Genomic DNA, 57,671 nt, shown 5'->3' with positions numbered 1-57,671 from the left:
TTTCCAATATAGCAGATGCCGCTATAGCAAGCAAGCATTCATAGTGCCGCTCCTTTAATGGATGTTTTTCCGCTGCTTTATGGCGCGCTTTTACATGAACTGGAAACCTTTTGGAACCTTTGTCCGTCATGTTTAAGGGAATAGCTGATTTTGAAGAGGAGGCATAATTAATAATGCATAAGCCTATCCATCGATTGTTTTGGTACAAGTTCGCGATTGCCGCTGTCTTCATCCTCATGCTGGTCGGTTGCACGGAAGAGTCCCCTAGTCCCGTTGCCACGGTTACTCCAGCTATTGAAACTACGATTCCACAGCCTTCCTTTGAGCCAGGCCAATCCGTACATTTGCGAGTAGGCTTTAACGGCTATGTGGATATGGATATGGCATTGGACGAGGGGCGATTGCCGCTTCCGGGAGGAAGTACATATAAGCTGTTTGCGGAAGCGGGAGATTCGGCCGAAATTCATCACGAGAGCGGTTACGGCGGCTGGGTGCCCAAATGGTATTTAAGCGATGAAGCGAAGCATATTCAGGATATCAGCCCTATCGTTTTGGAAACGGTAGGCGGCGCGGAAGTTTTTCCGTATCCCTCCAGTCAAAACGAAAAATCGCATAAGCTGCAGCAAGGAGAGACGTTATATGCTTATGTTGAGTATGGCGACTGGTACGGTGTCATTGCTAAAAGGATTTCAGAGCCGCAATTTCGTCATGGGTTGTTGTGGATATCCAAATCTAGTGTCGTTGTTATAGGAAACCAGTCATATTGGTTCGTAAATGACGGCAAGTCCGAGTCAGCTAGCAGAAATACGATTGCCGCGGTGTACGGGTTGCTGGTGCCCGGCTTATCGCAAGATCGCGTAACGGACATTTTTGGCCCGCCATCGTTCGTTGAAGCATCTGAAAACTTAGCCAGCACGGGTGAAAAAGTGAAGGTTTTGCCTGTTTGGATATACGAGAATAAGCATGAGAGGCTGGAAATTAGATGGGGGGAAAACAAAACCGTCGCATCCCTCCATTACTTTGAGTCCAATATAGACGGGACAACATTTGTACAGCCGTTTATGCCGTCTATTCAAGCCGAGTGGGAGTGGAGGGTAAAATCGGATTTGGCTTACAATTTTTTGTTGGAGGAGATTGGGGACATTTTGCTCATAGCTGGGGAAGACGGAGGATTGAGCGGCATGCACATAAATTCCAATCTGTATGCGCTCGATGAAGCGACGGGCAAAAAAATATGGCAGTTTGACTTGGGCTATGACCAACACCATTACGGCTTGTCGGAGGATCAAAGTCTCATTGCGTTTATGAAACGCGAGAAAAATAAGGAAGGTTATGAAGTTTATCGAATGACGACGATGGAGGTTGCAACAGGCAAGAAGGTGTGGGAACGAGTGTTGGAACCCGGTGGCGTCGTGAACAGCTTTCAGGTTGCGGGCAATGTCATTTCGTACTTCCAACATGAGCAGCGGTGGGATGACGGCAGCGTCAGCCCCCGCAGCCTTGTCTCATGGGACCTCATCACGGGTAAGAAGCTTTGGGAGAAGGAATGGAAAGAGGAAATGCATTTCATTTCTCCGGGTCGATCAAACGTAATTGTGCTGCAAAACGAGAGCAGCTTTAGTGAACCGTTCCGCTACACGCTTTACGGCTACGATGTGCGAACAGGGGAGCTGGTTTGGCAAAAGGATGAAAGACGGGGAGCCTATGAGCAGGAAATGAGCGACAGCGTCCGTCTTGCGTCGAATGGTGAAGCGTTTTGGACTCGGAGCGATAAAGAACTGCTGCTGACAGACCCTTTAACCGGGGAGGATTTGTACAGGCTGCCCATTAAGGGGGAGAGCAGCTATGAAGCTATTGACGGGCGATATTTCTTTTTCCGCGAGCCTGTAGCTGTGAAAAGCTCTTTAATCGATCTGAAAACCGGAAAATCATTATTTCAAATTGACGGTAAGGCATCGTTTGGCCAAGTGGAAGGCAGAGAGCTTGCGTATTGGTTGGATGGCGGGGTGATGTTCTACGATTTGCAAAAGGGAGAGCATCAGCCCATGCATTCCGAGCGGAAATTTAGCATTATGGGCGGGCCGATTGTTTATTTTCAAAACAAAAAAATCGGAGCCTTGCCGACCGAAGGCGGCCTATATATGATCGATTCCAGCGGCAAAGCGACGGCGAGAATTGCGGATGCAAGAGTCGGAATTTACGATATTACGCCAGGCGAATTTTTGCGCGGATATTTGACTCGCAGCGGCGATTGGCTGTATGTCGGCTCTTCAAACGGATTTTTTAGCAAAATGAAATCGATTGGTTCCGAGACTAACGATTTGAATGTAGAACTGGAAAAATAGGGCTAAAGTATGCTGCATGATGATGATGTCGGACAACTAGCACAGATTTGATCAACCAAAATCTGTATCCGAGGATGGAGAGCGGCTTCCAAAACAGTGTCTCTATGTTTATTGCCGTTTCCTCATCCTCGATTTATGATAGAAAAATACGGAAATTTAAAATTTTGTAAATTGAAATCGCTTACTAGTATAATTTGGAAACGGGTTATAAGCTCTAAAGGAGTTTATATATAACATTTGGGCAGGGGAGGTTTAGCGTTTCAACTAGGTCTTTGGAGTGGCAAGCTTGGAAGGAGGTGGCTATACGATCGACAGCCAGATTCACACAAGATGCACGACTTATGATGAGCCGAAACCTTAAATATAGGAGGAATTGTAAAATGTCAACTATACGTTTAACCTATGTGAACCCGCTAAAAATGGCGATCGCCGGCGGTATAATGCTTGTTTTAGCTGCTGCTATGCTTTTATTATTGACCGAAAGAGCTTCCGCTCATGGTTATGTTAGCAATCCATCCAGCCGCGCTGCGCTTTGCGCCAGCGGTGTGAACCAAAACTGCGGTGCAATTATTTATGAACCGTATAGTTTGGAAGCGCTTAAAGGGTTTCCTGCTGCCGGCCCGGCAGACGGTCAAATTGCAAGCGCCAACGGCGCTTTCGCTCCGCTGGACCAACAGACTTCGACTCGCTGGAGCAAAGTAAACCTAAGCCCTGGTACAACTACGTTTAACTGGAACATTAAAGTGCCTCACGCTACAGCTAGCTGGAAATATTACATTACAAAAACAAACTGGAATCCGAATCAGCCGCTGACTCGCGCTCAATTTGATTTGACGCCTTTCTGCAACGTGTCCTATTCCGGTACGCCAGGCAATTCTTATTCCGACACATGCAACGTGCCGAATCGCAGCGGCTACCATGTCATTTTGGCCGTGTGGGAAGTTTCGAATACACTAAATGCATTCTATAATGTGATTGACGTAAACTTTGTGGGCGGCGGCGACACGATTGCCCCTACAAATCCTGCTAGCTTGGCTGCTTCCAATGTGGGTACAACAACGGCAACGTTGAACTGGAGCGCTTCTACGGACAATGTAGGCGTGACAGGCTACCGTATTTTCAACGGCGCGAACCAAATTGGCACAACAAGCGGTGCAACGACTTTAAGTCTGACGGGGCTTACGTCCAATACGACTTACAATTTAACCGTTAAAGCGATTGATGCGGCAGGCAACCTTTCTGGAGCGAGCAATACGGCCACCTTTACGACTCAAAATGTAATCGGCCCGGATACGCAAGCTCCAACTGCTCCTAACACTCTCCATGTGATGGGAACTCCAACCGCTACATCTGTGCAGCTGATGTGGAATGCTTCTACTGATAATGTTGGCGTAACGGGCTATCAAGTTTTCCGCGGCACAACATTAGTCCAGACGGTATCGGGTTCGACACTCAGCTATACGGTAACGGGGTTGACTGCCAATACGGCTTATACCTTTACGGTAAAAGCAATCGATGCGGCGGGCAACGTTTCAGCGGCGAGCAATTCCATTCCGGCGACAACGGCGCAAACTCCGACTACTTACCCGACTTGGAGCGCATCCGCTGTTTATGTACAAGGCAGCAAAGTGACGTATAACGGCGTAAACTACGAGGCCAAATGGTGGACGCAAGGCGAAACGCCAAGCTCTTCCGGCACAGGCGCTTGGAAAGTGATCCCTTAATGGATAAAAGCCCCGCATGCTCAGCATGCGGGGCTTTTTTTGGCTAGTTGCCGAATATATGATGACTTAGACTTAAGAACGCAATGTTTTCAAAGCGCCGCTCCAAGCGACTACTTGATTAAGCATCGTGTTCAAGTTTTTCAAGTGAAGCTCGGCAGGTTTGAACGTGCTGAAGTTTTCAAAATCTGTATATAAGGACAATGCAGGATGATCGCGAACGTCCGCTACGGACAACTCGCCCAAAATGCCGCGCAAATGCTCAGCTGCGCGAGCGCCGCCTACGGAACCGTAGCTGACAATGCCGGCTGCTTTGTCGTTCCAAGCTTCACGCGCAAAGTCAAGCGCATTTTTTAACGCACCTGTAATACTGTGGTTATACTCTTGAACGATAAAGACGAAGCCGTCCAGACCGGCAAGCTTGGCATTCCATGCGCCTGCTTGTTCTGTCGCATCTTCTTCACCAAAGAAAGGCAGCTTGTATTCTGCAATATCTACAATTTCGTAGTTGGCGTCGCCACGTCCATCCCCGATTGCTTTTACCCATTCCCCGACTTGCGGGCTTAAACGGCCTTGCCGAGTGCTGCCCAAAATAATACCGATATTAAGCTTAGACATAAGTACATCCTCCTCTAAAAGAATTGAAAGAATAATCGATAAACTTCAAGCACAAAACAATTCTGTCGTTGAAATTGTAAAATGTTGAAGATAAAAATACAATAACTAATTAAATAGCATATGTCAAGTTACTAACATTATGATAGCTTTTGTCGAAACAAATAAAACAAGCAGAGAAAGGGTTCATTAGTATCCGGACATGGCCACCAAAACTTGCCCGATCCTTGATAACAACAGCGCAGCTTCTTTATGGAGCAAAGGATCTTTGGAGTGGTAGTCGGTTCCGTTTTCGTCTGTCTGGACAAGGGGACCCGTCATCCCTGCAGCTACTATAAATTGTACCGCTTCTTGCGCCCAAGGAGAAGTAGTTCCATTCAATTTGGCTGGGAGAGGAGGAGAGTCGAGCGTTTGCATGGCTCGGTATACCATAGTAGCTGCTTCTTCTCTTGTCATAATCCGGTCGGGGTTAAAGCGATTGGCTTTGGCATTTACGATTCCCAGTTCGGCAAGCTTATCAATTTGTGCCGCGTACTGATGGTTGCGTGTGTCAGTAAAATAAGTTTTTTCCGGATTGACGGGATAATCCATCAGTTGCAGCAGCTCTACTGCAAATTGAGCGCGGGTAAGAGGCCGCTCCGGCTCGAACAAAGCTTTGTCCGGATCGTAAACGCCATTGAGCGCGCGAAGCGCATAAATTTCGTTAGCATAAGGATGGCTGCGAGGCACGTCAGCGTAGTCTGCTTTGGTTGTTACCCGCTCACTCCAGGCGGAGATTAGATAGTCGAAATAAACGACTTTTCCGGTATCATCCTTTTTAAACCCGGCTAAATGTCCATTTTCGTCGCGGAATAAAAGGTCGCCAATTGGAAAAAGTTTTTTTGGTACGCTTGCGCCGCTGACAAGCAAATATCCGTCCTCGGCCTTTACCTCAAACTGAGCAAGCGGGAAGCGGAGATGGCGATAGTTGCCTTCATACGGTTTGAGCTGCTCTCTCGTCAAAGCAAGGAGGGGTCGTTCGCTGGATTTTTTCGGATAATAATGATCCATAAAGGCAGCGAACAGTTCTTTGATGAGATAAGTAGCCCCAGCATCGCTGTTTAAAACGACGAAACCGCCGACTTTGCGATCCGGCAAAAGCCACATCCACGAATGATGGCCGGGCAAATCTCCTCCTTTGCCGATGACCGTTTCCCCATTGTAATGCTCCCGAAAAAACATTTCGAAGCCGTATGTCATGACCGGAAGCTCCGGTGAGGTGAAAATGCGGGCTTTATGCATGTCCTGTACGGTTTGTTCTTTTAATATCCGTTGATCTCCAAGTATACCGCCGTTTAATTGAGCCAGCATAAATTTGGAAATGTCCGTACTCGTTGACAACATTCCGCCGCCAGGAGCAATGATGGGATTCATATTATAGTCCGGCAGTTTTGTATTTGAGGCCGAGTAGCCGACAGCGAGCTTTTCTTTTACGGCGTCCGTCAGAAGAAAGTGGCTGTTGTTCATTCCAAGCGGTTGGAATATCCGTTTATCCATCACTTGTTCAAAAGGTTTGCCTTCGATTTGCTGGACAATAAATCCTTGAAGGTTGGAGGCGTAATTGTCGTATCGGTATGCGGTGCCCGGTTTCCGGACGACAGTCGGGGCAAATTGTTTCAGAGCTTGTTCAAGCGTAAGCGGGGTTGTTGGCGCATTGTCGGTTTGATCGAAACCGGTTGTATGGGTGAGCAATTCTTTAATCGTCAATTTGGCATCGGTTCGATTGGCAAATTTGAGCTGCCCCGTATAGGCATGGACATCGTCGTTTAATTGGAGCTTCCCTTCCTCAGCAAGCTGCATGACTGCAGTCGCTGTAAACGATTTCGACACAGATGCAACCCGGAAAATCGTTTCATCCGGATTGACGGGACGTTTCGCTTCCAGATCGGCGTAGCCGTAACCTTTGTTCAGCAACACTTTATTGTCGCCAACGACGGCAACAGCGGCTCCAGCCAAATGCTTTTTAATATCCGGCCGTTTAAAAAAGGCGTCGACAAACGCTTGTACTTCTTGCGCATCCTTCGGACCGTTGCCTGCATAGGCATTTGCTTTGACTCCATCAGCCGCGGACAAGGCCGAAACGGAAATAACGGCAGCCATAATAGAGGCGGCCCATTTGTTTCGTTTTCTTTTTTTGTTTTCTGTCTTTTGCATAGTTTTCCCTCCAATAATTAACATTAGTTACGTCCTTATCATAGTTCAAATTTGGAAATTCCAAATCCGCCCAAGGCATGCCATTTAAACCAACTGTAGAATCATATGGAATTGCGGCTCTGGACGGAGCTGTCTGGGGTTCGGCTAGGAGGTTGCGCAATAATGTGGTTTAATAAGGGAGTTGCGCAATTTAAAGAAATGAGTTGAGAAATTGAAATTGTGGATTAAAGAAGTGGATGAAGAGGATTGGCGCGCGGTAGCTGGGCTAGAGGTCGGGGAAGATCAAAAGGCATTTATTGAAAGCAATGCGTTTTCTATGGCTGAGTCCAAATATGAAAGCAACGCTGCATCCATCAGCTTATATGACGGGGAAATTCTGATCGGTTATGCCATGTACGGCTGGTATAACGAGGCGGAGCAAAGCATTTGGCTCGACCGGTTTATGATAGACCGGCATTTTCAAGGGCAAGGTTACGCCAAACGTTTTATTCCCGTCATTTTGGAGTGGATGCACAATAAACATAGATATAGCAAAGTTTATTTAAGCCTTCATCCCGATAATGAGGCTGCTCTCCGCTTATATCAATCGTTTGGCTTTAAGCTCAACGGCGAAATAGACAGTGAGGGGCCAGTAGTCGGCGTAGTGATGGAGGCCAGCTTCTCATTGAAATGAGTTTCTTTTCCGAGGAGTGAGGCGATTGTCCGTTTATCCGTACGGGTGGCATTTCGTTATCGTTTTTTTCGTTTGTTATGGGATCGGCAATTTTTGTGCCGCTATTTTTTTGTCGAAGCATTTTGTCAACAAGGATATTCGCGAGCATGGCAGCGGCAACGCCGGAACGACCAATATGGTTCGCATGTTCGGTTTGAAGCTGGGCGCGGCGACACTCGTCATCGATTTGTGTAAAGGCGTTGCTAGTGCAGGGATTGCAAAATGGATCATGACCTCCATTGCGGGTGCGGATATCGGAATGCTCGCTGCCTATTTCGCGGGTTTTGCCGTTATCGTCGGACATAACTATCCCGTGACGCAATCGTTTAAAGGGGGCAAAGGCTTTGCAACCGGGATCGGCGTTTTTTTGGCGGTGAACCCTATTGCAACGCTGCTCATTGTAGGCGCCGGTTTGCTTCTTTTGTTTATCGTCGATCGCATGTCCGTGTTTGCTTTAGCCTTTTTTGCCGCGGAAGCCCTCTATTCTTTTATCGTATATTCGGAAGAGCAGTGGTGGCTGCCCCTGTTTGCTTTTATTTACTTTGTGCTGGCCGTCCTTTCCCATTGGCCAAACATTGTTCGGCTGATCCGCAAGGAGGAGAAGCCGCTTGGCATAATGAAACGGTTAATAGGCAAACCGGCTTCTTGATTTTCATGTAAACTATCAATTCCTTTAAATGATGAATGGCTTATTGTGTAGAAAAAGTGCCATTGTCGAGGGCATTTCCGTTTATGGGCTAGAGAGCAAGACAAAGAGTAGGCTAAAGCTTAGGCTGATATAAGCGTTAGATAAAGAGTAAGACAAAGAGTAAGACAAAGAGTAAGACAAAGAGTAAGACAAAGAGTAAGACAAAGAGTAAGACAAAGAGTAAGACAAAGAGTAAGACAAAGAGTTAGCTAAAGCTAAGTTTAGGCGGCAATAAGAGCAGGATACAGAGTAGGGTATAGAGTATAGAGCAAAACTTATATAGAAAAAAGCAATAAAATAAAAAGATCGCCTATCTAGCCTGTCTTTACAGGTAGTAGGCGATCTTTTTGACGTTCTGCGATGTTAATCAGCAGACACCAATTTCTGTGAAGAATAGTTGAGACTCGTCGGAAGTACAAAGCGGTTCCAAAAACCACTAAATGGCTGGATGAGCAATGTTTAGGCCAATTAGTGTTGTCAAAAACCACTAAAGTCCCGGAGAGCGCTGTTTGGGCCAATTAGTGTTGTCAAAAACCACTAAATGCCCCGGAGAGCGCTGTTTGGGCCAATTAGTGTTGTCAAAAACCGCTAAATGTCCCGGAGAGCAATGTTTAGGCCAATTAGTGTTGTCAAAAACCGCTAAATGTCCCGGAGAGCAATGTTTAGGCCAATTAGTGTTGTCAAAAACCACTAAATGCCCCGGAGAGCGCTGTTTGGGCCAATTAGTGTTGTCAAAAACCACTAAAGTCCTGGAGAGCGCTGTTTGGGCCAATTAGTGTTGCCAAAAACCGCTAAATGTCCCGGAGAGCGCTGTTTGGGCCAATTAGTATTGTCAAAAACCACTAAATGCCCCGGAGAGCGCTGTTTGGGTCAAATAGTGTTGTCAAAAACCGCTAAATGCCCCGGAGAGCGCTGTTTGGGCCAATTAGTGTTGTCAAAAACCAGCGTCAATTCCTAGCTCCTATAGCAGCCGCCTACTTGTCATTCCGTTTTATTTCGCCGTTCAAAAACTTTTCTCCCCATTCGCAGAGCTGGTCCAATATGTTTTGCAGCGAGAGGCCAATTTCGGTCAGCTCATAAACGACTTTAGGGGGGACCTGGTTATAGACAGTGCGGAATATAATTCCGTCATCCTCAAGCTCTCTTAGCTGCTGAGTCAACACTTTTTGCGTAATGGCAGGCATCGCCTTTTTTAGTTCATTCGTCCGCTTCGGGCCGTATGAGAGATGGCATAAAATAAGCGTTTTCCATTTGCCGCCGATGACATCGAGCGTGGCCTCGGACGGAATTGTATACTTGCGGTTTGCTTGCGGCTCCAACGTCGTTCAAACCTCCCTCTAGCTCTATTTTTTACCGGAAATAACAGGCACTTCTAAGTACCTATAATACATTTCGGTGTCTATAGCACAATAAAGTGCGTACTTCTCAATTTCCATTATATGATACATACTCCTGTTAAACCATCATTCATCTATATAAAGCGAGGGAGCAGAAATGGAAAAAAGAGTATTGATCGCAGGAGGATATGGAATCGTTGGCAGCGCCATCGCTAAACATATTCGGAAACTAGACGAAGAGATAGAGGTCATTATCGGAGGGCGAAATCCCGAACGGGGGCTAGGGCTCGCCGAAGAAATCGGCCATGCTTCTACGGCGTACCTGGATTTAACAGATATTGAAAGTGTAAAAGCGGTAGGGCGGGTTGATTTAATTGTCGCCGCGCTGCAAGATCCAGCAGACACTCTAATCGGGTATGCCATAGAAAATGGGATCGCGCATATCGGCATTACCAAACTTGCGGATGAATTGGCGCCGCTAGCTGCCGCCGCTTTGGCACATCCTGCGGCGCGTCCCATTGTTCCGCTCGGCCATTCACAATCGGGAGTGCTGACGGTTGCGGCGCTGAAGCTGGCTCAGTCTTTTAAAAGAGTCGATTACATTGGGCTTGCCGGACTATATGACGAGAAAGAGCAGATGGGGCCAATGACGCTTGGCGATTCGGAAGGGTTTATTGGCCGCGCGCTACTAAGGGAAGACGGCAATTGGGCATGGGTTCAAGCGGATGCTCGGCCAAGGGGGGTGGAGGTGGCGGATGGAACCTTTTTGGAAGGGTTGCCGATGGGCTTGCTCGATGTTCCCGGTCTGGCAGCTGCAACGGGCGCTCCGAATGTGAGGTTCGATTTTATCGTCGGCGATTCGATAGGAACGAAAGCGGGGAAGCTGCCCTCTCAGGACCTTTATATTGAAATGGAGGGTGAACTGGTAGAGGGGCAATTTGCAAGACGCAGGCTGGTTGTGACCGATCCGTTCGGTCAGGCGCATATGACGGCACTTGGCGTGTTGCTGTCAATCGAAGCTGTGCTTGGGCTTGACGGCAAGACTCCGGCTGCGGGCGGGCTGCAATTGCCCGAATCTATGTTGTCTATTGAAGCAGCGCTGTCTAGGCTCGATCAGTTTGGCGTGGAGATTATAGAGCTGTCTTGAAGTGGAAAACCATTTTAAACAAGAAAGAGGGAAATGAGATGAAAGTTTTAACGGTTGTGACTCATCCCAGAACAAACTCGTTAACATTTGCGGTTGCCGAACAATTTGTTCAGGGACTTCAAGACGCCGGTCATGAGACGGAAGTGCTTGATTTGTATCGAAACGGGTTCGATCCCGTGTTGCGTGAAGCGGATGAGCCGGATTGGCTGGACAGAAAGCCATATTCGCCAGAGGTCGAAGCCGAAATCGAGCGGATGGAGCGCCATGATGCGCTTGCTTATATATTTCCGATTTGGTGGTATAACGTGCCTGCAATGCTGAGAGGGTATATTGAACGGGTATGGAATTACGGGTATGCATACGGCACAACCAAGCTTCCTCATAAAAAGGCGCTGTGGATTGGGTTGGCCGCGGCAACGGTAGACGATTTTCAAAAAAGGGATTACGATAAAATGATGGATCAACAGCTGAATATGGGAATAGCGAATTATTCCGGTATTGCCGACTCTAAGCTGGACATTTTGTATGACACGCTTAGTTCGGATCGCGAGTATATGGCAGCACTTCTAAAACATGCTTATAAATTAGGTCTTCATTATGGGGACTCTCAGCCCGCCCGGAGTGATTCTGATAGCGACAGATGAACAAATAAATTCGTTGACATTTTTTGAGAAAAGGTGGTAACATATTGGTTAAATACTAGTAAACCAGTAGGAATTAAAGGTATTCAAGAGTGCTGAATGAAATTTCAGCATTCCATAGTGGTAAGGTCGACCGGCCAACCGGAGACTTCTCATTTTGCGGCAACAGCTGTGTGCTTATGCGGAAATGAGGGTCTCTTTTTTATTTTTATTTTAAATCCAAGTTAACAGATGTGTAAAGTTAGGAATATAAAGGGAGTAGGCCCTTGATGAAAAAAGGCGGTGTTTCAATTCCGATGGAACGGACGATTACGATAAACGGCGGCTACAGCTTGCAAGCGACGCTGCATTATCCCGATTCAAAGGCTTGCGGGAATTGGTCCAAGCGGATACCGGTCGTTGTGATCTGTCATGGATTTGTCGGAAATCGGATCGGCAAAAACCGGTTGTTTGTAAATGCGGCTCGCAAGCTCAGCGGGCAAGGTTTTCTGGTGCTTCGTTTCGATTATGCGGGCTGCGGGGAAAGTACGGGGGATTACGGAACGACCGGATTCGAATCGTGGATCGATCAAACCCGCTTTGTGCTCGACTATGCCCTTGCCATTGAAGGCGTCGATTTGGAGAAGGTCACGCTGCTCGGACACAGTCTGGGAGGGACGACGGCATTGCTGACCGCTGCTATTGATAAGCGGGTTCGTTCCTTGGTTTTGTGGTCGCCGGTTGCCTATCCGTTTAAAGATATTGTAGGGATGACAGGCAGGTCGATTTATGAGGAAGCTCAAATCAAGGGAGTTGCCGATTATTTGGGCTATTCGTTGACCTCCCATTTTTTTGCCTCGCTGGAGAGAACTCAGCCCTTTCATGCCGGACTAAAATTTACGGGTGATGTACTGCTTGTACACGGCACCTCGGATGAGATTATCCCGGTTGATTATTCGTTTCTTTATCAAAAGCTGTTTTGGACCCGCCATGACGGGCAATGCGACAAAGAAATTATTTTGTACGGGGACCATACGTTTTCCTCGCAGGAAAGCACCCGGCAGCTGTTTGATAAAACGGTGGATTGGCTGCAAAATATGGAGCGGAAAAAAAGGGAGTGGAACAGCTGGATGATCTAAAGGCGCATAAGGCTATTGAACGATAGGAAGGGGGCGGTACCCATTAATTTAGAAAATATCGAGGCATTTGTCTATATCATTCATTACGGCAGCTTCAATAAGGCGGCGGAGGTGCTGTATTTGTCCCAGCCTTCCGTTACGGCACGCATACAGTCGCTGGAGCGGGAGCTGGGCTGCAAGCTGTTCGACCGACTTGGCAAAGGGATTCAAATAACGGAAGAAGGCAAGCGTTTTTTGCCCTATGCGCAGCAAATTTTGATGACCTATCAAAAGGGAAAGCTGCATATTAACCAGAAAAAATCGCTGCCGGAAGAGCTGCGGATCGGTTGTACCGTGTCGGTAGCCAACTATACGCTGCCGTATTTGCTGCCAAGGCTGAGGCATGTGTTTCCGAACACTCATTATAAGCTGATTACGGGCACAACGGACGATATTGTCGGCAAAATCATCAATAAAGAAGTGGATGTCGGTTTTGTCCGCAACATCAATCATCCTAATTTGCAATCCGTTAAATTTTATTCCGATCCTATCCGGCTCTATGTTTATGAAGATCATCCGTTTACGGGAGGAAGACGGATTTCTATCGATGAGATCGCGGCCGAGCCGCTCGTCTTTTTTGAATGCGGCGCCCTCGACTGGCTTCGTATTCATCGGATATTTGGCGGTCTCGATAGCCCGCCCAACATTCAAATGCTGACCGACAATTCGGAAACGGCCAAAAAGCTCGTTATTCAAAAGGCCGGTATTTGTTTTCTGCCCACGTTAAGCGTCAAAGAAGAAGCCTCCTCCGGATCGCTTATTCCGATTGCCCTGCCGGAAGCGGAAGGGATATCGCTCCAGACCAATATTGTAACCTGCCATGGAAAGCACAGCTTATTTGTAGAAACCGTGCTGGATCTAGGCAAGGAGCTTGTGGCCGGAGCACGGCAAGAGGTATTGAGGTAACGAAAACAGTATCCTATCAAATTATTGGATGTAAATATAGAATTTCTCTATTATGGGACGGATTGACCGAGCTAAAGCGGTGGTGCTACAGTTAATTCAACTTTTAATTCTTACTTTACCGCTAGGAATTATTAGATTAAAGAGACATATGGAGGTTGCGCTTATGAAACAGTTGAAATTGGCAGTTGCTGCATTTGCTTTAGTGGGAATTGGATTGCTCGCCGCTTGCGGAAATGCCGGCGGAGGTAAAAATGTGGAGGCGGGGGCCAAGGCGGACACAGAAGCAGGCGTCAAAAAAATTATTGTCGGGACGGGAAATGATTTTGAGCAGGTAGCATTTTTGGATAAAAACGGAAAGTTGACCGGGTATGACGTTGAGGTGGTCCGAGAAATAGACAAACGGCTCGCCGAATACGAATTTGAATTCCAGACGCTCGATTTTGCCAATATTTTGTTAAGTCTCGAAACGAAAAAAATTGATCTTGCCGCTCACTTGTTCGAAAAAAATCCGGAGCGGGAGCAAAAGTTTTATTTTAACCAAGAGCCGTACGCTTACTGGCGCAACAAAATTATTGTGGCTTCTACCAATAACGAGCCCATTCAGACACTGGATGATTTAAAAGGGAAAAAAGTGCTGATCGGACCAACAAGCGCTCAGGCGCAGCTGCTTGAAAACTATAACAAAGCGAATGACAACGCGATTAATATCGTTTACCAGCAAAATGACGCCAACGACGAAGTGCAGCAAATTACGTCGGGCAGAGTCGATGCGACGCTCGGCGCCGATTTTCTTCTTCCGATCAAAGATCCGAACGGACAGCTAAAGACGGTAGGCGACCCGCTGAACGAAGGTCATATCCAATATGTGTTCCGCAAGGACGATGCGGATTCCAAAGCGCTGGCGGATGCAGTGGACAAAACGATTAAAGAATTGAAGGCGGACGGCACGCTTAAGAAGCTGAGCGAAGAGTGGCTTGGCCAAGACTTTTCGAAATAACCGGGTGCAGCGTTGTGGATGGCCGCAAGAGGAGTGAGCAAAAAAGATGGGTCAACAGCAATTTGATTTAGCGAATATATTCGATTATATGGTCCAACTGCTGCCTTTTCTCCGAATCACCTTGTTTATCGTCGTTAGCTCTATCCTGATCGGAGTGCTTGTAGGGTTTTTGGTGGCGCTGCCCCGGCTTTATGAAATTCCGGTTTTAAAACGGCTTTCGCAAGTGTACGTTTCGTTTTTTCGCGGCACGCCAATTCTCATTCAGCTCTTTTTGTTTTATTACGGAGTGCCCGAGCTGTTAAAGCTGGTTGGAATTGACGCCTCTAGGACATCCGTTCTTGTTTTCGTCATTTTGACGTATTCGCTCCATAGCGGGGCCTATATTTCCGAAGTCATTCGCGGAGCGGTCAAGGCGGTGGACAGGGGGCAAGTGGAGGCGGCGTATTCCGTCGGAATGAACGGGTTTCAGGCGTTCAGCCGCATCGTTTTGCCGCAGGCGCTGGCCATTGCGATTCCGGTGTTTGCGAATGTCGTTATCGGCAATTTAAAGGATACGTCGCTTGCTTTTACGCTTGGGGTCATGGAAATATCGGGCAAAGCAAAGACGATAGGGGCGCTCACCCAGCAGTTTATCGAAATTTATATCGCTTTGTCTCTCATCTACTTCGTGCTGAGCTATGTGCTTCAGAAACTGTTCTTCTGGGTGGAAAAAGCGCTTTTGCGTCATGAGCCCAATATTGAAATCGTGACGTGGGGAGCTCGGTTAAGCAAATGGCGCTTCCGCAAAATGGTGCCCGCCGCAACGATAAGCAATAAGGAGGCGAGATCATGAAGCTTGATCCTTCTTTTATCGGCACGGCATTTGCCAGTCTTCTGCCGGCCATTCCGACGACACTGGCGATAACGGCGGTTTCAATGGTTTGCGGACTCGTGATCGGTACAATCGTAGCGCTTCTACGGATTTATAAAGTGCCGGTGCTTCATTCCATTGCCGCAGGTTACGTCAACTTTATTCGGGGAACGCCGATGCTGACCCATTTGCTGCTCATCTATTTCGGCCTTTCGTTTCTGGTCGATTCGTTGTCCGAGAAATATGGATGGTCGTTTAATTCAGTTGCCATCCCGATGATCGGCTTCGCTTACATTGCTTTTTCCGTGACGGCGGGAGCCTATTTATCGGAAGTTGTGCGAGCGGGGCTGCTCGCGGTAAGCAAAGGGCAGCTGGAGGCGGCCTATTCCATCGGAATGACGCCGCCGCAAGCGCTCAGAAGAATTGTATTCCCGCAAGCGTTCGCCATTTTGCTGCCTAATTTGTCCAGCAGCACAATCGGTATGCTGCATGCCTCGACACTTGCTTTTACAGTTTCGGTTGTCGACATTACCGCCAAATCGCAAATTGTCGCCTCATCCAATTGGAAGTTTTTGGAGGCTTATATCGCCGCAGCGATTATTTATTGGGGTTTGACGCTGCTTATTGAGAAGTTGACCGCAGTGCTGGAGAAACGCATCAACATTTATAACCGGGGTGGCGTGACATGATCAAGTTGAGAGGTATTCAAAAATCGTTTGGACGCCAGCAAGTATTGTACGGCATCGATTTAACCGTCGAAAAAGGCGAGGTCGTCGCCATTCTTGGGCCGAGCGGTTCCGGCAAAACGACGCTGCTGCGCTGCATCAACTATTTGGAGAAACCAAACGACGGCGAAATTACGATTGATGAAATTAACGTCGAATGCAAGCGGGCCAAAAAAGCCGACATCCATGCGCTGCGCAAGCAGTCGGCGATGGTTTTTCAAAACTACAATTTGTTTCGCCACAAAACGGCGCTGGAAAATGTAATGGAAGGGCTTGTCGTTGTGCAAAAGGTTCCAAAAGCGGAAGCTCGCGAGAGAAGCATCGCTTTGCTAGAGAAGGTAGGCCTTGGCGGCAAGCTGGATTCCTATCCGAGCCAGCTCTCCGGCGGCCAGCAGCAGCGGGTCGGCATAGCGCGGGCGCTTGCCCTCAATCCGAAAGTGATTTTGTTCGACGAGCCGACCTCGTCGCTCGATCCTGAGCTTGTTGGCGAGGTGCTGTCCGTCATCCGTAAAATTGCAAAAGAAGGCATTACGATGATTATTGTGACGCATGAAATGGGCTTTGCCCAAGACGTAGCCAGCCATGTTGTTTTTATGGACGGCGGGGTTGTTGTGGAGCAAGGTCATCCGAAGGATATATTCAGATTCCCTAGGGAAGAGCGGACCAAACAGTTTTTGAGCCGCTTTACGCCGGAAGGCGCTTATTCCATCTAGACCATAGGAGCGGATAGAGATGGCTATATCATTTGGCATTTTGGATCAAAGCATCGTATTTCCCGGACAAACGCCGGCTACAGCGATCGGCAATACCGTCAAGCTTGCGAAGCTGGCGGAAACGCTTGGCTACGAGCGGTTTTGGGTATCGGAGCATCACGACTCGGCTCATCTCGCAGGCTCGTCGCCGGAAGTGCTTATTTCTTATTTGCTGGCTCAAACGGAGACGATCCGCATCGGATCGGGCGGCGTCATGCTCCAGCATTATTCCCCTTACAAGGTAGCGGAAAATTTTAATGTGCTCGCGACGCTTGCCCCGGGGAGAATCGAGCTTGGCATCGGCCGCGCTCCGGGCGGATTGCCGCGCTCGACCCGTGCGCTTCAGCCTCCTGATTCAGCGAAGCTGGAGGACAAATTGTCGGAGCTCTATCAGTATCTAAACGGAGCGGCGCAAGAAGGCCACCCGCTTGCCGGATTAAAAGCGACACCTCTGCCGGACCGCCCAGCCGACATTTATTTGCTTGGAACAAGCGTATCGAGTGCGGAGCTGGCAGCCGAAAGAGGGCTTCCTTATGTGTTTGCCTTATTTATTAATAATGACCCGGAAGCAGCGCTCCTCGCTTTCGAGACGTATAGAAGCCGCTTTAACCGGGAGAAGGGCGGCGAGCCGCGTTCCATTCTGGCGCTGGCCGTTATCGCTGCCGATACGGTGGAAGAGGCGGAACAGCTTGCGGGCGATTCCAAAAGCGTACGGGTGACGCTCGCCAGCGGCAAAACGATTAATGTCGGCACAGTGGAGCAAGCGGAGGAGTTTGCGCGTCAAGCCGGAGAAAGCTATACGGCGGAAGTTCGCGATGCGGATATTACAAAGGGCACAAAAGAAACTGCCCGCGAGCGGATATTGGAGTATAGGGAGAAATACGGCGTTGACGAATTTATTTTTACAACGGTTGTGGCCGATTTCGAAAAACGGGTTCGTTCTTTCACTTTGTTGAAGGAAGCGTTCGAAGAGCTTGCCGTTTAAGCTCTGCCATCCCCGAACAAGGAGGAAGCATGAGCATGACTGATACGATTAAACTTGAAAAAAGGCTAATTGCCATTAGACGGGCGCTCCATGAAAATCCTGAGCTGTCCCATGAAGAAAAGGAAACGACCGAAGCGATTCGCCGCTGGCTTGCGGAGGCTGGTATTCAGCCCGCTGACTATCCGCTTCGAACCGGCGTTGTGGCTGAAGTGGGCGGTCATCGCGGAGGCCCTGTCATTGCCATTCGGGCGGATATCGATGCGCTTCCGATTCAGGAGGAGACGGGTCTGCCATTTGCATCGCGCCATGCCGGGAAAATGCATGCTTGCGGGCATGACTTTCATACCGCAGCCGTGCTTGGGGCGGCTTTCCTGCTGAAAGAGCGGGAAGAGGAACTAGGCGGTACAGTTCGATTTCTGTTCCAGCCGGCGGAAGAAAAAGCGAAGGGCGCGCTGCAAGTGATAGCAAGCGGAGCGCTGGAAGGGGTAAGCGCCGTATTTGGTTTGCACAATAAGCCGGATTTACCCGTCGGGACGATTGGCATTAAGGGAGGACCGTTAATGGCGGCGGCCGACGGTTTTGTCGTTGAAGTAGCGGGAAGAGGAAGCCATGCCGCCGTGCCGGAAGCGTCTATCGATCCTATTGTCGTTTCCGCGCATATCGTGACGGCGCTGCAATCCATTGTCAGCCGCAACGTGGGGGCGCTGGACTCCGCAGTGGTCAGCGTAACCCGGCTGAACGCCGGAACGGCATGGAACGTAATCCCGGACAAAGCGATTTTCGACGGGACGCTGCGCACCTTCGACGAAAACGTGCGGTCCCGCGTTCGCCAGCAGCTGGAGCGAATTGCCGTGAGCGTAGCGGAAGCGTTCGGAGCGAAAGCTCGTGTAAGCTGGATTAACGGACCGAACCCGGTCGTTAACGATGCGGAATGGGCGCAAGTCGCGAAACGTTCGGCGGAAGCGGCAGGTCTTAGAGTTATCGAGCCTGTGCCGTCGCCCGCCGGAGAAGATTTCTCCTTTTATTTGAAAGAAACGCCGGGGTTGTTCGTGTTTCTGGGCACTTCTGGCCCGAATGAATGGCATCACCCCGCCTTTGATGTGGATGAACGTGCTTTGCCGCTTGGCGCCGCTTTTTTTGCCGAGCTGGCACTGGATGCGATCAACCGTCTGGCGGAGGCTGATGAATCCAAGGAAAAGGTGGAGAGTCGAACATGAGTACACGATCGGTTCAAATCGAGTCGTATTTGCATACGTACAATCAGTTGGCCGAGGCGGTGGAAGGACTGCCCGATGAGGCGCTGCGCTGGAAAGCGGCCCCGAATGTATGGAGCGTAACGGAAGTGCTGGCCCATCTTGCCGATCATCATATTGTCGTTTCCTTTCGCATTCGGGAGCTGCTTGCTCAGTCGACCGTTCGCTTTCCCGCTTTTCAGCAGGATGCATGGGTGGCCGGGCAACAGGCGAATGAAGGCGATGCCCGGGACCATCTGAACGCTTTCCATGCGCTGCTCGTCTACAATAGCTTGCTGCTTAAGCGGCTGGAGCCGGAGCAGTGGGAGCTGACCGGCGTCAATGCAAAAGGAGAAACAGTAACGCTGGATACGATCATCAAGCTGTTTATCGGTCACGTTCAAACCCATTTGGCGCAAATTGCAAGAATTCGGCAGGGAGAGAGCGAATCAAAGGGCTCAAGCTGCGCGATTTAATTTAATGGATAAGAAAGCGGGGCGACGAGGATGCCGGAACTGGCCGTATGGACACGAGAGGCGGTGCCTTCCGATCAAGAAGCGATACGGAATGTGCTGCTGGACGCATATGCCGAATATGAATTTTTGTATCCGCAAGAACGATGGGAGCAATATAAGGCAAACATAAGCGATTCCGTGACGGACACGAAGGTGACCGCAAGAATCGTCGCGCTGCTGAATGGAGAGCTGGTGGGCAGCGTTTTTTTGTATAGCACCTCCGAGGCGGCATACGGCTTGCCCGAGCTTAACATTCAGACGCCCATTATGAGATTGCTTGCAGTTAAGCGCAATGTCAGAGGGCATGGCGTCGCGACGGCGCTTATTCGGGCAAGCGCGGCGAAGTCGATTGCTTTTGGCGCAGACACGCTCCATCTGCACACCTCCGATTTGATGAAGTCTGCCGTCAGGCTGTACGAACGGCTCGGTTTCGAGCGGGCGGTGGAGAAGGATATCGTCAAGGAAGACGGCGTTGTGAAAAGCTATCGGGTTAATTTGAAGCAGTGGACGCAGCTGCAAGCTTAAAAAAAGAGATAGGGCAGGAGGAATTGATATGGCGGCACGAAAGAAGCTGAAATTCGGCGCGCTCATTCACGGTGTAGGCGGCAACGCGGCGGCATGGCGGCACCCGGAAGTTCCGGTTGATGCGAGCGTTAGCCTTCCGTTTTACAAAAGGCAAGCGTTGATCGCGGAAGCCGGAAAATTTGATCTCGCTTTTATTGCGGACGGCTTGTTTATTAACGAAAAATCAATTCCGCATTTTTTGAACCGTTTTGAGCCGATTACGATATTGGCGGCGCTTGGAGCCGTCACGTCCAAGATCGGTCTTGTCGGTACATTGTCTAGCTCCTACAGCGAGCCGTTTACCGTTGCCCGGCAATTTGGCTCCATTGATCATATTAGCGGCGGCCGCGCGGGATGGAATGTCGTCACTTCGCCGCTGGAGGGCTCGGCTCTCAATTACGGTAAAGCGGAGCATCCCGCCCATGACGTGCGGTACAAAATAGCGGAGGAACATTTGGAAATAGTGCGAGGCTTATGGGATTCCTGGGAAGACGACGCATTTCCGCGGGATAAGGAAAGCGGCGTTTTTTTTCATCCGGAGAAGCTGCATCGCATTCAGCATAAAGGAACCTATTTTTCGGTGGAGGGCCCGCTTAATTTGGCTCGTTCCAAGCAAGGACATCCCGTCATCTTTCAAGCGGGCTCGTCCGAAAGCGGCAAAAATTTGGCTGCAAGAAGCGCGGATGCCGTCTTTACCGGGCATGACACGATTGAAGACGCCAAACAATTTTACAAGGATGTCAAAGACCGCACGGTGGCGGCAGGCCGCTCGCGCGACGATATCGTCATTTTGCCAGGGATTGGCCCTATAATTGGACGGACTCAAGAGGAGGCCGACCGTAAGCATGAGGAGCTGGCCGGCTTGATGAACATCGAATTGGCGCTGCAATATTTAGGGCGGTTTTTCGACCATCACGATTTTACGCAATATCCGCTCGACGATCCTTTCCCAGAGCTCGGTAGCGTTGGCAGCAACAGCTTCCGCAGCACGACGGATAAAATTAAACAATCGGCGAAGGAAAAAGGGCTGACGCTACGCCAAGTTGCGCTGCAATCAGCTGCTCCGCGAACCGCCTTTATTGGAACGCCGGAAAAAATCGCCGATCTCATTGAGCAGTGGTACGAGGAAGAGGCAGCCGACGGCTTTATTATTAGTCCGCCTCTTCCAAGCGCGCTGGAAGACTTTGTGGAGCTGGTTGTGCCGATCTTGCAAGAAAGAGGCATTTATCGCACGGAATATGAAGCCGATACGCTTCGCGGACATTTGGAGCTGCCGGTTCCGGCGAACCGGTTTACGGCTGCTAAAGCGTCGGAAGGGGTAAAAGCAAACGTATAAAACAACTTATTATTTAAACATCGTCTATTGCATCGGAAAATGGCATGTGCTATAATCGCGCTAACATTTAACGATTGGAGATGAAGCGGATGGAGTAGTCTTTTTTGCCTCGCGTTTAAAGAGTAAAGTCATGGGACTTTATTTCTTTGTGGGCAAGAAAGTTACTCCATTTCTTCACTCAAAATAGATCCATTTCATGCCCTGATTAGGGTTTGATTTGCCGTTTTTTTGAGCTGCGAGAGAGGTAACTTTCTTGCAGCTCTTTTTATTTTCCCGGATTTTGAAGGAGGTATGACCTATGTCATTAATCAATGTGACGAATCTTACGTTTGCCTACGACGGCAGTTACGACTATATTTTTGAGAATGTTAGCTTTCAAATGGATACGGATTGGAAACTTGGGTTTACGGGCCGGAACGGCCGCGGCAAAACGACGTTTCTCCAGTTGTTGCTGGGCAAATATGAATACAGCGGCTCGATTTCGTCGAGCGTCGGATTCGATTATTTTCCTTTCCCCGTTCATAACAAGGAAAACTTGACGATTGACGTGGTTTCGGACATTTATCCCGATTACGAGCATTGGCGGCTGATGCGCGAGCTAACGCTGCTGAAGGTAGGAGAGGATGCCCTGTACCGTCCATTTGAATCGTTGTCGAGCGGAGAGCAGACGAAAGTGCTGCTGGCGACTTTATTTTTGAAGGAAAACCGCTTCCTGCTTATTGACGAGCCGACTAACCATTTGGACGTTCATGCGAGAAAGCTGGTCAGCGATTATTTGAAGGGAAAAAGCGGATTTATTCTGGTATCGCATGACAGGGCGTTTTTGGACAATTGCGTAGACCACATTGTTTCCATCAACAAAACGAATATTGAGATTCAAAGGGGGAGCTTCTCCGATTGGTGGGAAAACAAGCAGCGGCAGGATGGATTCGAGCTTGCCGAAAACGCAAGGCTGAAGAAGGACATTAAGCGGCTGTCCGAGGCGGCCGAGCGCACAAGCAACTGGTCGCATGAAGTGGAGAAAACAAAAAACGGAACCCGCAACTCTGGCCTCAGGCCGGATAGAGGCTACATCGGCCATAAAGCAGCCAAAATGATGAAACGATCCAAATCGATTGAGCAAAGACAGCATTCTGCCATAGAAGACAAATCCCGGCTGCTAAAAAATATCGAAAGCTCGGAAAGCTTAAAGCTGACTCAGCTTGCCTATCATAAGCACCAACTGGTCGAGCTGGACCGCGTGACCGTTCGTTACGGGGACAAAACGGCATGCACGGACGTCAGCTTTACGATTCAGCAGGGTGACCGGATTGCGCTTTCCGGCCCGAACGGCTCGGGCAAATCGAGCTTGTTGAAATTGATTTGCGGCGAGGAGATCGACTACTCCGGTACGGTTCGAATAGGCAGTCAACTTCGCATTTCTTATGTGTCGCAAGTGACTTCACATTTGCAGGGCGGCTTGACGGAGTTTGCCCAAAGAAACGGAATCGACGAAAGTTTGTTCAAAGCGATTTTGAGAAAACTCGATTTTTCGCGCCTGCAATTCGAAAAGGATATTTCGTCGTTTAGCGGCGGACAAAAAAAGAAGGTGCTCCTGGCCAAAAGTCTCTCTGAACAGGCTCATTTGCATATTTGGGATGAACCGCTCAATTTTATCGACGTCGTCTCCCGGATGCAAATCGAAGAGCTGCTGCTGGAGCATTGCCCGACTATCCTGTTTGTAGAGCATGACAGCGAGTTTTGCAAACATATCGCGACAAAAGCGATCGAGCTAAGTTGAACCATCTAAACGAACGAATGAATAGTTCTATTAGGCTGTAAAAGCCGCTCGCATTGCCCATTCCAAATGGATGGCCAAGCGGGCGGCTTTTTTGTGCCAGGTGCGGTAGAGGGCTAGAGGACTAATCTATCGTTAAATAGATTTATTCTATTATCCAAAGATGTAAATATCAGGTATGCTGATTATAGTTAAATCATATTATTTTTATCGGAATTATAAGGAATTGTAAACGAAGGCAACAACCGATAGAAAGGCCGGTGAGGGATATGGGGCAGCTACTCGAAGTGGAGCGGCTGAAAGTGACGTTTCAGAACGGCGGCGAACGTCTCGTCTCCGTCGACGATGTCAGCTTCAGTCTCAGTGAAGGAGAGACGGTAGCCATCGTTGGCGAATCGGGCTGCGGCAAAAGTGTAACGTCGCTTGCGATAATGGGGCTGCTTGGAGCAAATGGCTCCATCGCTGAAGGCGATATCCGCTTAGGCGGGCAGTCGATTGCCGCTTGCGGCGATGAGCAGCTTAGAGAACTGCGCGGAAACGAAATGGCGATGATTTTTCAGGAGCCGATGACTTCGCTTAATCCCGTTATTCCCGTTGGCGAGCAAATTGAAGAGTCGATTCGCCTTCATTTGAAGCTGCGGCGCAGAGAGGCGAAAAAAAGGGCTGTGGATCTGCTGCGGAAGGTTGGCATTCCGAGGCCGGAAGCGGCCGCCCGGCAATACCCGCATTCCTTGTCCGGCGGTATGCAGCAGCGGGTCATGATCGCGATGGCGCTTGCTTGCTCTCCGAAGCTGCTTATTGCGGATGAGCCGACGACGGCGCTTGACGTAACGATACAGGCGCAAATTTTGGGGCTGATGAAACAATTGCAGGCGGAGAGCGGAGCTGCCATTTTGCTCGTCACCCACGATCTGGGCGTCGTAGCGGAAATGGCGGATCGGGTTATCGTCATGTACGCGGGACAAGTGGTGGAATCGGGCGATGTGTATACGTTGTTTAAAGAGCCGAAGCATCCTTACACTCAAGGGCTGATGAGATCCGTTCCCCGGCTTGATCTTGAGCGGAGAAGGAGGCTGCCTTCCATTCCCGGTACAGTACCGCCGCTCGCGCAAATGCCAGTCGGCTGCCGGTTTCATCCCCGATGTCCGTTTGCCGATGCGAGATGCGCAAGCGAGCTTCCGCCGCTGGTTGCGGCAGGGGATGAGGGGCTTGTCAGATGCTGGGCCGCCGCCGATGAGCGGGTGTCCCAACAAAGGCTGCCGCAGGAGGTCACTGCATGACGTTAGTACAGCTTCCAGTCAAACGGGCAGCAGGGGAACCTATTTTGCAATTGGATCGACTTAAAACGTATTATCCGGTGCCCAAACAGCTTTTTTCCCGTTCGGGAAGTTTCGTTAAAGCGGTGGACGATGTCAGCTTCAACTTATTCGAAGGAGAAACCGTCGGGCTGGTTGGCGAGTCCGGCTGCGGCAAATCGACGATTGGACGGACTATTTTGCGTCTGGAGCAGTCGAACTCGGGCCGTATTCTTTTTGAAAATGAAGATATTACGCATTTGCCGCCAAGGAAGCTTAAGCGAGTTCGTACTCGGATGCAAATGATTTTTCAAGACCCGTACGCCTCGCTTAATCCAAAAATGAGAATTTACGATACGCTTGCGGAGCCGCTTATCGTCCATAAGCTGGCAAAGGGTGCAGAAGTGCAACGGGAAGTGGAACGCCTTCTAACGCTGGTAGGACTTCCCCGCACAGCGGGCGAGAGATATCCGCATCAGTTTTCGGGCGGGCAAAGGCAGCGGATTGGCATTGCCAGAGCGATTTCCTTTCGTCCGAAGCTCATTGTATGCGATGAGCCTGTGTCGGCGCTGGATGTTTCCATTGGGGCGCAAATATTGGGACTGCTGCAAGATTTGCAGGATGAGCTGAAGCTGACGTATTTGTTTATTGCACATGGCATAGGTGCGGTCAAGCAAATGAGCAATCGAATCGCGGTTATGTATTTGGGCAAAGTCGTAGAGCTTGCACATGCTGACGCTTTGTTTCGCAGTCCCAAACATCCCTATACCCGGCTGCTGCTGAACGCCTATCCTCCCCCGGACCCGCTGCTGAGAACGAGGGAGAGAATGATCGTTCAGGGAGATGTGCCAAGTCCGGCCAATCCGCCTAGCGGCTGCCGATTCCATACGCGGTGCCCCTTCGTCCAGCAAAAATGCCGGCTCGAAGAGCCCGCTCTAGCGGACGGCAGCCATGCGGCGGCATGTCATTTTCCACTTGGCTAACGCAGCGTTTAGGGAAAGGAGCCCCTTATGTTTCGTTACTTCATCAAACGTTTGCTAATCGCCGTACCTGTTTTTTTCGGCATTACCGTCATCAGTTTTCTGATGATGAATATGGCGCCGGGCAATCCCGTCGAGATGCTGATCAGCCCGAATACACCCAAAGAAATGCTGGAACTGAAAAAAGAGCTGCTGGGTTTAAACGATCCGTTGTATGTCCAGTATGCGAAGTGGCTGGGCGGGCTGCTGCAAGGGGAACTGGGGTATTCATTCAGCACGTTCGCCCCCGTTGCCGAGTTGATCGGCGAAAGAATTGGTCCGACTTTGCTGCTGGCCGCAACTTCGCTGCTCGTCGGACTGCTGATCGCGATCCCGATAGGCGTCTTCAGCGCAATGAAATCAAACTCAAAGCTCGATTATTTGCTTACGGGATTGTCTTTCCTTGGAACGTCCATTCCGCCGTTTTTCCTCGGACTCGGTTTGATTTATTTAGCGGGCATTCAGTTCAAATGGCTGCCGACGGGAGGAATGTACACGCTAGGCGGAACGGGAGGCGGGCTCGATTTGCTGCTTCATATGATTTTGCCGGTTATGGTGCTTGGAGTCGCGATTGCGGGGAAAAAGGTGAGATATGTGCGCGCCGCCATGCTGGATGTGCTTCAGCAAGATTATTTGCGGACGGCGAGGGCCAAAGGGTTGTCCGAATTTTGGGTGACGAACAAACACGCGCTCCGCAACGCTCTTGTCCCCGTCATTACCGTTGTGGCAGCGGAAATTCCGCTGCTGCTCGGCGGGAGCATTATGATCGAGCAAGTGTTCCAATGGCCTGGAATCGGGGGACTGACGATGGAGGCGATCATGTCGCGAGACTATCCGGTGTTGATGGGATTAAACGTGACGGCGGCATGTGTTGTGCTATCGACAAATTTGATTGCCGATTTAGTATACGCTGCGGCGGACCCGCGCATTAAATACGGCTGAGGGGAGGGGCTGACATGCCGGCAAAGGAGTTGACAGCGCGTAAACAAGAGCAGCCGGAAGGAAGCCGTGAACAGAGCGAGGGGTTGGCATTTTACAATAACGATAGTTTGGTGCTGCCCAAAACCGAAAGCTTCACCGCCGGAGTACGCCGAAAGTTCGCTCGGCATCGGCTGGCGGTATGGGGACTTGCGGCGCTGCTGCTGCTTCTAGCAGCCAGCTTGTTTGCCCCGTGGCTAGCTCCTTACCATCCGAACGAAGTAACAGACTCATTTGGCGCAAAACCGTCGCTGGCTCATCCCTTCGGCACGGACCAGGTGGGACGAGATGCCCTCAGCCGCTTGCTGTACGGTACAAGAATTTCGCTGCTGATCGGATTTGGCACAGTAGCCGTCTATGTCGCTTTTGGAACGATAGTCGGCATGCTGGCCGGCTATTATGGACGCTGGCTGGATATGCTGCTGATGCGGCTGACCGATATCTTTTTGAGCTTCCCGTATATGATGGTCGTTCTCATTATTGTAAGCATGCTTGGGGCAAGCGTAACGACGATTATGCTGGTGCTGGCACTGTTCAAATGGCCGACGGTCGCCATGCTGGTGAGAGGAAGCTTCCTGTCCATGAAGCAGCTGGATTATGTCAAAGCGGGAGTGGCGCTCGGATACGGCACGCCGCGCATTATGCTTCGGCATATGCTGCCGAACGCTCTAGGGCCTATCATCGTGAACGCCACTTTTGGCGTGGCTGGAACGATTTTGAGCGAGGCGGGACTGAGCTTTTTGGGAATGGGGGTGAAATCCCCCCATGCAAGCCTCGGCAATATGCTGCATGATGCGCAGTCCATTACGGTGCTGACGGATCAGCCGTGGCTGTGGCTTCCGGCCGGACTCATCATTTTGACTACGGTGCTGGCCATCAACTTCGTTGGCGACGGCCTTCGCGATTCACTGGACGCCAAAACATAGAAGGCCTGACATTCACACGTTAAGGGAGAGATTAACATGACTAGAAACAGAACGAAAACCAAACAAGGACTCATTATTGCTATCGCCGTATTTTTGCTGCTGACCGCTTGCACAAGCGAAGGTTCCAAGGAAAGCGCATCTAGCAGCCCGCCGCTAAATTCGTCGCCGTCCTCTTCTGCAGCACCGAACGCAGGAGCTCCCAAAACGTTGACCATCGGGATCGTGAACGCTCCCGTTACGCTTAATCCCATAAATACACAAGACAATTCCGCGTCGCTGGCTCCAATCAGTTTGCTGAACGACGCGCTGCTGGACGTCACCGATACGGCGCAATTTGTGCCCAAACTGGCGGAATCGGTTGAAACGACTGACAAGCAAACATACCGGGTGAAACTGAAGAGCGGGGCAAAGTGGAACGACGGCACTCCATTTACGACCGCTGACGTTGCTTTTACGCTGAAGCTTGCCCTTCATCCGAAAGTCGACACCTCGTTTAAGCTCAATTTTATTGAAGGAGTAAACGACTTTGGCAAGCTGGACGAAGGGGTGGCGGACATCGCGGGTCTGAGCATTACCGATGCCTCTACTTTTGAAATCAAAACAAAGACGCCAATTGATCCGCTTGTTTTCAACGAACGGTTTGGGGCGAAAGTGAACTTTTTGCCGGAGCATATTTTAAAGGGCATCACGCCGGAGCAGATTGCCACTCATCCGTATTTTCAAAAGCCGGAAGTGACGATCGGTCCGTATAAATACGCGAATTACGAGCAAGGGCAATACGTGGAAGTGGTCAAAAATGAAAACTACTATTTGGATGTGCCGAAAATCGACCGCATTTTTATTAAAGTGCTCCCGGCTGCCAATCTAGTGGCGCAGCTTCAATCGGGCGAAGTGCAATTGAACTCGCTGCCTGTCGGGCTTGTCCCGATTACCGATTACGAGAAAGTAACGGGCTTCCCGAATGTCACGGTTACTTCCGCGACGGCGTCGGAGCCAGCCGAACTGTTTTTCAACGTGGAAAAGCTTTCGGATCAAAAGGTGCGCCAAGCTATTGCATATGCCTTGAACCGTCCGCTCATCGTTGAACAGCTGCTGAAAGGACAGGCGGAAATTATCGACGGCGGCGTTCCAAGCTCTCATCCTTATTTCAACAAATCAATCCAGCCCTACGAATACAACCCAGAAAAAGCGAAGGAGCTTCTGCAAGAGTCAGGCTGGGACTTCGGCCGGAAGCTGTCGTTCCTCATTCCGATAGGCAATAAGGTTCGCGAGCAGGCGGCGGATATTCTCGTGCAAAATTTGGAGGCCGTCGGCTTCAAAATCGATGTGCAAAAATACGACTTCCCGACTTTAATCGATAAAGTGGAAAAAGGCGAGCATGACATTACTATTTTTACGCGGGATTACTATATTGAGCCTAGCCTTTATTTCACCACATACAAAAGCGACGATCCCGAAAGCGTCATCCGTTACCGCAATCCGCGTGTAGACGAATTGATCAAGCTGGGCGAGCAAGAAATCGACGAGGCGAAGCGGCATGACATTTACAACGAATTGCAGCAGATTTTGCATGACGAGGTGCCGACGCTGGCCGTTTACTCCGAAAAAAGGCTTCAGGTCGTGTCGAAGGACGTTCTGGTCGGAAAACCACTCAATCTTGGAACGTTCAACAATGTGAACCAATGGGATATCGCTGCAAAGTTACGTTAAGCGAGGTTATAAGGGAATGTTGCATTCCGTTATAATAGATTTCTTTTTTTCAAAATTATAGGAGGTGTAGAGAAAATGGCGGATTTGAGCTGTCTCGTATGCAGAACGGAAATTGAAGTGGAGGAACGTGTCACCACTGGAGAAATTGTGGAGTGCGATTCTTGCGGCCAGGAACATGAGGTGCAGGTGGAGTCCAATTTGGTGTCGATCGCGCTGGCTCCGGAAATCGAAGAAACTTGGGGAGAGTAGGTGGCAAATATGGGGCGAAGCGATGCCGTTTTATTGTGCGTAACTAAGCTGCGCGAGGAAGAACAACGGATTATCGACTATTTGAGCGAGCTTGGCATAACCGTCAAAGTCAACTTGGATTCCATGGACTTGCCTTTGGGAGAAGAAGCCTCAAGCTCATTCGGGCTAGCTCTCATCCGCTGCCTGTCGCAAAAGAGCGCGCTTAGCAGATCCCATTTTCTAGAGCTTGCCGGACTGCCCACTCTGAATTCAACCCAAGCGATCCGAACTTGCACAAATAAAATTCATCAAGCGATTTTATTCCAGAAAAACGGCATTCCCCAGCCTAATTTCAAAGTGGCGTTTACGCCTGCAAAGTTGTACGACGCCTTGCAGGCGTTCGGGGATGTTTGCGTCATTAAACCTGCGACATCTTCGTGGGGTAGAGGAATTGCGAGAATTACCGGCACGGAATGTTTGGACGGCTGGATTGCGGCAAGAGAGTCGATCGATCCCGGTCATCAATCGTTCCCGGTGCTGGTCCAGGAGTATGTGGAAAAAGGAGATTACGACATTCGGGTCGTCATTGTTGGACGTACTCCGATCGCGGCATTCCGCAGAGTGTCGGCGGAAAACTGGAAAACAAATACGCATCTGGGCGCGGATATCGAGCCGATTGCCGTTAACGAGGAAATTGAGACGATCAGCGGCCGGCTCGTGGATGTGCTTGGCGAAGGTATTTACGGAGCGGATTTGTTTTTTGACTACAAGCAGCTCAAATATGTCGTTTGCGAGGTCAATCAAAATCCGGAGTTCGCAAAGTCTTGGAAAGTTCATGGCGTCGATGTCGCTTCCCACATAGCGCATTATGTGAAAGACGTTTTAGCTACAAGGAGTCAGGTCAACCTTACCGTTAATTCTCAGTAAACAGGGAGGCATAGGAGAGAGATGGGAGAGACAATTACGAAGCAAGTGCCCGTTATCGGGAAAGAGCATTTTTTTTCAATATCGTTTGTACTGTCGAGAGTGTTGAACTCGGGTGTTATTATGAGCATCGAAAAAAACGATTTTGAGCTGAAGGGGCTTGAAAAAAGTATAGCCAAACTGACGGGCGCGGGGTATGTTTCCTTATTCAACAGCTTCACTGGAGCCATACATGGAGCGTTATGGGGGCAGGATATCGGCCATCAGTCCGTTGCCAGGCTCGATGAGCCGAGCGAGCAGGAAAAACGGTTTGTCAATTGGCTTGGCGTGTCTCTTGTTACGGATTCATTTGTCGAAAAAGCGTTTGAGACGATTTCCGTCAATTGGGACAATTTGGAGCGGCTGGACCGGATCGTTCAAGGAGCGGTCGGGCAAGCGCCCGTTCTGGTGCTTGACTTTAGCGGACTCGGCTTCGGGCCTGTTGCAGCCATTGCGGCTAATGACGAGAAGATATGGAAAAAGGCGGAGCGACTCAAAATATTCGGCGCCTTCGATTTGCAAACGATGTGGACGCAGGAGGAAAGCGAGCCGGAGCTGCAGCCTGCGGTTCAGTTCAATTATAGGCTTAGCCCATTGGTGGCGGCATGTGTCAAGATCGCTCTGTTAAGGAGGAATCAAGCCTCATGAAGACCGATTTTATTCGCAAGCCGTTGGAATTGCCGTCTGAGGAATGGGTCAATGAAACGTTGTCCTACTTCGGAGGGCCGTCCGTTATCCCGGAAGACGTAAGAAAAACCAATTTTCCGATCATCACGAAAGAAGACCTTATTCAAATGTTTGTCTCCATCCAGCAGGATGGGGACGGGGTGGTTGAGGAGTTTAAGGAAGCTTACCGCAAATACGTAGGGGCGAATTATGCCATTGCGACGGCAAGCGGCACGTCCAGCCTGCATCTGGCTCTGGTTGGCGTTGGCGTGCAGCCGGGGGATGAGGTCATCGTTCCCGCGTTTACGTTTATTGCGACGGCGCAAGCCGTTGTGGCGGCCAAAGCGATTCCGATTTTTGTCGATATCGATCCCATTACGTATTGCATTGATCCAACGAAAGTGGAAGCCGCCATTACAAGTAAAACAAAAGCGATCATGCCGGTGCATGTGCACGGCTTGCCTGCCGATTTGCCGGCTCTTAGAGCAATTGCCGACAACTATTCGCTGAGGCTCGTAGAGGATGCTTCCCACGCTCATTCCGCTTCCATTCATGGACAAGTAGCAGGATCAATCGGCGACGGAGCCGGGCAAAGCCTTATGGCGGACAAAAACTTCCCTGTTGGCGGAGAAGGCGGCATCGCCTTTTTTAAAGAACAGGAAGATTACAAGCGGGCGCTGGCGTTTCTGGAAACGTCGGGCATCGATTACCGAATGTCCTGGATTGCCGCCGCGTTTGGCTTAAGCCAGCTTGATCGGCTTCCTTACTACGACGCGATCAGGGCGCGCAACGCTTCTTATTTGACAAGAGAGCTGGCGAAAACGAAGTTGTTCAGCGGGCCGCATGTCCCTGAGGGCTATAAGCACAGCTACAATATGTACCGTGTCAAGCTGTCGCCGGAGCGACTCGGGCTGGACGATCTGGATGACTATCGGGTCAAGAATGCGATCGAGCAGCTTATCCATCATGAAGGCGTCTTTGCCAGAGAGTGGCAAAACGTGCCGATTCCAGGCCATCTTCCGTTCAAAAATCGGAAGGGATTCGGCAACGGCTATCCGTTTTCCTTATCCTCACGCCAAGATTTCGGCTACGATTTGCAAAACTTCCCTGAAACGTTGAAATTGCTCCGCAGCAGCTTGACGATTTGCCGCGAGCTGCGGACGCCTATCGAATACGAGCGTATTCAAGCGTATGCGCTGGCCTTCAAAAAAATCGATGCGAACCCGCGTATCATCCGAGAGCTCGTAGAGCGGGGCGGCGAACTTAAGGCGCCCTATGAAAGAGACGCGAGACTGGGATGAGCGGGCAAGGAAAGAGACGAGTAGCCATACTCGGCGGCAGCGGGTTCACTGGCGCCGAATTGTACAGGCTGCTCGGAAGGCATCCGCATTTCGAAGTCGCCTTCGTTTCCTCGGAATCAAAGGCGGGAGTTGCGGCGGACAAATATTATATCGGATCGGTTCATAAAAAGAAGCCAAGCGCTCTTAAATTTAGCAAAATTGCCGACTTGGACGGGCATTACGATGCCATCTTTGCATGTTTGCCTACGGGAGAGCTGCCGCGAATTATAGAGCGGGTGGCGGAGCATACGGATTACATTTTTAATGTAAGCGGAGATTACCGGATCGCCGATCAAGACGTCTTGCAGCAGCATTATCCCGAAACCGTCAAATATCCTTTTGAGGGAGGCTGGCACTATTTTGTGCCGGAGTTCAGCGAAATCGACCGTTCTGTGAAAATCGTCAATTTGCCCGGCTGTATGGCCGTTGCGACGCTTTATACGATTTATCCGCTTGTCGCTCACGATTTAATAGAAGGAAGAGTTGTCACCGATGCCAAAACAGGCTCTAGCGGCGGCGGGAAGAAAGCTTCCGAGCATCATGCGGAGCGCTCGCAAAACTTCAGAGCTTACAAAGTTCATGGACACAGGCACCGGCCTGAGGTGGAAAATGCGCTTTCTGTTCATTTGGGACGAACGGTCGATTTGCAATTTTCCGTATACAGCCTGGATTTGCCGCGCGGCATTATGGCGACCACTTATTCCTGGCTGAAGGAGGGAGTGACAGCCGTCGATGTCAAAAAAGCGTTTTACGGAACTTATGCGTCCAAGCCGTTCCTTCATTATTTTAACTCCGGCGGCGGTTCGCCGATGATCAAGACGGTAGCGGGCACCAATTACGCCGAAGTCGGCGCTTATGTGGATGGTAGAAGCGTCGTATCGATTGCGACAATTGACAATTTGATCAAAGGCGCGGCGGGCCAAGCTGTGCAGGCGGCCAATCTTTATTTCGGTTATGAAGAGGAAGCGGGCTTGCCATTTGAAGGGGAAGGAGCGTGGCCTTAATGAGCTTGTATGTAGTGAAGCTTGGGAGCGGCACGATTGTCCATCATCCTGCCATCTTTGCGGAAATTGACCGCCTTGTGAAACGAGGCAACAGGGTGCTGCTTGTGGCGGGCGGCGCAGAGGCGATTCGTCAAAAGTATGAATCGCTTGCGCGTCCGCTCCCGTTTTTGACACTGCCTTCCGGCGACGAGGTGCGGTATTGCTCGCCCGAAGAGATGCCTTATATTCGGGAAGCCTATCACGAAAATATTTTGTCGGTCGTTCGCACGGAACTGCAGGGCTACGGGCTTTCGGTATTCGCGCAGCTTGGCGGCGACCACGGTCTTGTGCGCGGGCAGAAAGCGAAGCCGATTAAAGCCGTTAAAGACGGGAAAACGGTTATCGTCCGCAATTCCTTGTTCGGCCAATTTACGGGAAGCCATAGCGGTTTCCTCCATTCGGCTTTGGAATCGTTCGACGTTGTCGTCCTTACTCCGCCGATTTGGGATCCGGAGATCAGCGCCTATATAAATATCGATGCCGATGTGCTTGCCGCCCATTTGGCAGTTGATCTAGGCGCCCACCATCTCAGATTTGTAACGGGTACTCCCGGCTTGCTAACGGATATCGACGATCCCTCTTCCACCATTACGGACGTTTATTTGAACGATGAATTGCCCTCCGTTATAGGACGGATGAAGCAGAAGGTTCGCGCTGCTTTGGTCGCCATACGGGAAGGAATAAGCGATGTGCATATTACCGGTCCCCATTCGCTCGAAGAGGGAGGAAAGACATGGTTTTGGAACACGGAGCGCGGCCCCGAAAAGTTTGATTTGCTGAACAAAGTGGTCCGCATTCCTTCCGTTTCCGAAGATGAGCGGGAGCTTGCCCGTTATTTGCTGCAATCGGTTAAGCATCCTTCGGTGGAGGGGCTGATCGACGAGGCCGGCAATATTGTGTTTCAAAAAGGAAACGGGGAGCAAACGCTGCTGCTCCTTGGTCATACCGATACGGTTCCCCATGTATGGCCGGTCCGCAGCGATGCGGGGGGCGTGACGGGAAGGGGCGTCGTCGACGCCAAAGGCAGCTTCGTGAACTTCCTTCATACGCTGGAGGACGTTGAGGTGCCGGAAAACGGAAAGCTGCTCGTCATTGGGGCGGTGGAAGAGGAAATTTCCTCTTCCAAAGGAGCTTTTTACGTTCGCGATCACTATAGGGCGGATGCCGTCATCATCGGCGAGCCGAGCGGCGCGGAGGGCTTGACGCTTGGCTATTTTGGACTATTTAAGCTGCGAATAACCGTTCAGCGGCCTCAGGAGCATACGGCGGCCAAAGATACGGTCAGCGTTATCGACGAGCTTTACGGCATCGTGTCGGACATTCGCCAGCGGGTGAAGGAGGTTGATGCGGAGTCGCTTTCTTCGCTGATCGATATCGAGCATCGCAGCGAACAAGGCATCCTGACAGCGGTAGGCATTTTGAACTTTAGAGTGTCTCCTGCGGCCGGTCACGACTATAAAGCCAAAGTCGAGCTGGAGTTCGGCGACGGAGTGACGGTGGAAGTGCTTCGCTCCACACCGGGATTTGCGAATCCGCGTTCGGATACGCTGGTTAAATCTTTTGTGCGCAGCTTTGCGAAACATGGGAAGTCGATTCGCTATTTGAAAAAGCGCGGAACAAGCGACATGAACACGCTAGCCACGACTTGGAAAGGCGTCCCGATGGTCGCCTACGGGCCGGGCGATTCCAGCCTCGACCATACGAACGACGAATATTTGCATTACAGCGAGGCGGAGGAGGCCAGAACTTTATTAAATGAAGCCGTAACGGAATGGTTCCGGCTGCGAACGGAGGGTGCGGGTGGAGCAAGCGATACCGATTCAAAGGGAACGCAGCGAGGACATCTTGTCGTTGCAAGAGAAGGCTAAAGAGGCGAGAAGTCTTATTATCGATATGGCTGCCACTCCTACGGGCTGCCATATCGGGGGCAGCTTGTCGGCTATTGATTTATTGATCGGCGCTTACGCCAAAGCGGGCCATGATCCCAATTCCAGTGTCATTTTAAGCAAAGGACACGCAGCTACGGCATTATATGCCGCTCTGCATGTTTACGGCATCATTCCGGACAATCCGGCGGAGAGCTACGGCCGGGAAGGCTCGTTATTTACAGGGCATCCCAACCATAAGCTGCCGGGCATTCCTTTTGCTACGGGCAGTCTGGGCCATGGCGTTCCGTATGCGGCAGGCTGGGCGCTTGCCCAGAAGCTGAAAGGAAGCGGCGGACTCGGCATCGTCATCGGCGGAGACGGGGAGCTGCAAGAAGGGCTGTGCTGGGAAACGGCGCAAATTGTGCAGGCGCAATCCCTTACTAATTTTATTTATATCGTCGATTGCAACGGCGGGCAAAATGACGGCTACGTAGCGGATATTTCCCCGCTGCCCCGTTTGCGCGAGCGATTTGAATCGTTTGGATTTGCCGTTAAGGAAATTGACGGCCACTCTTTCGAGGACATTTTGGACGCGTTAGCTGCGGGGTCCGACAAGCCGCTGGCCGTTTTGGCGACAACCGTGAAAGGTAAAGGAGTTGCCGCTCTTGAAGGGAACGCGGAGGCGCATTATGCGAAAATACCGGAGAAGCTGGCGAAGAGATGGAAGGTGAGCCTGGCATGACAAAGTCGGGAAGAGACGCTTATCGCGACGAACTGGCGCAGCTTGCTTTTGACAACGAAAACATTATTTGTATCGAAGCCGATTTGGGAGGGAAAAACCATCCTTTTCAGCAGGCGCATCCGGACCGGTTTTTTAATCTCGGCATTGCGGAGCTTGCGGGCATCGATATAGCGGCAGGTCTGGCGGAAGCGGAATATGTTCCGTTTTTTTCGACTTTTGCCGCTTTCGCCGCCTTGAGAGCTGCCGAAAGTATGAAGCTGACGATGGGCTATATGGGTAAAAACATCAAGGTGGTCGCGGCATACGGCGGGGCTTCCGGCGGTTGGTTCGGCACTACGCATCATGCGCTGGAAGATATCGCAGTCGTTCAGTCGTTCCAAAATGTGCGGATTGCCTGCCCGCACGGCGAAGAGGAAACGAGGAGGGTGATCCGCGAAGCAGCGGCTTCAACGGAGCCGTATTATATCCGGCTTGCCCGGAACGATACGTTTGAAAGCTTGCCGCGTGAGGAGGGCTCAAGCTGCACGGACCTTTTGCTGGAAGGCGGAAGCGGCGCGGGCAAAGCCCCGCTTTGCCTTGTGTCGGTCGGGGAGCAAGCGACGGAGCTGTGCAAAGAAATCGTACGCAGAGATGAATCTATTGTTCATGCCCACTTGTGCTATATCGATATAAAAAGTTTGAAAGAAGCGGCGAACAAGATCGGGGAACTATCGGAGCGGATCATTGTCGTAGAGGAGCATCGGGCGACGGGCGGCACCGCTTCGTACCTCGCACTGTTGCTGCCTAAGCATGAAATTTACGCACATTCAACGGGCGAGCATTGGCCGATCTATGGCGGGACGCATACCGAGGTTTTGGACTATTTAGGATTTGGACTTGAGCCTTTGGAGCGGCAAATCCGGGAAATTGCAGGTGTTGCAAATGGTGTTTAGCGTTCTAAGATCAAAAAACTTCCGCCAGTACTTCGCTGCGGATATCATCTCCGGCTTTGGCGTCGGGATGAGCACTATCGGGGCCAATTGGTATTTGATGGATCAGACCGATTCCATTACCTCTGTCGGACTGATGCTTTCCCTAAATGTCATTGCGGGGTTTCTCATTTCCGCTTTTGCGGGTACTTTGATCGACAAATGGAATCGGAAATCGATCATTTTATGGGCGAATGTGCTCCGCGCGCTGGCGCTGTTTCTTATTTTGGGAGGTTTTTTGTGGACGGGATTCCGCATTGAATATTTGTATGCTTTTGCGGCCATTAACGGAATGGGCTGGGCGCTCTATATGTCCGCATCGAGAAGTTTGGTGCAGGAGCTGCTAACGGAAAAAGAGCTCATTCACGGCAACTCGCTCATCGAAATCAGCCTGCAGGTCGGCATGTTTATGGCGGGGGCGCTCTCCGGCATCCTATACAAATTTGTTGGCTTTGAAATCATTTTGCTGCTTAATGCGCTCGCTTTTATCGTCAGCAGCTTTTTCCTGACGCGTATCCGCTATACGCCGATTGAGGCAGTAAATGAAGGGGAACCGTATTTGGTCACGTTCAAAAACGGCATTCGTTATTTGGCGGAACGCCCGTTTCTCTTTTTGCTAGGCGTCGTCTCCATTATCCCGCTCGTGACTACGATGGTGTTTAACGTCGTGCTGCCTGGTTATGTGAGCGACTCCGTTAAAGGAGATTCTGTCGTATTTGGCCTTGCGGATATGTTTTACGGAATTGGTGGACTTATTTCGGGGTTCATAGCCGCTCCTATTGCCAAAAAACTGTCGGCAAACGGTACGGTCGTCTTGTTCTTTTTGGTATCGGTGCTAAACCTCGTGGCTGTTGCGTTTAATTCGACGATTCTGCTGCTCTACTTCGGCAGCGTATTGATAGGCCTGACTAATTCGTCGCTGCGAATAGTGATGACAACTACGCTGATGGAATCGGTATCGAAAGCGTATATGGGCCGCGCCACTTCGGTTTGGATGGCGATTTCGCTGCTGCTGCAAACCGTTTCTGCGACGGGGCTTGGCGTGGTGATCGACCGCTTCTCGCCGGGGGTCGGATTTTTATGTATGAGCGCGCTCATGTTCGTGGGACTGATTCTGTTTGCGGTGCTGACGGCCCGCAGCCGAACCGCTCAAAAAGTTACGCTTGAGGCGTAGAGCCCGGAGTTTGAACGCTCTACTGGAAAAAAAGGAGGAGGGAAAGGGATGGGAGCAAGCAAAACAGTTGCTTTTGTGGAACCTAGCTTTTACGGTGTCAGCTTTGCAAGAGCAGCCCACGAGCAGGGGCATAAAGTGATTTCCATTGTGTCGTCTACAGAAAATCCCCGCAAATATGGGTACGAGGGCATCTATCATGATTTGATTGTCGCCGATATTCGAGATGAAGAGTCGCTTTATGAAGCGATCCAGCAATCGCCTTATGCGAATCAGCTCGACGCCCTCGTGCCGGCTACGGATTACGCGTCCCACTTGACCGCCAAGGTGGCCGAAAGGCTGGGGCTGCGCGGCATTCCTTACGAGGCGGCGCTTAAAGCGCGCAACAAGGACTTGGCCCGTGAAGCGTATGCGGAGCATGGCGTGCCAAGCGCCAAATTTAAAAAAGTAAAATCGTTCGAAGAAGCGGCTCAGGCGGCGGATGAAATCGGATACCCGGTCGTTCTGAAGCCGACGAATGCCGCAAGCAGTCAAAACGTATATTTTATTAATACTGCTGAGGAACTGCGGCAAGCTTTCGACATTATCATCCAGTTTAAAGTCACTTATATGGATTTTAAAGTTCGAGAGGAATATTTGATTGAAGAATATTTGGACGGTCCGGAGTTTAGCGTGGAGCTGTTCCTGCGGGATAGTGAAGCGATTTTTGCGGCAGTCACAGAAAAAGTAACTTCTCCGCTTCCTTATTTTGTGGAAGTATTGCATACGCTGCCGACTCCGTCCCACCGCGAGCAGGAGCAAAAGATCATACAAGTAGCGGTTGCCGCCTTGCGTGCCATCGGCATAACGAACGGTCCGAGCCATGTTGAAGTGAAGCTGTCGTCCACAGGACCTCGCATCATTGAAGTAAACGGCAGGCCGGGCGGCGACAATATTTCATCCGATTTGCTCGTGCAGGCTTTTGGAATTGACATTTTTGAAGCAACGGTCAATTATTATTTGGAACGCCCGATTGAAATCGGGAAGAAGCATCATAAAGCCGCCTCCATCGCATATGTTACGGCTGACCGGGACGGCATTTTTGAACGGATTGAAGGAGTGGAGGAGCTGCTGAAGCATGACGGAGTTGTCCGCACCTATTTCGGCGCATATCCGGGCGATGCTGTTACGGTGGCCAAAAGCTCGGATGACCGGTTAGGTTATATTATTACAGTAGGCGACACGCCCGAACAGGCCAAAGAGCTTGCCGCTTCGCTAGTAGGCAGATTAAAAGTCGTATATCGGCAGCAGGAAATTGAAATTGCCTAGCAGGAAGTTGGAAATGCTTAAATGAAGGGAGCTTAAACTTATGGGCATTGCCGTCATTTACGGAAGCTCGCGGAAAAACGGCAATTCGGAGCAATTGGCGAGTTTGCTCGTAGAAGGATTTGAGGCGGATCACATCCATTTGTCCGATTATCGAATCGAACCGATTACCGACTATCGCCATTCCGAAAAGGGGCCCTATCCAGACGACGACTATTATGAGGTGATTGGGCGCGTATTGGCGCAAGATACTCTTGTATTTGCAACGCCGATTTATTGGTACGGCCCATCGGGCTTGACCAAAACGTTTATCGACCGCTGGTCCCAGTCTTTGCGCGAAAATAAACCGGAGTTTTTGGCTAACCTTTCGGCCAAAACCGCTTGGGTCATCGGAGTCGGCGATGACGATCCTCATTTAAAAGGGATTCCGCTTGTGCAGCAGTTCCAGTACATTTTCGAATATACGGGAACGACATATGCCGGCTATATTTTAGGTAAAGGGAATAAGCCCGGCGATATTTTGCAAGATACTGTTGCGCTTGCGACGGTTGAAGAAATTCGGAAAAAGTGGCTTTCTTCGTAAGGAGCAGGAGCGCACAAGAAAATGTCGAAGCGCTTAAGCATCAACTTATGGGTGGTTTTCGCGCAGAAGATTTATTTTGAGTCGAAATTAAAATAAAGAGCCATTCAAACCGCTTTTACAGTGGGTTAAATGGCTCTTTTTAATGCTGATGTCTCGTATGATGAAACTTTAAACGCTATAGCTTATGCCTTCGTCAATTGAAGCTCCAGGCGGACCGTCAGCTCGTTTTCCGTGCTGAGCACTACTTTATGAGGGTTTGTTAGTCCAAAATCTTCAAACGTCACTTTAGTGGTGCCGGAAAGTTTAAGCGAGTTTTCGCTATACAGCGCTTGGGAGTCGAAAACAACCTCTTTGTCTATTCCTTTTACGTTCATCGTCCCCGATATGGAGAGAGGGACAACTTGTCCTTCCTTCCATTCCGAAGTGTTCAGTTCAAACGAGGAGGCTTTAAAAGTCGCTGTCGGATGCGCATCCGTTTGCAAAAAGTCCGGGCTGGCAATATGGGAATCGCGCTGGGAGTTGCCAGAAGAAAGCGAGGCCAAATCGACGATTCCTTCTCCTGTCATATTGTTAGGGTTGTTTAAGTCGAATAGCCAATCGCCTGTAACAGAGTCCATCGAAAAGTTGACTTCCTCCCGTGACGTTTTTACAGTGAAATAAACATGGGAGGGTTCGCCAATCGACCAACTGCCATTTAGCTGATCCGCTTGTACGGAGACCGCCGCTGAAGCGGACGAAGGCTCCGGCTGCACCCCGCCGCTTGCCGGGATCACTTCTTCAATTTCAACATGGTTGCCGGTAAAATAATCGTATGTCGCATATCCCCCAGTCAAACAAACCAAACCTACAGCGGCCGCTATCCATATTCTTTTGTTGTTTTTTTTCATTTCGTCTCATCTCCCATTCCGATTCTATCAACTGTAATTTCCAGAACGATCCAAGTATAACAGTCCAATATGTCGAGTAGATGTCTGGAAAAAAATGTTTTAAATTCGTAGACAGAGCGATAGGCTTGTGTAAAATATGAGGTAATCATATGCGTGAATGAGGCAAGGAGAGACGCCGGGATGAAAACGATTTTGATCGTGGAAGACGAAATGGCTATTTTCAGAGTGCTGAGCGCCTATTTGAAAAAATCGGGCTTTAACGTGGAGCATGCGGCCGACGGGGAGCGGGCGCTCGCTTTTTTCGATCACATACAACCCGAGCTGGTACTGTTAGATGTCATGATTCCTGTCATCGACGGATGGACCGTCCTGCGGCGTATTCGAGAAAGCGGCAGTTGTCCCGTTATTATGCTGACGGCAAGAGGGCAAGTACAAGATCGACTCGCCGGGCTGAATGACGGTGCGGATGATTATATGACTAAACCTTTTGTTCCCGAAGAGGTGGTGGCCAGAGTACAGGCGGTACTTAGACGTTCGGCCCACTTGCTTGTGAACGGCAGAAGCCGCCATTTCGGAAGAGTTCGCATCGATTTTTCCGCTCATCGGGTTTATTTGAACGGTGCGGAAGTGGCGTTAATGCCTCGCGAATTGCAGTTGTTTTTATTTTTTGCAACCAATCCAAATCGGACTTTTACAAGGGAGCAGTTAATCCGGCATATATGGGGAGACGATTATGAGGGGAGCGACCGGGCTGTGGACTTGTCGATCAAACGGCTCCGTCAATCGCTCGCGCATTGGCCGCAATCGGAAGGCGAAATTCGCACTCTTAGAGGACTGGGGTATCAATTATGGGTAAAAGAGTAAAGGAGAAACGCAAATCGACCATATTATATTATTGGACGCTGCGGTACATGCTCATTTTGGCAGCCGGTTTGGTGCTTGTGACTACAGCTTATGTTTTTTTCATCGACAAAAATGAAAGAGACAACGCACTGCAAATGAGCAGCCTGTTCGGGCAAGAGCTTGCGGAGCGTCTGGTGGATTCGGACGGTAACCTTTATGTCCCGCAAGATATTAACAAAATGATAGAGTATCGAAAAAAAGATTACAATATAGACGAGTGCAACATTGTCATTACGGATGCCGACGGCGCGCTTTTAAAGCCGATTGAGGATCCCCGCAGCGGACGGCTCATTACGAAAACAGATATTAAATCGATTGCGCAAGAGCCGCATATGTACGCAACCGTTACTCCCGTTTTGGCTGGGGAACAGAAAGTTGGGCAAATTTTTATCGTGCAAGAGATTAAACCGCTTTTTTATTCATTTAAAGAAAATGGATTGTGGTTCATTGCTTTTGTCGGTCTATTGATTTTGGGCTGGTTTACGATTTATTTGCTTTCGAGAAAATTATCCAGGCCTATTCGCGAGGTCGCTTCCGCCGCCCGGTTGGTCAGCCATGGACAATATTCCATCTCTTTGGACGAAAATGCTAAAGAAAAGGAGATTGCGGAGCTGGTGGTTTCTTTTAAAGAAATGGCTCAAAAGCTTAAGCAGTCGGAGGAATGGAGAGCCGTAATGCTGGCAGGGGTTACGCATGAGCTGAAAACACCGATCACGTCCATTAAAGGACTCGTTTATGCGGTATTGGAAGACGTTGTGGCAGGAGAGGAAAAGCAGGAGTTTTTGGATATCGCTTTAAAAGAGGCGGATCGCATGCAAGTGATGATTGATGATTTGCTGGATTACAATGCATTTGCGATTGGCAGCGTCGACGTGATGACCGAAAATATAAATGCCGGCCAGTTAATCGAAGAAATCGTTTATCAATGGAATTTGGTTCAAGCCGAACGGGAATTTGAGCTAGAGGTCGATATCCCAAACGAATCTTTTAACGCAGTCGGCGATTCCTCCCGTATCCAGCAAATATTAATTAATTTATTGAACAACAGCGTTCAAGCTCGTCGAGACGGTCAACGTCTACAACTCAAAGTTTCACTAAATAAGCGAGCAGACGGTGTGCTTGCCGTCGAGATAGCAGACAATGGAACGGGCATTCCGCTTCATGAGCAGCCGCACTTGTTTGAACGTTTTTATCGCGGGGAAACCAATAAGCTAAGGCGCAGGGGGCTTGGGCTCGGGCTTACTTTTAGCCGAATGCTGGCACATGCAATGGGCGGTAACTTGGAGCTGGTAGAAAGCTCTGCCGAAGGGACGAGATTTAGACTTACGCTAGCAGCAACTCGGGATGAATCGTAAGCCATATTTTTTTAATTGACATTTGCATTGTGATTTTCTATAGTTCTCTTGTTTGCTTTTTTTACTTCAAGAGAAAAGAGGATGAGAGATAAGTTGAAAGATTTGAGCCAAGAACAAACACCCTTGTTTGATGCGTTGAAAAAATATGTCGACGACAAAGTCGTCCCTTTCCATGTCCCGGGGCATAAGCAAGGCCGGGGGTTAAAGGAGCTAGCCGATTATATCGGAGAGCGCACGCTGCAGATGGATGTAAACGGCATGGAGGATTTGGACTTTGCCAACAATCCTACTGGCGTCATTATGAAAGCGGAAAGGCTGGCGGCAAACGCATTTGGCGCAGATCACGCATTTTTTCTTGTTAACGGAACTTCCGCGGGCGTGCAAGCGATGATTATGAGCGCATGCGAGCCGGGAGATAAAATTATTATTCCAAGAAACGCACACAAATCGACGATTGGCGGCATTATTTTAAGCGGTGCCGTGCCCGTGTACGTTCAGCCGGAAATTGACGAACGGCTCGGCATTGCGATGAATATAACGGTAGACAGCTTGAAAAAAACGATCAAAGAACATCCGCATGCCAAAGCGGTGTTTGTCATTAATCCGACATACTATGGAGCCGTGTCCGATTTAAAAGCGATTGTAGACGTAGCGCACAGCCACGGCATGGCTGTTTTGGTCGACGAAGCGCATGGAGCGCATATGGGCTTTCACGACGAGCTGCCGACAACGGCTATGGAAGCGGGAGCGGATATGAGTGCCGCCAGCTTGCACAAAACGGCAGGGTCGATGACTCAAAGCTCTGTGCTGTTGCTAAAAAGCGAGCTGATCCCCTATGAAAGAGCAAAGCAGGTGCTAAGTCTGACGTTTACGACTAGCGCTTCCTATTTACTGCTTTGTTCGCTTGATGTTGCAAGAAAGCAGCTCGCCTTAAACGGAAGCGAAATGCTGCAAAACGCATTAGAACTGGCCCGCTGGGCAAGAGCGGAAATCAATCAAATTTCCGGCTTGTACGCTTTTGGACAAGAGCTTGCCGGGAAGGCTGGCTGCTATTATTTCGACGATACGAAGCTTGGCGTTTGTGTGTCGGGGCTAGGATTTTCGGGATACCAAATCGAGTCGATCCTTCGCAAGCAATATAATATTCAAGTGGAATTGTCGGATATGAACAATATTCTTGCCATTATTAGTCTTGGCGACCGACAGCAGGACTTGCAAGCGCTCATTGATGCGCTCAAAGACATTGCAGCGAAAACGGGGACGGCGAGCAGCCGCGAGCCCGTGCCGATACCGGCCAGCCCCAAAATGATCGTATCGCCAAGAAACGCTTTTTACAGTCCGAAAAAAGCCGTTTTGTTAGAGCAATCGGTAGGCGAGATCGCAGGGGAAATGGTAATGGCTTATCCACCGGGCATTCCGGTTATTTGCATGGGAGAAAGAATAACTAAAGAAATCGTGGATTATATTCAGATTTTAAAAGAGCAAAAATGCGAGCTGCAAGGAACGGCAGATCCTTTTGTCCATTATTTGCGCGTACTCGGTACGGAATAATGGGATGATGATTTGACTTATATATTAGCCGATGCTAATGTGTTATTAAACATATTAGCATCGGCTAATTTGTTTTTGGAGGAGGCAGGTTAAGTGAGCCGAGAGGAAACAAAAGCTAAGTTTATTAGAGGATTCAGCGATAAAACAAGGCTTCACATTTTGGACAGCATCAAAACGGAAGAAAAAACGGTATCGCAAATCGTGGAGGAGCTCAGCGGGAACCAATCTAATGTTTCTCAGCATTTGGCTTGTTTGAAGGGCTGCGGACTTATCGTGAGCCGTCAGGAGGGAAAATATGTCTACTACAGCTTGCGCAACGAAAACATTGCCGGAATGCTGACGCTCATCGATACCGTTTTTGCTCAGGTGGAGCAAGAAGTAGCCGCTTGCGAGCGAAACGACGAAATGAATTTGGAGCCAGTGAAGAGAGGGGATGGCGGATGAGCACGAAATCCGATTTTTTCGTACAGGGCATGGACTGTTCTTCCTGTGCGAAATCGCTGGAAAATCATTTGAACGGCAACCCGGCTGTCCAAAGCGTAAGCGTCAACTTTTCAACGGGTAAAATGACGGTTGAACATACGATGGCGGTAGAAGAGATTATGGCGGAAACGTCCAAAGTCGGTTTTACGGCGGCGCTTGCTTCTGGCAAACGAATGACTGAAATGAAGCGCAGCAAGTCTCTTTCGAACACTGTTGTATTATCGGGCGTTTTGCTGCTAATGGGCTTTATCGGTTCATTTTCCGAAGTATCCGACTCTTTAGTATACGCTCTGTACGCTCTATCTATAGTCGTGGGAGGAGCGAGGTCGGCGAAAAGCGCATTGTATGCGATAAAAAGCAAGTCGCTCGATATGAATGTGCTTATGACGACGGCAGTTATTGGCGCTGTGTCCATTGGCGAGTGGCTGGAAGGAGCTACGGTCGTCTGGTTATTTGCTTTAGGCCATTCGCTTCAAACCCGGTCGATGGAAAAAACGCGCAACGCCATTCGCGGCCTTATTGAATTGGCTCCGCCGATTGCCTACGTAAAGGATGGCAAGGAGCTGATGCAAAAAGCGGTAGAGGATATAGCGGTCGGCGAGAGAATCGTCATCCGGCCCGGCGATCGAATTCCGCTGGATGGGCGGGTAACGGGGGGATTTTCCAGTGTAAATCAAGCGCCGATTACCGGGGAATCCGTACCGGTTGACAAGCAGGAAGGCGATGCTGTTTATGCCGGTACAATCAATGAGCAAGGAATATTGGAAGTGATGGTGACTAAACGGGTAGAGGATACGACTCTGTCCCGTATTGTCCGCCTCATGGAGGAGGCTCAGAAGGAGAAAGCGCCTGCGGAAGCTTTTGTCGATCGCTTTGCGCGTATTTATACGCCTATCGTGCTAGTGCTGGCGCTTTTCGTTATATCGCTGCCTCCGCTGCTTGGTTTTGGAGCTTGGGAAGAGTGGCTGTACCGGGGGCTGGAGCTGCTCGTCATCGCTTGTCCATGCGCGCTCGTCATTTCCACTCCTGTTGCAATCGTCTCCGCCATCGGAAGTGCGGCGAGAAACGGCGTGCTCATAAAAGGCGGGGCGTCTTTAGAGGCGGCAGGCCGGCTTACCTCTATTGTCTTTGACAAAACAGGGACGTTGACGGAAGGCAAACCGAGCGTTTCGAAGGTAGTCGCTTTTGGCGAGTCGGAGAGCCGTTTGCTGTCGGTCGCCTATTCGCTGGAACAACATTCCTCGCATCCGATTGCTGGAGCTGTCGTTCATTATGCTAAACAAAATGGAGCAGCGCTGCTCTATGTTTCATCTTTCGAACAATGGATAGGTCAAGGCGTGCGAGCCACGCTTGATGGCGAAGAGTATATGGCTGGCAATAGAGCGCTTTTTCGGAATTTGAATATCCCGTTTGGAGACGGAGAGGCGGAAATTACAAAGCTTGAGGAAGAGGGCCATACCCTTGTTATTGTCGGCAATTCGAGGGCGGTAATTGGCGTCATTGCCCTAGCGGACACGGTGCGCGAACAATCCGCTCAAGCGCTGCGTGAACTTAAGCACTGCGGCGTCAAGCAAATGGTCATGCTAACCGGCGATCATGAGCGGGCGGCGAAAAAAGTGGCTTTCGACATAGGCGTTACTCGCTTTTTGGCCGAACAAATGCCGGAAGATAAAGCGAAGGCTATCGAGCAGTTGCAGGCGGAAGGCCATACAGTTGCGATGGTAGGGGACGGCATTAACGACGCGCCTGCCTTAAAGAAGGCTGATATCGGCATCGCGATGGGCGGCGCGGGCACGGATACGGCTATTGAAACGGCGGATATGGTGTTGATGGCGGATCATTTGCAAAAGCTGCCGTATACGATTCGCTTAAGCCGCAAAGCTCTTACTATTATTAAACAGAACATTTGGTTTTCGCTTATCATTAAAGCGGCTGCGCTGCTTCTGCTTATCCCTGATGTTTTGACCTTGTGGATGGCGGTTGTGAGCGACACAGGTGCGGCGCTGCTCGTTATTTTGAACAGCATGAGATTGCTTCGCTTCAAGGACAATTATTCAAGCACAGAGGAAAAGGCCACCCTTTAAAGGGCGGCCTTTTTTAATATGCAGCGTTATTGTTGCGACAGGCTCATATCCAGTGAAATGGGAATTAATAAGGTCCTAAGTTGATCCATACGCCGGAAGGCGAGCTGTTAAGGTCAGGCCGCTGGTTTTGCGTCCACCATTTGGCTTGATATTTTATACCTTGATATCCGACAATTTGACCACCGAGGTATGCCGTTGAAGCGTTCCAAATGGGTAAGGAGTTGTTCACATAAACGGAGTTGCTGGCGGCGGACAGCTGATTGAAGCCGTCCCGTGCTTTAACTGTAATGTTAAATGCTCCGTTTGGCAGATCGCTTAAAGAAACGGATGTGCCCGTTGTTCTTTTGAAAGGGAGCAAATCGTTATTTAAGAAGACGTCATAGCCGATAATGCCAACATTGTCAGTAGAAGTGCTCCAAGTCAATTGAGTAGCTCCATTTACAACAGAAGCAGCAAGACCCGCAGGAGCGCTCGGTGCCGTTGTATCGCTAGGCACGCTTCCTGGCGCAGGCAAGCTGTCAATAATTTTTTTCAAATCGGGCAGCGCGCCAATGCGATCATTCGCAGGGTCGATCGACAACGTTTGATTAGGCAGCCATCTTAAAATACGGCGAATCTCAGCTGGGGAATAGGTTGCGCCGAATTTGGCTTTTGCAATGCCTTGAAGCTGGAGGACAGCACCTACAACAACTGGCGAGGCGGAAGAGGTTCCATTGAAGTAGTCGGTATAGCCGGTAGTTGAACTGACGTCGGAAGAGATTAATGTGGCTACATTTTCCCCGATACCGTGAACATCGATTCGATTGCCATAGTTGCTGAAGGAAAGTCTATAGTGAGGGTAAGTGGAAGAGCCGGCGCCAACGAGAATCGAACCGGAGTCTTTGAAATCCGGACTATTCGGATTAAACGTATGTTTGTTGTCTCCGGTAACGTATTGATCGAGATCGACGCTTCCGTTACCAGCAGCGGATACGACGACTATGCCAAGGCTTGTTGCATATTGAATCGCATCAAACTCTGCTTGCTGGGATTCGATAGGGAGCCAGCGATTGTTAGAACCCACTTGTACTTCAAGAAGAATGACGTCTCCTGCTTGCAGCGTTTGAGTGGCTGTCAAGATCGCTTCCGCTGTGCTCCAATTGCCTGTTGCGCGTACAAGCGAGGAAACATAAGGTTTAGCTTTGTTCGCGAGGCCGATGTTGCCGATCGAATTGTCGACTGCAGATACGACGCCAAGTACGGCAGTCCCATGGGCGCCATCTCCGACATTCGTTCCGCCCGGCAGCTGCTGAATGTTATGTGCGGCCAAATCTTCATGATTTAACGCCCAGCTCCATTCCACGTCGGCCCAGCTCACGCCTTTGCCGTCTCCGCCTTCAAATTGCCATGCATAAGGCGCATTGATACCTGTCAATTGTTCGGAATACTTTTGCAAGCTGTAGCGAGGGTCGTTAGCCGGTTGAACAGGAGTAGTGTTTGGAGTAAGAGTGGTTGGTTTTTCAGGCTTCTGTGTCACATAAGCGGTCTCCACGAGCGGAGAACTCTTTAACTTTTTCAATATCTGTTCCACATCTACCCCGGAAGGCAGCTTGGAAGAGTAATAGCGTTCAAATACGGATGCATCCGCAGAAGCGGTCAAGCTTTTTGCAGGTGAAGGCAACACTTCCTGTGAGAAAAGACGTTCAAACGACAAGCCTGGTACAACGGACAATGAAGAGAGAGTTCCTTGAGCGGCCAATGCGCTGCTGTTGATTTCTGCGAGAGTTTGCGCACGAAGCTTGACGACAATTTCTTGCTCGAAGGCTGGAAGGGCATTCGACGATGTTTGAATTTGCGTGTCAGTGGCCGGTTCCCCACTTTTCTGAGCGGCGTTGATTTTGGTTAAACTTGTGCCAAGCGAAAGCAATAACGACAAGACAAGAGCGACGGACAACGTGATTTTGAAGCGGGAATAACTGTACATGGTTTTCTCCTCTCTAATCTATAAAATTGATCCGCTAGCTTGCAAGTCTACTAATCCTACCAGCTTGCTAGGAGAATCTACTATAGTATAGGATTAGGAAGAAAATGGGTCAAAGTCCAAGTAAGCGTGAACAAAAATATAGGTCATAGACGAATGGACCAATTGCTTCATAATGCTTCGTTTTTTACAGATATGACATATATTTTATATAAATATGGAAAAGGCAGTAGCCTGAAAGTGAGTTTTAAGAGTTTAATCTATCAAAAGCTGAATAAGCAAACCATTTGAGCACGCCATAACAGGCGTGTTTGTTGTTTTAATGACATCCAGGAAAGCATCCAAATGGGCACAACGATAAAACTGGAATAAAAAAGAAAAAAATATGTTGACCGATAGGTCAACATAAGTTATGATTTTATTAACCGATCGGTCAGCGTGGTCGTGAAAAGTCGAAAGTTATATTTTACAACATCGTCCAACATAAAAAAGTTCACTACATTCCAAACCCTTTGAAAGGGAGAAAAGGAGCAATACAATGTCGAACAACTCATTTCATCAGATTCATTGGCAGGAGCGTTTGGATAAGTTCCGCGCTGCGTATCATGTGCCTGGGGCAGTGCTTGCTGTGTATGCAGACGGAAAAGTTTACGAAATGGCTAGTGGAGTGCTGAATCATAGCACAGGCGCAGTCGCGACTACCGATTCTGTGTTTGAACTTGGCTCCATCGCCAAAATTTATACCGCTACTGTGGTTATGCAATTGGTTGAGGCCGGAAAGCTTGATTTGGATGCGCCAGTGTCGTCCATACTGCCTGAGTTCGTCGTTGCCGATGCCGAAGCGACCAGAACGATTACGACCCGGCAGCTGCTCAGCCATACTAGCGGACTAACTTGCGACTTCAACCTCGACACAGGCCGGGGCGACGACTGTTTGGCCCGCTATGTGGAGGCGATTAAGGGAGTTGCTCTGGATTGCCCGCCTGGGACAGTTATATCGTACAGCGGCATCGGCTATATTGTACTCGGGCGTATGATTGAAACGATAACTGGCTTGACCTGGGACCAGGCGTTAAAAGATTTGTTGTTAACTCCGCTGGGACTTAGCAGCACAGCGACGCTGCCTGAGGAGCTGCTCCGTTACCGGGCAGCAATAGGACATCTCGTTGAGAAGGGGCAACAACCCGTCCCGATTTCTTCTTGGGACTACATGCCGCGTTCGGCAGGACCGGGCGGGAGAGTATGCGCGACCGCCTCCGACCTGGTCGGGCTCGCCCGGATGCATTTGGACGGCGGCAAAGGACCGGACGGCACTCGCATAATGGATGCCGACACCGTCGCATCGATGCAGCGGTATGAAGTTGACGTGCCGGACAAATGGACGGTCAGCTCAGACGGTTGGGGGCTTGGCTGGACGTTGTACAACTGGAACGGCGTATTAGGCTTCGGTCATGATGGCGCTTCCATTGGCCAGTATGGCTATGTGCGAGCGGTGCCTGAGAAAGGAGTGGCTATCGCTTTGGTAACGAACGGCGGGGGCTCCCGTTTGCTTTACGCTGCATTGTTCCGAGAGCTGCTCGATGAACTGGCGGGAGTGTCGATGCCGGATTCTTTTGCCCCGCCTGTTCCGCCTATCGTTGTGGACTTCACTCCGTTTGTCGGCATTTATAAGCGCGAGGGCGTAGTGATCACCGTTTCCGAACGCGAGGGAAAACCGCATTTGGTGTATGAATTCGTCGATGGCATGAAAGATTTATCGCCGCCTCTGCATATGGAGCTTGTCCCAGTGACGGAGACGGTGTTTGCGGGAAGCGGTGCCGGCCCATCCTTCAACGAGGATTGGATGCCTGTCGTGTTCTCCACTTTGCCGGACGGCACCGGCTGCTGCTACATCGGCATGCGTGCCGCCCCTAAAATCGCATAAGCCGAAATGAACAAGCATCATAGTATGCTCATCCCTTATGGTATACTTGAATCACATATATTAAATAGTAGGAAGGAACTGATCCGGTTGCCTTTGCAGCTTTATGAAAGAGAGCAGATTTTACAGGCATGCCTATCTGTATTTGCGCGCCACGGGTATAAAGAGGCATCAACTGGGATGCTGGCGGAAGCAGCAGGAATTTCTAAAGCTTTAATCTTTCATCATTTTAAAAGCAAACAAAACTTGTATTTCGAATTACTGGATCATTGTTATGAAAAGGTTGGAGCTGCGCTTCAGGCGGACACGGTTTCGCAGCACCAGCATTTTTTTGAAGCCGTTACGAGCTTTATGCGCAGCAAGTTCGACTACTACCGCAATCATTCCAATGAATCCAAATTGGTATTTGAGGCTTTTTATTCGACGCCTTCTGAACTGAAAGAAGAGATGGCTAAAAGGTATGAACATCGGCTCGATGCCAAAAATGAGGACTGGGAGCAATTATTTCGTAAAGCGGATCTAAGAGAAGGCGTGGATCGGGAAGAGGCTTTCGAATTTATTATGCAAACGCTCGGCTATTTTGAAAACAGGTTTTTTGTTGAGACGGCAGAGGCAGAAACTATTAATGAGGAATACGTCCAGAGCCTATTCCAAAAAATGATTCGTTATTGCGAGATGATTCGTTACGGCATTGTAAGGTAACTATCAGCCGAGACTTCAATAAGCAAGCAATCAAGTTTATAATGCAATCTGACGAAGAAGAGCTCCTCTTCGTCTTTTTTGCGCGTGCGGAACGATTTCTTTGTAAAACATCCGCAACTGAAAGTTGGATGGCTCATTTGCTTTCAAATTGGATGGTTGAAAAAGCGGCCAAATGAGGTATTCTTTGAGGATCAAATGAATGAGAACGAGGGCCTGAAATGGCGTTGGAAGGGAAGAGCATGGGAATTCATCGGTTTACGACGGGAGTCATGTCCGCTTTGCTGGCTTGTACGGGTGGGGCAATCATGGTTGTGCAAGCGGCAAACGCGGGCGGGCTGGAGAGAGCGCAGCTTCTTTCCTGGTTTATGGCTGTTTACGTCATAGGGGGAGCGCTCAATTTAGCGTTGACGTTAAAATATAAAGTGCCGTTTGCGGGAGCTCATTCCATCACGGCGGCCGCTTTTATCGGCACGATGGCGGCACATGTTCCTTTTGCCGAAATGGCAGGGGGCTTCATTTTGTCAGGAGTCATTATATTTGTGGCAGGTTGTACGGGATGGTTTGCGAAGGCGCTTGCCTATATTCCGAAAAATGTAATCGACGGGCTGCTTGCTGGACTGCTTCTCCCTTATGTGCTGAAAATCCCCTCTTCAATAGGGGGCATGCCTCTTGCCGGATTGCTGGCGCTTGCCGCTTATTTTTTACTTCCAGTCGTTACAAAAGTGTTGCCGCCCGCTATATGGGCGATTCTGTTTGGCTTTATCGGGCTTTTAATCGAAAACGGATGGCCCAAGCTTGCTTCGTTCGCTTTTTCTATGCCCGTCCCAGTTATGCCTGCATTTTCGGCGGAAGCCTTGTTTTCCATAGCGGTGCCGATCTCGCTGCTTGTAATGAGCAATGATTTGGCCGTCGCTTTTGCCTCGTTAAAAAACAACGGCTACGAACCGCCCGTTACCAAATCAATGGTGGCTTCTGGCATTGCCGGAATGGCTGCCGGCTTGTTTGGCGGTCATGCCGCCAATATCGGGGGAATGATGAGCGCTGTTTGCAGCAGCGAGGAAGCGGGCAAGTGGGAAGGGAGATATGGAGCAGCCGTCGTATCAAGCGTCATTGTGATCGGGTTTGGGCTGCTCTCGTGGAAGGTCATTCCCCTTATTCAATGGATGCCTGTTCCTTTTGTCGCCTTGATGACGGGGTTTTCTTTGCTGGGCATTTTTTGGAATAGCATCAAATCTACTACTGGCCGGGCAAAAGGGTCATTTCCCGCTATCGCGGCGTTTGCCGTTGCTGCGTTTCAGGTCAACTTGTTCGGCATCTCCGCCCCCGTATGGGCGCTGCTTGCAGGAGTTGCCGCCATCAAGCTTGTCTCGTGGAGAAAAAGGCTTAAGGCTTAAGCTCCCGCAGCGCTGCGGCGAATTTGGCGATGCCGTCTCCTATTTCTTCAATGTTCGGTCTTGCAAACGTAAAGCGGACATATCCAGGCTTAGAGCCGTACACGCTGCCCGGCACAAATACGACGCCTTGCCTTAATGCGGCTTCAAACAGCTTGCTGTCTTGCACCTCGGTTTGAAGCTTGCACCATAAATGCAGGCCGCCTTCGGGAACGGAATAACGAACAAGGCCCGGCAGCTCTTTGTTAAGCGCCTCGATTAGTAAGTCTCTCCTAAAAAGCAGCTCCATTCGGAGCCGTTCCAAATGAGGCTCGAAAGAAGGCGACTCCAAAAAAGAAGCGACGATTTGCTGAGGGATGACGCTCAGCCCAAAATCCATTTGCTGCCGCGCATCCGCCAGCCTTTCTACAATGGCGTTTGGAGCGACCATCCAGCCTACGCGCAGTCCGGAAGCGGCAATTTTGGAAAAAGACCCGATATAAAGCGTCGATCCAAGCGTATCCATCGACTTAAAAGGGGCAGGGGGCGAGCCTGAATAACAAGTTAAGCTGAAGGGATCGTCTTCCACAATGGGAAGTCCGAGCTCGCTTGTGATGTTCAGAAGCTCTCGTCGTCGTTCGTCTTCAAGTACTGTACCTGTCGGGTTATGGAAGTTTGGATTAATAAAAACCATTTTGATTCGATGTTTTTTATATAATGCCCTTATATCTTGCGGCCGGACTCCATGCCCGTCAACGGGCAGCCGAAACAACCGGATTCCCGCCGATTGAAACATCGGCAGCGAATAATTGTAAGACGGATCTTCAATCGCTACGGCGTCCCCGGGCGACAATAAACATTTTGTAATTAAAAAAAGCGACTGCTGCGAGCCGGAAGTAATGAGAATAGAGGATTCGGCTGCGTGTATTCCTCTATATTTTGCTAAGTAGGCCACGAGCGTTTTTCGAAGCGGCGCATAGCCCTGAGGATCGTCATACCCCAAATAGCCTTCATACTGTCTCTCTTTCATTAATGCGGAAATTTCCTTTGCTGGAGAGAGATCGGCGGCCAGCTCGCCGCTTGCAAAGTCGATCAGCTCCGGCTGAATCGCCAGCGCCTCTCTAATTTTTCGCAAAAACGGCACATTAGGCAAAAAGCTGCCTCCATCCGAATAGCTGTTCCAATCGGGCGAGAGCTTAGGAACGGCTCCCCATTTCGTCATGCTGACCCGCGTCCCGCTGCCGGGATGGCTTTCAATGACGCCCATCGCGCGAAGTTCCGCATAGGCCTGTACGACTGTGCTTCGGTTAACTCCAAGCTGTTCGGCCAGCTTTCTTTCCGGGGGAAGCAGACATCCCGGAGTATATTCGCCTTGGGCGATTTTTTGATCCAAGTGTTCGGCAATTTGTTCAAAAATAGCTTTTTTCGCGCGGCGATCGGGTTTCCACAAAGTTGTCACTCCCATTAATCTCTTCGTTACGTTTTGGCTTGAGTTTTTCACTACATGAGATTGACTCGCTTAAATGATACCACGAATAGGCGCGAAAGAAGCAATTTTACCGCTCAATTGGATGGTATAGGATGGTGGTCAGTTAATTGGATGGTCAAAATTACTCCCAAATTGGATGGTCTCAACTATATAAGACGCGATTAACATGGAAGCAAGCAACTAAGCACAAAAAAGCTCTATCGCAATTATAAAAGGAGGGCGTTGCCCATGCTTTATATCGTTATTATGTCGGTTATTATGGTAGGCGGGATTATTATTGGCGGAATGATGCTGAACCATATGATTAAGTACGACAGAAACTAAGTTGTAAATCGGAGTTGGTGGCGGAAGCTCAGAAACGACTGCAATGCACACCTCGGGTTAGAACAGCAGCTGAATGTTTTGCCAATGTCCATATGAAGGGTGCATTGCAAGCCGCGGTTGGGGCTCGTTAGGGGATTTTTCAATTGGAAGCGAGGTCTTTTTAGGGGATAGCGCTAGCTTGGCTGAGGGGTCTGATTATTCGCCTGGCAGTCATCATATAATTCCAGCGCTGCAGCAAATGCGGCTTCATGCGACACTCCAAATACAGTAGTAAGGGTAATATAAACATTGTTGAACAATTGATAACACTGGGCTTGCTCTTGCGCTTTGGCACTGACAGGAGCAGAAAATGGAGCAACAATTGCAAAAACAAGGGTAGCGGACAACAAGAGCCGGGTTATGCACGATTTCAGAAATCCTTTTTTCATAGTCATTCCTCCTCGTTATTGTTCAATTTCAAGTTCATTATAGTGAAGAATATATGACATCCATATCAGTCCGGCGAACTAAAAATTTATATTATTTTAGCTTTTAGAATGTAGAGTTTTGTTATGCATTATCGTATTTTGTAGAAATGGTCAAATTGCCGTTACGAATAAGACTATGAATTAAGAAGCCGCGCAGTATTGCGGTTTCTTTTTTTATGAGCGCAATTACAGAAAAAATAAGTTATTGACATTGCGGAGGGACGGAAGTACGATACGGACACACCATACTCAGACATAAAAGGATAGGCGGGTGGTTTTTCATGAATGCGAAGACAGGAGTGGCGACGGATTCATCCGAGCGTTCCGTCTTGCATCGGAATGTTCAGCCGGAGCACAGGCACCGGATATTTAAACGCACTTTGATTATTGTCGTATTGGCGCAATTGTTCGGCGGAGCCGGACTTGCGGCCGGTGTAACGGTCGGAGCGCTGCTTGCTCAGGATATGCTTGGAACGGAATCGATTGCAGGGATTCCTTCGGCTCTGATTACGCTTGGTTCAGCCATTGCCGCTTATTCCATGGGCAAGCTGTCCAGCCGATTCGGCAGAAGGCCGGGGCTTGCTGCCGGATTTTTGACGGGGGGCATCGGAGCCGCCGGTATCGTCCTGGCCGCTGTTATGGATTCAATTGTTTTGCTTTTTGTCTTTCTATTACTATATGGGGCTGGTACGGCATCCAACTTGCAAGCCCGATATGCGGGGACGGACTTGGCGTTGCCCAAACAGCGGGCGACGGCCATCAGCATCGCTATGGTTGCGACAACTTTTGGCGCGGTAGCGGGTCCCAATTTGGTTGGCATGATGGGCAAGGTAGCTGCTTCCTTCCATATTCCGCCGCTTGCCGGACCTTTTTTGCTGGCGGCTGCCGCCTTCCTGCTTGCGGGACTTATTTTGCTCCTTTTGCTTCGTCCAGATCCTTTACTATTGGCGCAAGCAGCAGAGCAAGAGAGCAGAGCACAAGTCAGCTCTGCTAACTCGGTAGCATCCGCACATTCTCGCAGAGGCATAAAGGTTGGCGCTTCTATTATGATCTTGACCCAGTTGGTTATGGTCGCCATTATGACGATGACGCCCGTACATATGATGCATCACGGACATGATCTTAACCAAGTAGGGCTGGTCATTGGCATTCATGTCGGCTTTATGTATCTTCCATCTCTCGTAACTGGCTATTTGGTAGACAAATGGGGCAGGCTGCCGATGGCATGCGCTTCGGGAGTCATTTTGCTTGCCGCCGCTCTAACTGCCGCATTTGGTTCTCCCCATTCTTTGGTTGCGATGATCGCAGCGCTAGCTTTGCTGGGGCTGGGCTGGAATTTGGGCTTAATTAGCGGTACTGCGCTTATTGTAGATCATACCGCTCCTTCAACAAGAGCCAAAACGCAAGGCAGTCTGGACGTTTGGGTTGCGCTTGCAGGCGCTTCGGGCGGAGCGCTTTCCGGCATTTTGGCCTCGCTATCTAGTTACTCTATATTGGCATTAACAGGCGGACTTCTTGCGTTGACGCTTATACCGATTGTTGTTTGGTCGATGAGGAAAAAATCCGATAAGCCGTAAGAGGGGGAATCCTTCTGTGAGTTATGACGTGATTATTGCGGGCGCCGGTTCAATGGGTATGAGCGCGGGATATTATTTGGCCCGCAGCGGTGCCAAAACGTTAATGATCGACGCTTTTGATCCGCCGCACACCTCCGGAAGCCATCATGGCGATTCACGGTTAATGAGGCATGCGTATTCTGGGAGTCCGGTTTATACCGAAATGGCGCTGCGCTCCGACTATTTATGGAGGGAGCTTGAAGCAGAAGGGGATGCTGCGCTTTTTGTTCAGTCAGGCGTTTTAAATATGGGACAGTGGGATTCGGAGTTGTTAAAAACAAAAGAAGAGCGAGCGTCAAACTACCGCATTCCCATTGAATCCTTAAACGCAGACGATATTCGTGGAAGATGGAAGGGGCTGCAAATCCCTGATCATACTAGAGGTCTATACGAGCCGCAGGCGGGTTTTCTGCTGAGCGAAGCATGTGTGCAGACCTATCGTAACCTCGCTATTCGTCAAGGAGCGAAACTTCTGACCCATACTCCGATCATAACCTATAGGGCAGATGGTCACTCCGTCTCCGTCGAAACGAAGGAAGGCATCTATTATGCGGACAAG

General features: G+C 49.9%; 51 protein-coding genes (1 of these 51 only partly in view). 44 read left to right on the top strand and 7 right to left on the bottom strand.

Features of this window, described 5'->3' with window-relative positions; genetic code table 11:
• The first annotated feature begins 173 nt into the window (after positions 1–173).
• Both ACFQZE_RS05550 and ACFQZE_RS05545 read left to right on the top strand, forming a co-directional pair.
• Positions 174–2,345, top strand: coding sequence for an outer membrane protein assembly factor BamB family protein (locus ACFQZE_RS05550; RefSeq protein WP_379354489.1), 2,172 nt, complete (start codon positions 174–176; stop codon positions 2,343–2,345).
• A gap of 380 nt (positions 2,346–2,725) precedes the next feature.
• Positions 2,726–4,069: a lytic polysaccharide monooxygenase gene (locus ACFQZE_RS05545; RefSeq protein WP_379354487.1), complete on the top strand. Its 1,344-nt coding sequence runs from the start codon at positions 2,726–2,728 to the stop codon at positions 4,067–4,069.
• Between the two features lie 72 nt (positions 4,070–4,141).
• Here the strand turns inward: ACFQZE_RS05545 and ACFQZE_RS05540 are convergent, their stop codons facing one another.
• Together ACFQZE_RS05540 and ACFQZE_RS05535 are read right to left on the bottom strand one after the other, a co-directional pair.
• A complete protein-coding gene (locus ACFQZE_RS05540; protein WP_379354485.1) occupies positions 4,142–4,684 on the bottom strand; it encodes an NADPH-dependent FMN reductase in 543 nt (180 codons plus the stop codon).
• A gap of 186 nt (positions 4,685–4,870) precedes the next feature.
• Positions 4,871–6,874 (bottom strand): serine hydrolase domain-containing protein, encoded by a 2,004-nt coding sequence (locus tag ACFQZE_RS05535; protein WP_379354483.1) that lies wholly within the window; start codon positions 6,872–6,874, stop codon positions 4,871–4,873.
• 211 nt (positions 6,875–7,085) lie between these two features.
• On the opposite strand from ACFQZE_RS05535, the gene ACFQZE_RS05530 reads away from it, so the two are divergent.
• Positions 7,086–7,547 carry a GNAT family N-acetyltransferase gene (locus ACFQZE_RS05530; protein WP_379354481.1) on the top strand — a complete coding sequence of 154 codons (462 nt, stop codon included), beginning with the start codon at positions 7,086–7,088 and terminating at the stop codon, positions 7,545–7,547.
• A gap of 25 nt (positions 7,548–7,572) precedes the next feature.
• Positions 7,573–8,235 (top strand): glycerol-3-phosphate acyltransferase, encoded by a 663-nt coding sequence (locus ACFQZE_RS05525; protein ID WP_379354479.1) that lies wholly within the window; start codon positions 7,573–7,575, stop codon positions 8,233–8,235.
• Positions 8,236–9,248: 1,013 nt separating this feature from the next.
• Here ACFQZE_RS05525 and ACFQZE_RS05520 read toward each other — a convergent pair.
• Positions 9,249–9,593, bottom strand: coding sequence for a winged helix-turn-helix transcriptional regulator (locus ACFQZE_RS05520; RefSeq protein ID WP_379354477.1), 345 nt, complete (start codon positions 9,591–9,593; stop codon positions 9,249–9,251).
• Between the two features lie 175 nt (positions 9,594–9,768).
• Between ACFQZE_RS05520 and ACFQZE_RS05515 the strand changes: the two genes are divergently transcribed.
• From ACFQZE_RS05515 to ACFQZE_RS05370, 30 genes are all read left to right on the top strand, one after another.
• A complete protein-coding gene (locus tag ACFQZE_RS05515; RefSeq protein ID WP_379354475.1) occupies positions 9,769–10,758 on the top strand; it encodes an SDR family oxidoreductase in 990 nt (329 codons plus the stop codon).
• Between the two features lie 38 nt (positions 10,759–10,796).
• The gene (locus tag ACFQZE_RS05510; RefSeq protein ID WP_379354472.1) at positions 10,797–11,402 is read left to right on the top strand and encodes an NAD(P)H oxidoreductase; all 606 of its coding nucleotides are present in this window, start codon (positions 10,797–10,799) and stop codon (positions 11,400–11,402) included.
• Positions 11,403–11,695: 293 nt separating this feature from the next.
• A complete protein-coding gene (locus tag ACFQZE_RS05505) occupies positions 11,696–12,517 on the top strand; it encodes an alpha/beta hydrolase family protein (RefSeq protein ID WP_379355524.1) in 822 nt (273 codons plus the stop codon).
• Between the two features lie 42 nt (positions 12,518–12,559).
• Positions 12,560–13,462 (top strand): LysR family transcriptional regulator, encoded by a 903-nt coding sequence (locus ACFQZE_RS05500; protein WP_379355522.1) that lies wholly within the window; start codon positions 12,560–12,562, stop codon positions 13,460–13,462.
• 163 nt (positions 13,463–13,625) lie between these two features.
• Complete coding sequence (locus ACFQZE_RS05495) at positions 13,626–14,459, top strand: transporter substrate-binding domain-containing protein (RefSeq protein ID WP_379354470.1); 834 nt, start codon at positions 13,626–13,628, stop codon at positions 14,457–14,459.
• A gap of 46 nt (positions 14,460–14,505) precedes the next feature.
• A complete protein-coding gene (locus tag ACFQZE_RS05490) occupies positions 14,506–15,291 on the top strand; it encodes an amino acid ABC transporter permease (protein ID WP_379354468.1) in 786 nt (261 codons plus the stop codon).
• Positions 15,288–15,998 carry an amino acid ABC transporter permease gene (locus tag ACFQZE_RS05485; protein ID WP_379354466.1) on the top strand — a complete coding sequence of 237 codons (711 nt, stop codon included), beginning with the start codon at positions 15,288–15,290 and terminating at the stop codon, positions 15,996–15,998. The genes ACFQZE_RS05490 and ACFQZE_RS05485 overlap by 4 nt, the downstream gene beginning before the upstream one ends.
• Positions 15,995–16,747: an amino acid ABC transporter ATP-binding protein gene (locus ACFQZE_RS05480; RefSeq protein WP_379354464.1), complete on the top strand. Its 753-nt coding sequence runs from the start codon at positions 15,995–15,997 to the stop codon at positions 16,745–16,747. The genes ACFQZE_RS05485 and ACFQZE_RS05480 overlap by 4 nt, the downstream gene beginning before the upstream one ends.
• 19 nt (positions 16,748–16,766) lie before the next feature.
• Entirely contained in the window at positions 16,767–17,771 is a 1,005-nt protein-coding gene (locus tag ACFQZE_RS05475) for an LLM class flavin-dependent oxidoreductase (protein WP_379354462.1), read from the top strand.
• Positions 17,772–17,806: 35 nt separating this feature from the next.
• Positions 17,807–18,988, top strand: coding sequence for an amidohydrolase (locus ACFQZE_RS05470; protein ID WP_379354460.1), 1,182 nt, complete (start codon positions 17,807–17,809; stop codon positions 18,986–18,988).
• Positions 18,985–19,479 carry a DinB family protein gene (locus ACFQZE_RS05465; RefSeq protein ID WP_379354458.1) on the top strand — a complete coding sequence of 165 codons (495 nt, stop codon included), beginning with the start codon at positions 18,985–18,987 and terminating at the stop codon, positions 19,477–19,479. The genes ACFQZE_RS05470 and ACFQZE_RS05465 overlap by 4 nt, the downstream gene beginning before the upstream one ends.
• Before the next feature lie 30 nt (positions 19,480–19,509).
• Positions 19,510–20,043: a GNAT family N-acetyltransferase gene (locus ACFQZE_RS05460; protein ID WP_379354456.1), complete on the top strand. Its 534-nt coding sequence runs from the start codon at positions 19,510–19,512 to the stop codon at positions 20,041–20,043.
• Between the two features lie 28 nt (positions 20,044–20,071).
• A complete protein-coding gene (locus ACFQZE_RS05455) occupies positions 20,072–21,418 on the top strand; it encodes an LLM class flavin-dependent oxidoreductase (RefSeq protein ID WP_379354453.1) in 1,347 nt (448 codons plus the stop codon).
• 298 nt (positions 21,419–21,716) lie between these two features.
• Positions 21,717–23,198 carry an Lsa family ABC-F type ribosomal protection protein gene (locus ACFQZE_RS05450; RefSeq protein WP_379354451.1) on the top strand — a complete coding sequence of 494 codons (1,482 nt, stop codon included), beginning with the start codon at positions 21,717–21,719 and terminating at the stop codon, positions 23,196–23,198.
• Between the two features lie 266 nt (positions 23,199–23,464).
• Entirely contained in the window at positions 23,465–24,475 is a 1,011-nt protein-coding gene (locus ACFQZE_RS05445; RefSeq protein WP_379354449.1) for an ABC transporter ATP-binding protein, read from the top strand.
• On the top strand, positions 24,472–25,473 hold the full coding sequence (locus ACFQZE_RS05440; protein ID WP_379354447.1) for an ABC transporter ATP-binding protein: 1,002 nt from the start codon (positions 24,472–24,474) through the stop codon (positions 25,471–25,473). Before ACFQZE_RS05445 ends, ACFQZE_RS05440 begins: the two co-directional genes overlap by 4 nt.
• 27 nt (positions 25,474–25,500) lie before the next feature.
• Positions 25,501–26,451: an ABC transporter permease gene (locus tag ACFQZE_RS05435; RefSeq protein ID WP_379354445.1), complete on the top strand. Its 951-nt coding sequence runs from the start codon at positions 25,501–25,503 to the stop codon at positions 26,449–26,451.
• 14 nt (positions 26,452–26,465) lie between these two features.
• The gene (locus ACFQZE_RS05430; protein WP_379354443.1) at positions 26,466–27,413 is read left to right on the top strand and encodes an ABC transporter permease; all 948 of its coding nucleotides are present in this window, start codon (positions 26,466–26,468) and stop codon (positions 27,411–27,413) included.
• Between the two features lie 36 nt (positions 27,414–27,449).
• Complete coding sequence (locus ACFQZE_RS05425) at positions 27,450–29,123, top strand: ABC transporter substrate-binding protein (protein ID WP_379354441.1); 1,674 nt, start codon at positions 27,450–27,452, stop codon at positions 29,121–29,123.
• A 75-nt stretch (positions 29,124–29,198) separates the two neighbouring features.
• Positions 29,199–29,372, top strand: a complete 174-nt coding sequence (locus tag ACFQZE_RS05420) for a lysine biosynthesis protein LysW (RefSeq protein ID WP_379354439.1) — start codon at positions 29,199–29,201, stop codon at positions 29,370–29,372.
• A gap of 9 nt (positions 29,373–29,381) precedes the next feature.
• Complete coding sequence (locus ACFQZE_RS05415) at positions 29,382–30,278, top strand: RimK family alpha-L-glutamate ligase (RefSeq protein ID WP_379354437.1); 897 nt, start codon at positions 29,382–29,384, stop codon at positions 30,276–30,278.
• 21 nt (positions 30,279–30,299) lie between these two features.
• Positions 30,300–30,962, top strand: coding sequence for a degT/DnrJ/EryC1/StrS aminotransferase (locus tag ACFQZE_RS05410; RefSeq protein WP_379354435.1), 663 nt, complete (start codon positions 30,300–30,302; stop codon positions 30,960–30,962).
• Complete coding sequence (locus tag ACFQZE_RS05405) at positions 30,959–32,281, top strand: DegT/DnrJ/EryC1/StrS aminotransferase family protein (RefSeq protein WP_379354433.1); 1,323 nt, start codon at positions 30,959–30,961, stop codon at positions 32,279–32,281. Before ACFQZE_RS05410 ends, ACFQZE_RS05405 begins: the two co-directional genes overlap by 4 nt.
• Positions 32,278–33,324 carry an N-acetyl-gamma-glutamyl-phosphate reductase gene (gene argC / locus ACFQZE_RS05400; protein ID WP_379354431.1) on the top strand — a complete coding sequence of 349 codons (1,047 nt, stop codon included), beginning with the start codon at positions 32,278–32,280 and terminating at the stop codon, positions 33,322–33,324. Before ACFQZE_RS05405 ends, argC begins: the two co-directional genes overlap by 4 nt.
• Positions 33,324–35,231 carry a M20/M25/M40 family metallo-hydrolase gene (locus tag ACFQZE_RS05395; RefSeq protein WP_379354429.1) on the top strand — a complete coding sequence of 636 codons (1,908 nt, stop codon included), beginning with the start codon at positions 33,324–33,326 and terminating at the stop codon, positions 35,229–35,231. Before argC ends, ACFQZE_RS05395 begins: the two co-directional genes overlap by 1 nt.
• Positions 35,164–35,973, top strand: coding sequence for a 1-deoxy-D-xylulose-5-phosphate synthase N-terminal domain-containing protein (locus ACFQZE_RS05390; RefSeq protein WP_379354427.1), 810 nt, complete (start codon positions 35,164–35,166; stop codon positions 35,971–35,973). Before ACFQZE_RS05395 ends, ACFQZE_RS05390 begins: the two co-directional genes overlap by 68 nt.
• Positions 35,970–36,905 (top strand): transketolase family protein, encoded by a 936-nt coding sequence (locus ACFQZE_RS05385; RefSeq protein ID WP_379354425.1) that lies wholly within the window; start codon positions 35,970–35,972, stop codon positions 36,903–36,905. Before ACFQZE_RS05390 ends, ACFQZE_RS05385 begins: the two co-directional genes overlap by 4 nt.
• Entirely contained in the window at positions 36,895–38,115 is a 1,221-nt protein-coding gene (locus ACFQZE_RS05380) for an MFS transporter (RefSeq protein ID WP_379354423.1), read from the top strand. The genes ACFQZE_RS05385 and ACFQZE_RS05380 overlap by 11 nt, the downstream gene beginning before the upstream one ends.
• Positions 38,116–38,163: 48 nt before the next feature.
• Positions 38,164–39,420 carry an ATP-grasp domain-containing protein gene (locus tag ACFQZE_RS05375; RefSeq protein WP_379354421.1) on the top strand — a complete coding sequence of 419 codons (1,257 nt, stop codon included), beginning with the start codon at positions 38,164–38,166 and terminating at the stop codon, positions 39,418–39,420.
• Positions 39,421–39,460: 40 nt separating this feature from the next.
• Entirely contained in the window at positions 39,461–40,000 is a 540-nt protein-coding gene (locus ACFQZE_RS05370) for a flavodoxin family protein (protein ID WP_379354419.1), read from the top strand.
• A gap of 182 nt (positions 40,001–40,182) precedes the next feature.
• On the opposite strand, the gene ACFQZE_RS05365 is transcribed toward ACFQZE_RS05370, so the two are convergent.
• Positions 40,183–40,887 carry a YceI family protein gene (locus tag ACFQZE_RS05365; RefSeq protein WP_379354417.1) on the bottom strand — a complete coding sequence of 235 codons (705 nt, stop codon included), beginning with the start codon at positions 40,885–40,887 and terminating at the stop codon, positions 40,183–40,185.
• A gap of 180 nt (positions 40,888–41,067) precedes the next feature.
• Between ACFQZE_RS05365 and ACFQZE_RS05360 the strand changes: the two genes are divergently transcribed.
• From ACFQZE_RS05360 to ACFQZE_RS05340, 5 genes are all read left to right on the top strand, one after another.
• Positions 41,068–41,751, top strand: coding sequence for a response regulator transcription factor (locus tag ACFQZE_RS05360; RefSeq protein ID WP_379354415.1), 684 nt, complete (start codon positions 41,068–41,070; stop codon positions 41,749–41,751).
• Entirely contained in the window at positions 41,736–43,145 is a 1,410-nt protein-coding gene (locus ACFQZE_RS05355; RefSeq protein WP_379354413.1) for an ATP-binding protein, read from the top strand. Before ACFQZE_RS05360 ends, ACFQZE_RS05355 begins: the two co-directional genes overlap by 16 nt.
• Positions 43,146–43,226: 81 nt before the next feature.
• Entirely contained in the window at positions 43,227–44,696 is a 1,470-nt protein-coding gene (locus ACFQZE_RS05350; protein ID WP_379354411.1) for an aminotransferase class I/II-fold pyridoxal phosphate-dependent enzyme, read from the top strand.
• Positions 44,697–44,789: 93 nt separating this feature from the next.
• On the top strand, positions 44,790–45,140 hold the full coding sequence (locus ACFQZE_RS05345; RefSeq protein ID WP_379354409.1) for an ArsR/SmtB family transcription factor: 351 nt from the start codon (positions 44,790–44,792) through the stop codon (positions 45,138–45,140).
• Entirely contained in the window at positions 45,137–47,263 is a 2,127-nt protein-coding gene (locus ACFQZE_RS05340; RefSeq protein ID WP_379354407.1) for a heavy metal translocating P-type ATPase, read from the top strand. The genes ACFQZE_RS05345 and ACFQZE_RS05340 overlap by 4 nt, the downstream gene beginning before the upstream one ends.
• Before the next feature lie 64 nt (positions 47,264–47,327).
• Here ACFQZE_RS05340 and ACFQZE_RS05335 read toward each other — a convergent pair whose 3' ends face one another.
• Positions 47,328–49,226, bottom strand: a complete 1,899-nt coding sequence (locus ACFQZE_RS05335; protein WP_379354405.1) for a S8 family serine peptidase — start codon at positions 49,224–49,226, stop codon at positions 47,328–47,330.
• A 535-nt stretch (positions 49,227–49,761) separates the two neighbouring features.
• Here ACFQZE_RS05335 and ACFQZE_RS05330 point away from each other — a divergent pair.
• From ACFQZE_RS05330 to ACFQZE_RS05320, 3 genes are all read left to right on the top strand, one after another.
• On the top strand, positions 49,762–51,147 hold the full coding sequence (locus ACFQZE_RS05330; protein ID WP_379354403.1) for a serine hydrolase domain-containing protein: 1,386 nt from the start codon (positions 49,762–49,764) through the stop codon (positions 51,145–51,147).
• Between the two features lie 87 nt (positions 51,148–51,234).
• Complete coding sequence (locus ACFQZE_RS05325; protein ID WP_379354400.1) at positions 51,235–51,846, top strand: TetR/AcrR family transcriptional regulator; 612 nt, start codon at positions 51,235–51,237, stop codon at positions 51,844–51,846.
• A gap of 239 nt (positions 51,847–52,085) precedes the next feature.
• On the top strand, positions 52,086–53,240 hold the full coding sequence (locus ACFQZE_RS05320; RefSeq protein WP_379354398.1) for a benzoate/H(+) symporter BenE family transporter: 1,155 nt from the start codon (positions 52,086–52,088) through the stop codon (positions 53,238–53,240).
• Here ACFQZE_RS05320 and pdxR read toward each other — a convergent pair.
• On the bottom strand, positions 53,230–54,666 hold the full coding sequence (gene pdxR / locus ACFQZE_RS05315; protein WP_379355520.1) for a MocR-like pyridoxine biosynthesis transcription factor PdxR: 1,437 nt from the start codon (positions 54,664–54,666) through the stop codon (positions 53,230–53,232). The two genes, ACFQZE_RS05320 and pdxR, sit on opposite strands and share 11 nt — an antisense overlap.
• Before the next feature lie 536 nt (positions 54,667–55,202).
• Entirely contained in the window at positions 55,203–55,457 is a 255-nt protein-coding gene (locus ACFQZE_RS05310) for a hypothetical protein (RefSeq protein WP_379354396.1), read from the bottom strand.
• A gap of 320 nt (positions 55,458–55,777) precedes the next feature.
• Between ACFQZE_RS05310 and ACFQZE_RS05305 the strand changes: the two genes are divergently transcribed.
• Both ACFQZE_RS05305 and solA read left to right on the top strand, forming a co-directional pair.
• Complete coding sequence (locus ACFQZE_RS05305) at positions 55,778–57,073, top strand: MFS transporter (protein ID WP_379354394.1); 1,296 nt, start codon at positions 55,778–55,780, stop codon at positions 57,071–57,073.
• A gap of 16 nt (positions 57,074–57,089) precedes the next feature.
• Positions 57,090–57,671, top strand: partial view of an N-methyl-L-tryptophan oxidase gene (gene solA, locus ACFQZE_RS05300; RefSeq protein WP_379354392.1) — the 5' portion only. 564 nt of this gene lie beyond the right edge of the window; only the first 582 of its 1,146 coding nucleotides appear in the window; the start codon lies at positions 57,090–57,092; its stop codon lies beyond the right edge, outside the window.

The organism is Paenibacillus sp. GCM10027627 (genome assembly GCF_042675505.1).
GTDB lineage: Bacteria > Bacillota > Bacilli > Paenibacillales > Paenibacillaceae > Pristimantibacillus.
Note: the sequence above shows the minus strand (reverse complement) of the source record. Positions and strands in the feature narration are given on the sequence as shown.

Bases quoted from the DNA above. Each gene is read 5' to 3' on its own strand.
- ACFQZE_RS05340 (WP_379354407.1), top strand. From the start codon at position 45,137: ATGAGCACGAAATCCGATTTTTTCGTACAGGGCATGGACTGTTCTTCC.
- ACFQZE_RS05330 (WP_379354403.1), top strand. From the start codon at position 49,762: ATGTCGAACAACTCATTTCATCAGATTCATTGGCAGGAGCGTTTGGAT.
- ACFQZE_RS05480 (WP_379354464.1), top strand. From the start codon at position 15,995: ATGATCAAGTTGAGAGGTATTCAAAAATCGTTTGGACGCCAGCAAGTA.
- argC (WP_379354431.1), top strand. From the start codon at position 32,278: ATGAGCGGGCAAGGAAAGAGACGAGTAGCCATACTCGGCGGCAGCGGG.
- ACFQZE_RS05470 (WP_379354460.1), top strand. From the start codon at position 17,807: ATGACTGATACGATTAAACTTGAAAAAAGGCTAATTGCCATTAGACGG.
- ACFQZE_RS05355 (WP_379354413.1), top strand. From the start codon at position 41,736: ATGGGTAAAAGAGTAAAGGAGAAACGCAAATCGACCATATTATATTAT.
- ACFQZE_RS05380 (WP_379354423.1), top strand. From the start codon at position 36,895: ATGGTGTTTAGCGTTCTAAGATCAAAAAACTTCCGCCAGTACTTCGCT.
- ACFQZE_RS05415 (WP_379354437.1), top strand. From the start codon at position 29,382: ATGGGGCGAAGCGATGCCGTTTTATTGTGCGTAACTAAGCTGCGCGAG.
- ACFQZE_RS05370 (WP_379354419.1), top strand. From the start codon at position 39,461: ATGGGCATTGCCGTCATTTACGGAAGCTCGCGGAAAAACGGCAATTCG.
- ACFQZE_RS05420 (WP_379354439.1), top strand. From the start codon at position 29,199: ATGGCGGATTTGAGCTGTCTCGTATGCAGAACGGAAATTGAAGTGGAG.
- ACFQZE_RS05490 (WP_379354468.1), top strand. From the start codon at position 14,506: ATGGGTCAACAGCAATTTGATTTAGCGAATATATTCGATTATATGGTC.
- ACFQZE_RS05405 (WP_379354433.1), top strand. From the start codon at position 30,959: ATGAAGACCGATTTTATTCGCAAGCCGTTGGAATTGCCGTCTGAGGAA.
- ACFQZE_RS05335 (WP_379354405.1), bottom strand. From the start codon at position 49,226: ATGTACAGTTATTCCCGCTTCAAAATCACGTTGTCCGTCGCTCTTGTC.
- ACFQZE_RS05485 (WP_379354466.1), top strand. From the start codon at position 15,288: ATGAAGCTTGATCCTTCTTTTATCGGCACGGCATTTGCCAGTCTTCTG.
- ACFQZE_RS05440 (WP_379354447.1), top strand. From the start codon at position 24,472: ATGACGTTAGTACAGCTTCCAGTCAAACGGGCAGCAGGGGAACCTATT.
- ACFQZE_RS05445 (WP_379354449.1), top strand. From the start codon at position 23,465: ATGGGGCAGCTACTCGAAGTGGAGCGGCTGAAAGTGACGTTTCAGAAC.
- ACFQZE_RS05430 (WP_379354443.1), top strand. From the start codon at position 26,466: ATGCCGGCAAAGGAGTTGACAGCGCGTAAACAAGAGCAGCCGGAAGGA.
- ACFQZE_RS05475 (WP_379354462.1), top strand. From the start codon at position 16,767: ATGGCTATATCATTTGGCATTTTGGATCAAAGCATCGTATTTCCCGGA.
- ACFQZE_RS05435 (WP_379354445.1), top strand. From the start codon at position 25,501: ATGTTTCGTTACTTCATCAAACGTTTGCTAATCGCCGTACCTGTTTTT.
- ACFQZE_RS05305 (WP_379354394.1), top strand. From the start codon at position 55,778: ATGAATGCGAAGACAGGAGTGGCGACGGATTCATCCGAGCGTTCCGTC.
- ACFQZE_RS05535 (WP_379354483.1), bottom strand. From the start codon at position 6,874: ATGCAAAAGACAGAAAACAAAAAAAGAAAACGAAACAAATGGGCCGCC.
- ACFQZE_RS05515 (WP_379354475.1), top strand. From the start codon at position 9,769: ATGGAAAAAAGAGTATTGATCGCAGGAGGATATGGAATCGTTGGCAGC.
- ACFQZE_RS05495 (WP_379354470.1), top strand. From the start codon at position 13,626: ATGAAACAGTTGAAATTGGCAGTTGCTGCATTTGCTTTAGTGGGAATT.
- ACFQZE_RS05510 (WP_379354472.1), top strand. From the start codon at position 10,797: ATGAAAGTTTTAACGGTTGTGACTCATCCCAGAACAAACTCGTTAACA.
- ACFQZE_RS05460 (WP_379354456.1), top strand. From the start codon at position 19,510: ATGCCGGAACTGGCCGTATGGACACGAGAGGCGGTGCCTTCCGATCAA.
- ACFQZE_RS05545 (WP_379354487.1), top strand. From the start codon at position 2,726: ATGTCAACTATACGTTTAACCTATGTGAACCCGCTAAAAATGGCGATC.
- ACFQZE_RS05465 (WP_379354458.1), top strand. From the start codon at position 18,985: ATGAGTACACGATCGGTTCAAATCGAGTCGTATTTGCATACGTACAAT.
- ACFQZE_RS05310 (WP_379354396.1), bottom strand. From the start codon at position 55,457: ATGAAAAAAGGATTTCTGAAATCGTGCATAACCCGGCTCTTGTTGTCC.
- ACFQZE_RS05385 (WP_379354425.1), top strand. From the start codon at position 35,970: ATGACAAAGTCGGGAAGAGACGCTTATCGCGACGAACTGGCGCAGCTT.
- ACFQZE_RS05360 (WP_379354415.1), top strand. From the start codon at position 41,068: ATGAAAACGATTTTGATCGTGGAAGACGAAATGGCTATTTTCAGAGTG.
- ACFQZE_RS05450 (WP_379354451.1), top strand. From the start codon at position 21,717: ATGTCATTAATCAATGTGACGAATCTTACGTTTGCCTACGACGGCAGT.
- ACFQZE_RS05425 (WP_379354441.1), top strand. From the start codon at position 27,450: ATGACTAGAAACAGAACGAAAACCAAACAAGGACTCATTATTGCTATC.
- ACFQZE_RS05540 (WP_379354485.1), bottom strand. From the start codon at position 4,684: ATGTCTAAGCTTAATATCGGTATTATTTTGGGCAGCACTCGGCAAGGC.
- ACFQZE_RS05365 (WP_379354417.1), bottom strand. From the start codon at position 40,887: ATGAAAAAAAACAACAAAAGAATATGGATAGCGGCCGCTGTAGGTTTG.
- ACFQZE_RS05395 (WP_379354429.1), top strand. From the start codon at position 33,324: ATGAGCTTGTATGTAGTGAAGCTTGGGAGCGGCACGATTGTCCATCAT.
- ACFQZE_RS05320 (WP_379354398.1), top strand. From the start codon at position 52,086: ATGGGAATTCATCGGTTTACGACGGGAGTCATGTCCGCTTTGCTGGCT.
- ACFQZE_RS05505 (WP_379355524.1), top strand. From the start codon at position 11,696: ATGGAACGGACGATTACGATAAACGGCGGCTACAGCTTGCAAGCGACG.
- ACFQZE_RS05375 (WP_379354421.1), top strand. From the start codon at position 38,164: ATGGGAGCAAGCAAAACAGTTGCTTTTGTGGAACCTAGCTTTTACGGT.
- ACFQZE_RS05410 (WP_379354435.1), top strand. From the start codon at position 30,300: ATGGGAGAGACAATTACGAAGCAAGTGCCCGTTATCGGGAAAGAGCAT.
- ACFQZE_RS05550 (WP_379354489.1), top strand. From the start codon at position 174: ATGCATAAGCCTATCCATCGATTGTTTTGGTACAAGTTCGCGATTGCC.
- ACFQZE_RS05455 (WP_379354453.1), top strand. From the start codon at position 20,072: ATGGCGGCACGAAAGAAGCTGAAATTCGGCGCGCTCATTCACGGTGTA.
- ACFQZE_RS05350 (WP_379354411.1), top strand. From the start codon at position 43,227: ATGAGAGATAAGTTGAAAGATTTGAGCCAAGAACAAACACCCTTGTTT.